Origin of the sequence: Salinicoccus hispanicus (assembly GCF_009831115.1) — a bacterium.
In the GTDB taxonomy this organism is placed as follows: Bacteria; Bacillota; Bacilli; order Staphylococcales; family Salinicoccaceae; genus Salinicoccus; species Salinicoccus hispanicus.
Window position 1 is genome coordinate 1 of the sequence record NZ_WUUK01000003.1, and the last position, 57233, is coordinate 57233.

Below are 57233 nucleotides of genomic sequence, written 5' to 3' on the forward strand. Positions count from 1 at the left end.
CCGTAGGAGTCTGGGCCGTGTCTCAGTCCCAGTGTGGCCGATCACCCTCTCAGGTCGGCTACGCATCGTCGCCTTGGTGGGCCCTTACCCCACCAACTAGCTAATGCGCCGCAGGCCCATCCATCAGTGGCAGTCAAAAGACCGCCTTTCAACTTTCCCTCCTGTGAGGAAAAGGATTATCCGGTATTAGTCACGGTTTCCCGTGGTTATCCCGGTCTGATGGGCAGGTTGCCTACGTGTTACTCACCCGTCCGCCACTCGCGTCACAGGAGCAAGCTCCTGATCCGCGCGTTCGACTTGCATGTATTAGGCACGCCGCCAGCGTTCATCCTGAGCCAGGATCAAACTCTCCATAATTGGAAGTTCTCTGACTCCGTTGCGTTTTTACTTGGCGCCCAAGTGGATGGCCGAAACCATCCGTTTATCGGAATTAAACGTTGACATATTGTCATTCAGTTTTCAATGTTCTGTCTGAAGCACTTTTACTATGTTACAGCATCCGGTAAAATTAATCAAGTGACAATTTTACACTTACGAATGCTTTGTTTTAATGGAGCGGGTGATCGGAATCGAACCGACGACATCAGCTTGGAAGGCTGAGGTTATACCATTTAACTACACCCGCGTAGTTTATATAATTAAAGGATGATGCGGCTGAGAGGACTTGAACCTCCACGGGATTTAACTCCCACTAGGCCCTCAACCTAGCGCGTCTGCCGATTCCGCCACAACCGCATGTAATTTATATCTGTTTTAAGCGACAAATACTATTGTACACTTTACTGTTTGCATTGTCAACGCTTTTTAAAAACTTTTTAAAAGTGACCCGTACGGGACTCGAACCCGTGTTACCGCCGTGAAAGGGCGGTGTCTTAACCGCTTGACCAACGGGCCATATGAATAATGCAACGTTATTTATCATAAAGCCATTTGCCATTAAAGTCAATACGTTTTTAACACTTTTTTTACACAAGCTTAATCTTTTCTGTGCGACATTACTATTGAACGTATCTCTTCCTATGTAATGACTTTTAAAGATTTCAATATATGTCATGCGACTTCTCTACCCTGCTTAATCTTTTCTGAAGTCGAAGACCCATCTTCATGATTATCTGAAGCATTTAGTATTGTTTTTTACTTACAATGTGTTACTATTTATTTATAATAATTCTAAACAAGGATTATGAATATTTTCCTGGAGGGATTTATAAATGGATTTTGAACAACCAAAAGATCAGCCCGGTGATGCACGTACAGGTGGCGGCACCGAACCAAGAGCACAAGGTAAAAACCAACCGAGTGATCGTCTGACTACACTATTCGGTGCACCTGTCGGAGATCGCGAAAACTCCATGACTGCCGGTCCACGTGGCCCTATGGTTATGCAAGACCCTTATTTCCTTGAACAGATGGGACACTTTGACCGTGAAGTCATTCCGGAGAGACGTATGCATGCAAAAGGATCCGGTGCTTTCGGTACATTTACAGTAACAAATGATATCACTCAATATACAAAAGCAAAGATTTTCAGCGAAGTTGGTAAACAGACGGAAATGTTTGCACGTTTCTCAACTGTTGCCGGTGAACGTGGTGCTGCAGATGCAGAGAGAGATATCCGCGGATTTGCTCTTAAGTTCTACACTGAAGAAGGCAACTGGGATCTAGTCGGTAACAATACGCCTGTATTCTTCTTCCGCGATCCTAAGCTTTTCGCAAGTCTTAACCACGTGGTCAAGCGTGACCCTAAAACCAACATGCACAACGGCGAGAGCAATTGGGACTTCTGGACACTGCTTCCTGAAGCATTGCACCAGGTGACAATACTTATGACAGAGCGTGGTATACCTAAAGGATATAGAAACATGCATGGCTTTGGTTCACATACTTATAGCATGGTCAATGCGAATAATGAACGTGTATGGGTCAAGTTCCACTTCAGAAGCCAGCAGGGTATCGAAAACCTGTCTGCAGAAGAAGCTGAACAGGTCATCGCCAAAGACCGCGAATCTTCACAAAGAGACCTATTCAATGCCATCGAGGAAGGAGACTTCCCTAAATGGAAGATGTTCATCCAGGTGATGACTGAAGAACAGGCGAAAAACCACTATCATAACCCGTTCGACCTTACAAAAGTATGGTACAAAGATGAATTCCCACTTATTCCAGTCGGCGAATTCGAACTGAACCGCAATCCTGAAAACTACTTTGCAGAAGTAGAGCAGGCTGCATTTGCACCAACAAACATTGTACCTGGTATTGGTTTCTCACCAGATAAGATGCTGCAGGGCCGTCTGTTCTCCTATGGAGATACACAGCGCTACCGTCTTGGTGCCAACCACCACCAGATTCCAGTCAATTCCCCTAAAGCGGCAGCGAATGTCTGCCCATTCAGCCGTGATGGCGCGATGAGGGTTGATGGTAATATGGGGGCACACACCAATTACTACCCGAACAGCTATGATCAGTATAATGATGATGCGAATGCAAAACAGCCGGCGCTCGAAATGGAAGGTCTTGTCTACGAACATAACTTCCGTGATGACGATGACAACTACTACGAACAGCCGGGTAAACTCTTCAACCTGCAGTCTGATGAAATGAAGCAGACCATCTTTGAAAATACTGCAAATGAAATGGATGGCGTTTCCGACAAAGTGAAACATCGCCATATAAGAAACTGCTACAAGGCAGATCAGGCCTATGGTCGTGGTGTTGCCAAAGCAATGGGCATCAACATTGACGATGTCGACCTCGAAGGCAATAAGTAACCAGCAAAAACTCCCAATCGGCCGATTGGGAGTTTTTTTATTTCATACTTAATGATATCCTGCCTTTGTCTGAATCTACACTGGTGACGGTAACATCCACTATGTCACCTACGCTGACAACTTCCATCGGGTGTTTGATGAACTTATTCGTCATCTTGGATATATGGACAAGGCCATCCTGTTTTACACCAATATCGACAAATGCACCGAAATCCGTCACATTGCGTACTGTACCGGACAGTTTCATTCCCTCCTTCAGATCCTCCATCTTCAGAACATCCGATTTGAGCATAGGAACTTCATAGTCATCCCGAATATCTCGGGTCGGCGCCTTCAGACTGTCGATGATATCCGTCAGTGTGGGTACACCGATTTCCAAGTCCTGTGCCGTCTGATCAAGATCCAGCTTTTCAACTGCATCAACCAATTCGACTGTACCTAGATCAGAGCGCTCCATTCCCAAAAACTCAAGCAGTTGATATGTTTCCTTATAGCGTTCCGGGTGGATCGGTGTCCGATCAAGTGGCTCTTCTCCTTCAAATACACGCAGGAAACCGATGCACTGCTCATAAGTCTTATCACCGAGACGCGGCACTTTTTTTATTTCTTCGCGGGATTTGAAAGCGGATTGCTCTTCGCGGTACTTTACGATATTTCTGCTTATGGCTGGAGACAGCCCTGCCACATGCTGAAGCAGAATATGGGATGCTGTATTTACGTTGACACCCACCTGGTTTACAGATGTTTCAACGACAAAACTGAGTGATTCATCCAGAAACTTCTGGTTGACGTCATGCTGATACTGGCCGATGCCGATCGCTTTTGAATCAATCTTGACCAGTTCACTCAAAGGATCCTGCACCCTTCTTGCAATGGAGACCGCACTGCGCTCCTCCACATTGAAGTCCGGAAATTCCTCCCGTGCAACATCTGAAGCGGAATATACACTGGCACCCGCTTCGTTGACGATGATGAACTGCACATCAAGATTTTCCTCATTTACAATTTCACTGATGAACAGTTCTGTTTCACGTGATGCCGTGCCGTTACCTATCGCCAGCAGTGTAACTCCGTAATCGGCAATGATGTCCAAGACCATTTTACGCGCCTGATCCTTCTTCGTCTGAGGTGGATGCGGGTAGATGACACCCTTATAGAGGAACTGACCGGACGCGTTGATTACAGCAAGCTTGCACCCTGTTCTGAATGCCGGATCCACTCCCAGAATGACATGATCCTTCAGAGGAGGCTGGAGCAGCAGACGTTTGAGGTTTTCCTCGAAAATATGCACAGCATGCTTTTCACTCGATTCAGTCAGGTTCTGGCGGACTTCCCTTTCAATGGATGGAATGATCAGCCGTTTCAAACTGTCTTCAATTGCCGCCCTCATATATGAAACAGTCGTCGACTTCTCCTTCAGAACCTGGTTGCCGATATAGCGTTTGAACCGGTCATTATCGTAATCGAATTTAACTGCCAGAACACCGGTGTTCTCACCGCGGTTGATGGCCAGCACCCTATGCGGCACAATCTTGTCTATCGGTTCCGCATAGGAATAGTACATTTCAAAAACACCATTCTGATCCTCGGCATTCTTCTTTTTGCGTGTAGTCAGATCGGCTGACTCTTTGAACACTTTCAATATATAGCTGCGGTACTTCGGATCGTCGGATATTTCTTCAGCGATGATATCCTGTGCACCTTTTATCGCTTCTTCAGGCGTCAGCACTTCGTCATTGATGAAGTTTCCAGCCTGTGATTCTATATCTTCTGCCTGCTGGCCAAGGATGACCCGGGCCAATCCATCGAGTCCTTTTCTTTTCGCCTCTGTCGCCCGGGTTTTCTTTTTCTGCTTGAAGGGTCTGTATAGATCTTCCACCCTATTCAGGACAGTCTGTTTCATTATATCCTGCTCAAGCTGTTCTGTTAGAAGACCCTGTTCATCGATACGTTTTAGAACTTCACTTTTACGCTTCTCCAAGCTCTGCAAGTAGGAGAACCTGTCGTGGATGGCTTTGATTTCCTGCTCATCCATGCCCCTCGTCATCTCTTTTCTATAGCGGGCAATAAAAGGGATCGTATTTCCCTCTTCAAGAAGGCTGAGCACTCCCCGGATATATTTTTCCTGTTTGCCAACAGTACTTTTAAGCTCTTTAATCAGTGCTTCATTCATCTAATCTCTCCTAGCTGCTTTAATATCCAATAAATTTGGCCTACCCAGTATAACATTAAAAACCTCATCCCTAGGGATGAGGCCTCGTGATCATCTATTTTTCGCTTACTGCCTGTCTCAGTTTGTTGATGGCTGTGCGCTGAAGTCTTGATACATGCATCTGACTCAGTCCGACACGCTCGCCTGTCTCCTTCTGGCTCAAGCCTTCCATGAAAGTGAACTGGATGATTTCACGTTCACGTTCGGAAAGTATGGGCAGCACCTTTTCAAGAATAAGACGTTTTTCGGAAAGGTCATAGTTATCATCCGACTGTCCCATTACATCGAGGAGGGTAACAGTAGAACCATCCTTATCAGCTTCGATCGAATGATCGACACTGAGTGCATTGTAGCTCTGCCCCATCTCCATCGCTTCCAGAACATCCTCTTCGGATACTTCAAGATATTCCGCAATTTCACTGATCTGGGGAGAGCGTTCCAAGCGGTTGGTCAGCTCGTCATTGGCATTCTTGATCTTCGGTCCGATCTCTTTGATTCTACGCGGTACATGGACACTCCATGTCTTGTCTCTCAAGTATCTCTTGATTTCGCCGACAACAGTCGGTACAAGAAACGCTTCAAATCTTCTATCATAGGAAGGATCAAATCGTTTGATTGCACCTAGCAGTCCAACCATTCCAACCTGGACAAGATCCTCGTGGTGACTCTGGCCTTTTGAATATCTGTAGGCGAGCGACTCGATCAGCTTCTGGTAATGTTCAACAAGTCTCGACTGGGCGTTCGGGTTTTCCTCTTCCTGATGGCTTCGAATCAGTGCATTGATATCTTCAGCTGCAAGTCCTCTATCGATTGACGATTGTTTCTCCATTCAAATGCACCTGACTTTCATTGATAAACTTAGTCATACTGATTGTGACGCCAGGATCCTTTTTGAGATAGACTTCATCCATTAATGTTTCAATCAAGAAGAGGCCCAGACCTCCTTCTCTCAAATAGTTCACATTATCGTCTTCGGAATATGGTCCCAGTTCTTCCTTGACCGCTTCGTAATTGAAGCTTTGACCATGATCGGCAACAATAATTTCTACTTTATCACTGTATATCGCGAAACCGATTAGTACTTCCCCTGTCTCATCTTCTCCATACGCATGCTTAACAGCATTTGTAACAGCTTCTGAAACAGCAATTTTGGAGTCTTCAATCTGATCGTAGCTTGCTCCAGCTCTCGACAGCACACCCGAAAGCGTCAGTCTGATCAATCCCACGTATTCTGCACTAGACGGAAATTTCATTTCTATATAATCGTACTGCTGTGGCATTCTATTCAACCTCCGAGGCTTCATTAATATGCATCAGGTCTCTTAGTCCAGTTATTTCAAACAGTCTGAGGATTCTTTTCGATACGCCTGTTACGTATAGCTCCCTATCATGCTGGTTAAGGTCCTTCAGGGTACCTACGAAAATCCCAAGGCCTGTAGAATCCATGTAGCTTACATCAGTCAAATCTATTCTTATGTCGTGGCTTCCCGTCTGTCTTATTGGTTCCAGTACTTTCTGCAGTTCTGGTGCAGTATAGACATCAAGTTCTCCTTCAAGTACTATTGAGTATTCCTGTTCTTTCTCCGTTGCATCGATATTAATGTTCATACAAACTACACTCCCATTCAGTTGAATACATAAGTCCGTGCTTATTTACCCGTTCTAAACAAAATGAAACATCATCAATCCAAATTTTTATTATTTTTTAATAGAAAAAGTGTCAGGTCATCCTTCTTGTTCGGATTCTGTATGCGCATCAGTGATTCGTAGATATACTGCACAATATCCTGTGGATGATGGTCCCGTGCCTGACGGATCATATCCTTGACGTTTTCGAAGTCTATGAAAGTATCATCATGTTTTCTGAGCTCTGTGACACCGTCCGTGAAGACGATGATCATATCCTTTGGTCCGATTTTCGTTTCCCTCTGTTCATACCTTGCATGCACCTTGACACCAAGTACGACACCTTTTGCATCAATCTCCTCGAATTCATCATCTTCATATCGGTAGATGAGTGCCGGCTCATGGCCTGCTGAAGAGTAATAGAGAAGATCGGTACTATGATCGTAGAGACCGTAGAACATGGTGACAAACATGTTCTGGTTGACGTTCTTCTCCACCACACGATTCAATTTCCTTAAACTGTCGCTCGGCAGCTGAGAATAGCCGTAGGAATCCATGCCGAACTTGATCATGCTCATGGCGATTGCTGCCGGTATACCCTTACCGATGACATCGGCGACAGCAAAGCTGAGCATCCCGTCCTTATGGTCGATGATATTGAAGTAGTCGCCGCTCACTTTCCTCGCGGGCACACTGATTGCTCCGATTTCCATCGTATCGAATGTCGGAATTGTGGTTTTCAGCATCGTTTCCTGAAGGCTCGATGCAACATCCATCTCCTTATCATGAATCTCCAGTTTATTCATCATGGACTTGTAGTCCCTATATGTAAAACCGAAAGAAATGATGATTTCCTGAAGTATATCCAATGATTTCTTGACCAGCTCACCGTCCTGAATGCCCATGTCATCGAGCAGTTCTATATGCAGCGATACAATCTCCTCCGGGGAAGCATCCATTTCGATGACTTCCTCACTGAAGGCCTGGCATTTCTCGATAGCCTCCCCCTGCTCTTCTCCATACAGATACAATTGGATGATATCCTTATAGTTGTTTACGATATTATCAATATATGTCATGCCATCACCTCACACTGAAAAAAGACTTTTGTTCACAAAAGTCCATCAGGATTTAGATTGGGATTTCTTGGATCTGGATGATGCAAGGTCCAGACTGATCATCAGGGCCTTATCCACTTCCTTCATCTTATCTTCATTTAAATATGTAAGCTTTTCCCTAAGTCTTTTCTTGTCTACTGTTCGAATCTGTTCCAGAAGAATTACCGAGTCCTTATCCAGATTATATGCATCCTTCGAAATTTCAACATGCGTAGGTATCTTCGCCTTGTTGATCCTGCCGGTAATTGCGGCAACAATCACTGTAGGACTATGATAGTTGCCGACATTATTCTGGATGATGACGACCGGCCGCTTGCCACCCTGTTCCGATCCCTGGACGGGCGATAGATCCGCAAGATAAACTTCTCCTCTTTTCATCTATTCACCATCTTTACTATAAACGAGGAAATCTTCATTACATTGCCAAGCTTCACACTCTGCTTCGTGGTTTTCTGATGCAATCGAAAGGTTAATCTCACTCATTTCAATATATCCGTGCTCAAGAGAATGTTCGATGCTGCTTACCAAAGTCATATTCGTCATTACCAGACCACTCCCCAATAACATCATTAAACTTATAACAATGATAACATGTACATACCATCTTTTCTAGATTATTTTAAAACTTCATTATTGACAAAGATAGGCGCATCTCCATGGTAGATGCGCGGCAGCCGTCTTGCAAGCATGCACAGGGACTCGTATGGAATCGTCCCGACAAAATCACTGTACGCTTCCATGGACTGCTCGGATGCCCTATCCGGAACGATGACATTGACGCTATCTCCGGGCTGTACAGAATCCGGCACCTTGATCATGATATAGTCCATGCACACCTTGCCGACAACAGGGCAGGAGGTTCCGTCTTCAAGAGAGACCCGGTATCCTGTACGCGCCCGCAGGAAACCGTCGGCGTAGCCAAGAGGCAGTGTTGCTATCTTATGAGCGGAATCGGCACTGTAGTCGAGTCCATAGCTGTTGCCTTCACCCTGCTCGAGTACATGGACATCCACCACCTGCGTCTTCAGACCGACAGAAGGCTTCAGGTGCACCTTCGCAATCTTACGGATGTAGTCGGATGGATAATAGCCGTACAGTGATATGCCGACCCGTACTGCATTGCAGTAGTCGTCGGTCAGACGGAGGGATCCGGCCGAGTTCTGGACATGGACATATTTCGGTTTTCTTACTGCAGAAGTGATATGCTTGAATTTTTCATACTCCTTGTCGTTCTGGTCCGAATCGATATCTGCAGAGCTGAAATGGCTGTAGATGCCTTCATACACGAGGTGTGCAGACCGTTCTATGACATCGATCATCTTCCCGATTTCATCAATATCAGAAGTACCGAGCCGATTCATGCCGCTATTCACTTTGATATGGATCCAGACTTCCTTGTCATCCATGTCTCGAACATACGACTGGGCTTCCACAAGCCAACCGAGACTCGGCGCAGTGATTGCCACACGATGCTGGATGGCCTTATTGATATCCTCGGGATTGATGGGGCCGAGTACAAGAATCTTCTTTTTGATACCGTGCATCCTGAGCTCGATTGCCTCATCCAATGTCGCCACTGCAAAGAATTCAGCGCCTCTTGCTGCAAGGTATTCCGCTACTATCGTACTTCCGAGGCCATATGCATTGGCCTTTATTACAGCGATGAATGTCTTGTCCTCATGCAGTGCCTGAATTGCCGTGAAATTATGATGCACCGCTTCCAGATCCACTTCTACTACAGAGTTTCTATAATATTTTTCCGACATGGTCATGCTCCTTAATCTTCGATTATGACTGTTGCCACGACATACGCTTTGGAATGTGAAATGGATACGTGGGCGTGAGGATCGTTCATGATATAGGGTTTCCCATTCTCATCATTGAGGCAGATGATATCCCTGAAGACAGCATTGCTGCCGATGCCTGTACCGAGTGCCTTGCTGTATGCTTCCTTGACTGCAAAACGGCCTGCCAGATACTCCATCCTTCTGCCATCCTCTGATAGACGACTGTACACATCCATTTCATCCGGTGCAAGAATCCGCGCAGAAAGCCTTGAATTTTCCCCTTCCACACTTCTTATACGCTCAATTTCTATTATATCTGTTCCAAGTCCTCTAATCATTGTGTCCGCCTCGTATTTTCATTGATCAGTTTTCTGATGTCATTGCGGATCATATCCGCCTCATCCGACTCGAGTTCCGGTATATGGATGCTCTCTGCCGACGTTTTCAACGTAACCCCTTTAAGTCCATACCGCTTCATCAGCGGGCCGACCGACGTATCGATGTTCTGCACGCGGAACAGTGGTACGGCGTGCTTTTCCTTGATGAGTATGCCCTTATGGATACGGATTTCATCCGTCGACACCTGGAAGCGGAAGTACTTGTACTTCAGTCCCGGCAGAAGCCATACGTGGACCACTGCAATATAGACAAAGATGATAAAGAGTATCAATGATATCCACCACGGAAATGCTTCCCAGACAAAAAGTGTAAGAACCAGTGCGGCTACTGCAAGCAGCAGGACGACGGCGGCACCGATGCCTTCGCGGATGCGCCAGACCTTAATCGCCTTCGGAGAAATCTTCTGCATGTGAGGTGCTCCTTTCCGCCCAATTCCATATAATATCTATATCCTGCTGGTCGATGAACTTGAGTGTCGCCCGCGAGCCGAGTATGCCGGCTGCTGTCACCAAGGTGATGATGCCGAGATCATCCCGACGTAGAAACGGGTTATAGACCCATTCCGCTTCGATAAGCTTCTCCTGCTTGATGACATAGTGCGAACGCTTGAAAAAGCCGACCGTCATCAGATTGATTTCATTCCCATGGATTGCATAACCGCTGTTTCGGGCACTGTAGATGCCTGAGGCGACGAATACCAGTATGAGCACAAGGCCGATGATCCATGCGTAGTCGAACCAGAAATACTGTACGACTGCAGTGACGATCAGAAGTATTGCGGTCATGACCTGGAAGTACCGTCTATAGCCCCGCCCCGGCACTTTGCCTGTTGGTGCTTCTACATGATAGTTGGGGAAGATGTGCTGGACAATCTCATACAGCCGATCCCTCTTGATGAACGGCAGGAGATCGACCGTACCATCAATATCCTCGCTATCAAGGGAATCGCTTGTTATTGTAACCGATAGTGAATAGTACCCGATCATCCTTCTGATGATCGAATCCTTGACGATGATGTTCTGCACCCTGTTGATATTGACGCTCTGATGCTTTTTCTCGAGAAGACCATACTCGACAATCAGATCATCATGTTTCATTTCAAGTGAATATTTGTAGTATTTCATCGCCATGATCAGTATGCCGATGGCATACCCGACAACAATGAACAGGCCGACAGCAAGTCCGATGGCCAGTGCAATACTGGCTACAGCGTCTTCAAAATAATCGAAATACCGTTCAATCAGGAAATTCGCCCCGATCAGGTTGATGAAACCGAAAACCAGAGCAAGAAACGTGCCCAATGCCCCACTGGTCATGCTCATCAGCAGAAGTGATTTTCCGTCCATATGATAGAGCACTTCCGAAGCGGTCTCCTGAGTGCCATGCTCGTCTTCTGTCACCCTAGGCCATTCGCTCGAAGCACCTGCTTCCACCTCATCACGGATATAAGACTTTTCATCATAGAGAATATCCTGCAGGGAAATTGCCTGGGACTTTTTAATCGTATCGATTTTGATGCCATCCCCAGGGGTGGTGATGTCGAGTTTCACTGCACCAAAAAGACGATGGAAGATCGGTTCACTGAAGTCGATCGACTGGATCCTTCTGACATCGAGTTCCTTTTCACGGTTGGTGATGACGCCATCCTTATAGATGAACTTGCCATCTTCAATCCAGAACCGCGTCCGATATTTATTCAGGAAATCCATACCACCGAACAGGACGATGGCAAGAATCAGAACACCTCCGGCAATGAGTATATACTTCATTGAGATATTACCTGAAAAGATCGCTTCCCTTGATTGGAAAAGGACAATAAGCAGAGGAATCCATAAATTTTTGATTCCGTTCACTACACTTCCAAGGTATGCAATAGGATGGAGTTTCTGAGGACTATACATCGGTATGCTCCTCCTTTACCATTTCAATGACTTCTTCTTTCAGCATTGAAGCCTCGGCTGTTTTCAAAGGAGGAAGCACAAGCCCTGCACTCGCTGTTTTAACTTCCAGGATGGCAAAGTCGTATTTCCTCGAAACGGGCCCAGTGGAGAGCCTTGCACCCTGGACCCTTCTGATCGGCACCATTCTTGTGGAAACTCTGAAAAACCCTTTTTTGACTACGATATAATCCTCTTTCAGCATGTACCGGGTCACCCGGCGATAGACGCTCGGCCGGACCAGGATACTGATGATGAAAATAATGGCGAGCCAGAGTGCGGCACCCCAGTAAACCCAATGCGACCAGTTGAAATGATAGGCAGCAGCACTCGCAAGAACTGCAGCGACTGCCCAGATAAGAAAGGTCCAGAAGGACCTGACTCTCATATAATGGACGACATCACCATGTACTTTATTCATATTTGCCTCCAATGATAGCGCTTATGTATTAATTATACTTTAAATTAAATGAGAGTATTCTTCAATCATACTATTGTATGTGCGAATATAGAAATAAAAACATCCCCTGTCAATAGGACAGGGGATGTAGAGATATTATTTGATATGATCTTTGAAAGTACGTCCGCCTTGGCGTTTCTGGTTGCCTTGCTGCGGGCGTCCGCCTTGGCCTTGGCGTTTATTGTTGCGTGCGCCGCTGCCACTTTGCTGGCCCTGGCTGCGTCCTTTGCGGAATGGCTTTTTGCCACCGCCGCCGCCCTGACCTTTGCCTCTGCGTTGTCCGCCTTTGCGTGTCAGAGGTTTTTCAAATGATAGCTGGATGCTGTCATCAGTTCTGCTGAATAGGAATTCGTTGAGCAGAGCAGCAACAACTTCCTTCGCTTCACCTTGTTCGAGCAGGCGCTCAGCGACTTCAAACGTATGCGTATTCGTGTTTTCAGACTTCCACTGTTCAATCTTGTCGAAAGTCTCTTTTTCACGGGATTTCTGTACTTCTTTCTTGTGAGGTGGTCTAAGAGCAGTAATTGTCTTCTTCTTGTCATTCTCAATCATTCTCAAGTAATCCATTTCTACCGGATTGACGAATGTGAGCGCCGAGCCCTCTTTACCAGCACGACCTGTACGGCCGATTCTGTGCGTATAGCTTTCAGCATCCTGTGGGATGTCGAAATTGTATACGTGTGTTACACCTGAGATATCCAGTCCTCTTGCTGCAACATCTGTAGCGACAAGAATATCGAGCGCGCTGTTTCTGAACTTTTTCAGAACTTCAAGACGTTTCGATTGTGTGATATCACCATGGAGGCCTTCAGCACGGTAACCCTTGGCAATCAGTGCACTTGTCAGCTCATCCACCCGGCGTTTCGTACGACCGAAGACGATTGCAAGTTCCGGCTGGTGAACATCAAGGAAGTCGGTGAACACTTCGAGCTTTTCAAGCTCTTTTACAATTGTATAGTTCTCTTCGATCTGAGGATCGCTTGCGCCACCCTGCTTCATCGTCTTGACGATGGTCGGATCTTTCATGAAGCGTTTAACAAGCTCCTGGATTGCTGGTGGCATTGTTGCTGAGAACAGCAATGTCTGCCTGTTGTCTGATGGCATTTCGGACATGATGAATTTGACATCATCGATGAAGCCCATGTTCATCATTTCATCCGCTTCGTCCAATACGAGTGTGCGGATGCTTTCAAGCTTCAGTGTTTTTCTTTTGATGTGGTCAATGATACGCCCAGGCGTACCAACGATGATCTCAGGCTTCTTCTTGAGATCTTTGATCTGACGGTCAATGCTCATGCCGCCGAATACTACGGATACACCAAGCTTCTTGTATTTGGCAAATGTCTTCAGCTGTTCACTGACCTGGACTGCCAATTCACGCGTTGGTGTTAGAATAAGCACTTGTGTGCCTGCCTGCTTCTCTGTGTTCTCTATGATAGGAATACCAAATGCACCCGTTTTACCAGTACCTGTCTGTGCCTGTCCAAGAATATCTTTTCTTTCAAGAGCAAGTGGAATGCTCTCTTCCTGGATCGGGGTTGGTGTTTCAAATCCTATATCTTCCAGTGATTTTAAGGTTTCATCACTGACACCTAATTGTTTAAAAAACTTCAAATTAGAGTCTCCTTTGACTATTCGTTCTCATTTTACGTTACGCATAACTTCTCTATATTAACATTTCCAGACTAATAATACAAGCCTACATTTTTTCGAGGAATAAAAAGCGTTCTGCCAGTATATTCAACTGCAGTTGATTGTGGTCTGAAAAAGCAAACAGATGCGGTGCATCCTCGATAAGTTCAACACTGGCATCGGGAATCCTCTTCGCAATTTCAACACTCGACTCGTAGGGTACGAGCAGATCCTGCATGCCGTGGATGATCAGTGTCTTCGCCTGGATACTTTCAATGCCTTCCTTTTTTGCTGCCATGATATTCCTGAATTCCTGGTAGGCTTTCAACGGAACATCTCTCAGACGCTTTTTGACTTTCTGATATTTTTTCATTTTCATGTGTTCACCGAAGTGTCGGGGTATAAGATGCAGTTTATCAATCTTCGATGGTCTGATGTGCTCGAATGCTGGAGCAATGAGCAGCAGCTTTTCCACCGGTTCATCCTGGGCCAGATGGCTGGCGAATACACCCCCCATTGAGAAACCGATGATATGGACCCGGTCCACACGACGCTTCAAGTTTACATATGCGCTCTGCGCTTCTTCATACCAGTCTTCGCCACCCACCGACTTCAGATCCAGGATGGTACCATGTCCCGGGTATACCGGGAATTCATACTCGAATTCATATCGGGATTTCAAATAGTCGAACAATGGCTGAAGTTCATATCTTCCCCCTGTATAGCCGTGGAGAAACAGTATTCCGATTGATCTAGATATGATCGATCACCCTTTCCAATGCCATGCCTCTGGACCCTTTCAGAAGAACTACACTGTCCTCGGTCATCACATGCTGCAGCGCGTCCGCCAGAGACTCGATATCATCATGGTGATGCTTGGTTTTCATATCTGCATGATCATGAATGATTTTAGATGCTTCTCCAAATGTAAAGAGATAGTCGTAGATATGATCCGAGTCGTTGATATGCTGTGCAATCGACTGGTGAAGCGGCTCAGAATACGATCCAAGTTCCAGTATATCTCCAAGAACAAGAATTCTTCTGCCTGTCTCCATACGTCCAACGGTATCAAGCGCGCTTTTCATGCTGGAAGGACTGGCATTATAGGCATCATTGATGATGGTCGCACCGGACTTATGGGATACCCGTTCCATCCGCATGTTTGTGACAACAAGGTTTTCAAAATGATTTTTCACTTCTACGATATCAAGTCCAAGTGCTTCGGCAGCAAGAAGCGCCAGTGATGCGTTCGCTGCGTTATGCGTGCCAAGCTGTGGTATCCCTACATCGACGTTCATGGGAAGCAGTTCAAAACGTGTACCATCCGGCGTCTGACGCACATGTGCAATCTGCAGATCATTCTCTTCGTGCTGGCCTGCTGTCCGTACATTGTAGCTCGCACTGCGATCTACAATGTCTTCAAGAAGCGGATAATCCCGAGAATAGATGAAAGTGCCATCCTTCAGAAGACCATCCACAATTTCGTATTTTGCATGGGCGATGTTCTCTCTCGATCCCAGCTTTTCGATATGGGATTCACCAACATTGGTGAGTATGGCAATATCCGGAGTGGTCATCCTGCTCAGGAATCGGATATCCCCTTTGGCATCCATACCCATTTCCAGTATCGAGATCTCAGTGTCCCTATCCAACTGCAGAATAGTAAGTGGGAGGCCGATTTCATTATTATAATTGCCTATCGTCTTTTTTACTTTGAAATGTGGAGATAAGAGGCATTCGACCATGTCCTTGGTTGTCGTCTTGCCATTGGATCCTGTAATTGCGATCACTTTCGGCGAGACTTCCTTCAGATATCCCTGCGCAATATCCTGCAGGGCACGAAGGCCGTCCTCGACATGAATAAGCGGCAGGTCCTGCCCACGCTCCTCCACTGGCTGTTCGGTCAGACTGAGTGCAGCGCCGATGTCAAAAGCCTGCTGGATGAACCGGTGACCATCTGCGTTCTCTCCTTTGAATGGTACAAAAAGGTTATTCTTTTCGAGGGTCCTTGTATCAATCGAAACGCCCCTGATCATTTCATCCTTCCTGGCTTGCGCCTCGGCATTCAATCTGCCACCGCACAGTTCGGCAATCTTTTCTATTGTTGTTTCAATCATAGGCCTTGTCCATCTCCATCAATATTTATTCGCAGATATTTCAAATCTGATTGCATTACTATTGGATAAACACACTGACTTTATTATAAAATAGTGTATACTAAATGTCATGATTTCAATATGGGTTAGGTGAATTTTTTGGAGAACAATCAAAGTTACAAAAGACAGAACACCAGCATTTTTTTCAGAATCGACTGGATTCTCATTCTGCTGGTCGTCCTTCTCGGTGCAATCAGCATCTTCATGATACGCTCCGCAATGACAAGCGGACAGTACACAACGGATTTCAGCATACGTCAATTGATCTTCTACGGTCTCGGTTTCGTCATGGTGGCTGTCCTCAATTTCATTCCCATCAAGTGGATAAAACAGTATGTATGGGTCATCTACTCTCTTGGCGTTCTTTCGCTGGTCATACTTTTCATTGCCCCAGTGTCTCCAATAACGCCGATCATCAACGGAGCAAAAAGCTGGTACCAGTTCGGATTCTTCAGCATCCAGCCTTCCGAAATTGTAAAGATCATCTATATAATCACCCTGGCCTACCTGATCAGCCAGCACAATAAATACAAGCTTACGAATGATCTCAGTGTAGATATCAAACTACTGTTCAAAATTTTTGCCGTGTCCATCCTGCCGATGCTGTTCATTCTTCTTCAGAATGACCTTGGCACCACGCTCGTCATGATCGCCATACTGCTTGGAACTATTGTCGTATCAGGTATCAGCTGGTGGCTGATCATTCCGACACTGGCCATCGCCCTGACTGTGGGCGGCGCTCTTGTACTCGGCATCATATACCGCCCGGACCTGCTGGAACGTTACCTCGGCATCCATCCTTACCAGTTCGAAAGGATCTACTCCTGGCTTCGCCCTGAAGAATACGTGGCAGATGGCGGTTTCCAGCTCAGCAACTCGCTGAAAGCCATCGGTTCCGGAGGGGTGGACGGCAAGGGATTTGCAGATGGCATCGTCTATATTCCAGAAAATCATACCGACTTCATCTTCACCATCATCGGGGAAGAATTCGGCTTCATCGGCACCACCATGATCATCGTACTGCTATTCATGCTGCTGCTGCATCTGTTCAGAATCGCAATGGTCGTGCCGGACAGCTTTTCATCCTATTTCATCATCGGTTATCTATCAATGCTGACTTTCCACATATTCCAGAATATAGGAATGACGATACAGCTTGTTCCCATCACCGGCATCCCGCTGCCATTCATCAGCTACGGCGGAAGTGGTCTATGGGCCAATATGATGGCTGTCGGCATCATAATGAGCATCTACTATCATCAATATAATCAGAAAGCATAAAATAACCGCAACTCCATCTTCCTTGGGTTGCGGCTTTTTTTAGATATTCTGTTCTTTCAGTCTGAGCTTCTCTTTATGGGCAATGCGATTCATCATTTCGAATCTTGACCTCGAAATCTTGACTTTGACGCCAAGTTCATTTAGCATCGTGACGACCTGTTTGACTTTGGAATTGTCGTTTCTATGCATAATGACACTCCTTAAATTACATCTTGATTTAATTCTACCCCGATATCGTATAATTATCCATATAATTTGGAAAATAAATATTACAGAATTTCAAATATTCATGGTATATAATAGAATATAAGCGAGGTGACATCCATGGAATGGTTCTTTTTCGATATTTTTTCCAACGCTACAATACTCGGCGTTCTAACTCTCATCATCATTACAATCAACTTTCTGTTCGCCATCGGTCTCATCTTCCTGGAAAGAAGAAGCGCCCAGAGCATCTGGGCATGGTTGTTCGTGCTGTTCTTCCTGCCCATTTTCGGCTTCATCATCTATATCCTTTTTGGAAGGACGATATACAACCAGAACATATTCAAAATAAACGAAGAAGACAAGGTCGGACTTGAACACCTTGTAAAAGACCAGCTCGATGAACTGCGGAATGAAGATCAGAAGTTTTCACACGAAGTAGCCGATGAACACAGAAAGATCATTCGCATGCTCCTCTATAACAACCAATCGTTCCTGACCATGAACAATTCGATCGAAACATTTACGGATGGCAACGAAAAATTCGAGCGATTGCTTTCGGATATCCGGAACGCAAAGGATCATATACATTTTCAATACTATATTCTAAAACTTGATGGCATCGGTCAGAGGCTGTATGAAGCACTGCTCGAAAAACAGCAGGAAGGTGTCTCTGTCAGAATACTCTATGATGATATGGGGTCCCGTGCACTGACATTCCGTAGTTTCAGGAAGCTGCGTGAAGCCGGCGGCGTGGTTGAAGCCTTCTTCCCGAGCAAACTGCCACTGATCAACCCGAGGATAAACAATAGAAATCACCGTAAGATTGTTGTCATCGACGGTGCAATCGGCTACGTCGGTGGATTTAATGTAGGAGACGAATATGTCGGATTGAGCAAGAAGTTCGGCCACTGGCGGGATACCCACCTGAGAGTGGAAGGCAATGCAGTCAAATCACTGCAGATCCGCTTCATGCTGGACTGGAATTCACATGCCAAAAGAAACAATATGGTGCGCGAAGATAGATACTTCCCTGAGTTGGGCCATCATGGCAACACCCCCATGCAGATTGCTTCAAGTGGTCCCGACGAAAGATGGCAGCAGATCAAGTACGGATATTTGAAAATGATATATAGTGCCCGGAAATGCATCTATATCCAGACACCCTACTTCATACCTGACCAGTCATTCCTGGAAGCACTGCGTATTGCGATGCTCAGCGGCATTGAAGTTCATCTGATGATTCCCAACAAGCCCGACCATCCCTTTGTCTATTGGGGGACCTACTCCAATGCAGGTGCACTGGTGCAGATGGGTGCCCATGTGCACATATACGAAAAAGGCTTCCTGCACCAGAAAGTCATGATGATCGATGACGAAGTCCTGAGTGTAGGAACGACCAACATCGACGTAAGAAGCTTCCTGCTGAATTTTGAAGTCAATGCATTCATATACGATGAAAAAGAAGCACAGCAGTATCGACGGATATTTGAAACGGATATCAAAGACTGCTCACTATTGACCGTTGAGAAGTATGCTGCACGCAGCAAATGGATCAGAATGAAGGAAAGCCTGGCGAACCTCATTTCCCCGATTCTATAATTCATTGAAATCAAAAAGAGCTGACATCAAATGATATCAGCTCTTTTTAGCATGGAAGTCGAAACTTGATCAGGTTCTATTCTTGCGTTTTTTCTTCGGCATTACTTTCGCATTTTTAATGCGCTTTTCCTTTTCAGCCTTCTCACGTTCATGAGCTTCGATGATCGGTGCCATCTCTTCAGCCACTTTCTTCTTGTAGAAAGTATTACCAGCCCATGTCTGGAAGATCAGGAAGATACCACCAACAGCCCAGTATAGTGGGAGAGCTGAAGGAGAAATCAGTGAAATCCAGATGATCATGATTGGCGAGATATACATGAATAGCTGCATCTGCTTGCGCTGCTCTGCAGCAACAAACTGCATGGATACATACGCCTGTACAGCATAGACGATACCTGCTATCGCAACCATGAAGAAGTCCATCTCTGTCAGATTCATCCATAGGAATTGCGGATAATCCGTGAGTCCTCCATCGGATGGGAACTTGAGCGCAAAATAGAGCGCCATGACGACAGGCATCTGGATGACGATCGGCAGACAGCCCATGTTAAGCGGATTGATGCCATGCTTCTTGTAGAGCCCCATCATTTCCTGCTGCGCTTCCATCTTTTCTTCCTGTGTCGTCGCCACTTTCACTTTCTTCTGGATCTCTTCCATTTCCGGTTTGACAATCTTCATCTTTTCGCGCATCATCATCTGATTTTTATATGTACGCATCATGAATGGGAAAATTGCCAGACGGACGATCAGTGTAATAGCGATGATTGCAAGGCCATAGTTATTGCCCATATTGTCCCCGAGCCAGTGGAGCAGTGAATCCATCGGCTGGACGAATGTATTATAGAAGAAGCCATTTCTATTTTCTTCCTGAGAATAGTCACACCCGGATAATACAAGGACCAGGCCGATCATTATCGGAAAGAGCCATTTTTTACTCATTTCTTCACCTCAATAAATTCTTTCGCATAAAAGAAATTGTAACATATTTGGTGGTGTAAAAAAATCATTTTATGGAACTGTACACCAAATATTATATTCATATGATGAAACACTCACAAAATAGTCACTATTTTGATTTAACTCAATAAAAAGAACCCGACTTTCCAGCCGGGTTCCAAAATCACAATCTATATTACAGTCTTGAGCCACATACAGGCCATGGCTGGGATCCTCTTTGATCGAAAAGGATCTGAGCTCTTTTAGTCTGTTCTGCTGCAGATGCTTGGGAAGGGACACCGCTTCCGCCTACAGATCTCCAAGTTTGAACGTCAAACTGGTAAAGACCATGGTAGAGACCATTGGAACTTACGACGCTTGCATTACCACTTGATTCACATTGAGCAAGTGCACCCCAGTTTTGACCACTTGCATTACTTGAAGTAGATGCTGATGTGGATTGATTCTGTGCTTGAGCCTGGTTACGCTGCTGGCGTTCTTGAGCTGCCTGCTCAGCTGCACGTTGTTCTGCCGCTGCCTGCTCAGCTGCCTGCTGTGCTGCCGCTGCTTGCTCTTGAGCTGCTTGCTCAGCTGCACGTTGTTCTGCCGCTGCTTGCTCAGCTGCTGCCTGCTGTTCAGCAACCTGCTGTTGGGAAGGCTGTGCTGGTGCTTGTTGTACTTCTTCAACTTCCTGCACTTCTTCAACCTGTGGTGCTTCTTCGACTTCTTCAACTTCTTCAACCTGTGGTGCTTCTACAACAGGTTGTTCTACTGCATTGTCACCTGAAACTGCAAGTGTTTTACCTGCAAAGATCAGATCTGAAGAAAGGTTGTTCCACGCTTTAAGGTTGGAAACTGAAACATTGAATTTCTGACCAATTTCAAAGAGTGTATCACCGGAAACAATTGTGTATACTCCGTCTTCTGCTACTACTTCAGTATTCTTTTCAGCTTTTTCGTCGTTGTTCACTTCAAGAACCTGACCAGGCAGGATAAGATCGGATGATAGGTTGTTTTCTGCTTTGATGGATTGTACTGTCGTATTATTTTCAAAAGCGATTTGTGAAAGTGTATCGCCAGTGTCTACTGTGTGGCTCGCTGCTTCTGCACTATATGCAAGTGTTCCTGATACTGCGATTGCTGCCCCGACTGATAGTACTTTTTTCATAATTAATTTTTCCTCCCGTTGATCCCCTACAATTGGATATCGTGTTTTCTTAATTAACTATTTAGTACTATATCAGATATAAATATTTCATAGGTTACAGAAATATAAAATGTAAGGCCTTCCTTTACAATTATGTTACAGTGACATTTCTATGTATTAGGTGATATTGCAATATAAGTGTAATTTTGTATTTTAATGTGATTATACAATATTATTTTCGATATCAAATATGGAAGAAAGCTGTCATGAAGGGATTCTCATTCCACTCCACTGATTTGTATAAAAGAGAGAATAATATTTTTTTTCAGATAGGCGTAATATCGCCGAAGAATAATGTAATAAAAAAATCTCTAGTTTCCTGAAATGGTAAAAAGCTCTGCAAATAGGCTGACCGCAGCGTTCGCCTATTGCAGAGCTAGGTGAGTAGTGTGAGTGTAGAATGGTATGAATTGAGTGGTGTGAGTATGTTCAGGCAAGGGCTTTCGCTTTAATCTCGCTGATGTTACTGTTTGGCGCAGTGTGTGCTCTGCTGTCAGTACCATCTTTTTCATTATGCTCTTTAAGTATTTTTTCCAATGGTTCCACATGCTTTTCTTTTTCTTCCATCATACTGCCGTTTTCGTTTTTCTTCTCCAAAGTGTGAACAGACCGCTCCCCGATATAGTCCCACTGATCATAGTGCCTGACAGCATCACTGATCAGTTTGGAGGGATTGCCCATATCTTTCTGGTCGTTCATCTTATCCGGCAGTCGTTTGACATTCTCTGCCCAGATTTCCATTCTGTATTCCTTCTCCCCTTCGGATGTCGTATATACGGTGGTGGCCACCTGACCGCTGACGCACAGAATTTCCCCTTCTTTTGATTCCGAAAGAACTTTAGGCAGTGCTTTGCCGAATGCTTTACAGTAGATGAAATGAACTTCTTTCGCTTTCCTTTCATCTTTCGGCACTCTGACAGTAGCAATAATGAATGAATTGACACTTCCATTTGCTGTCTTCTGTACAGTGACATTCCTTACGAGCTCCCCAACAAGCAGTACTTTGTTCATCATATCTTCACCCCCTTCCTACATCTAAAGATAAGGGATTGGATAATTTTCTGCAAAATACGTAAATTTGATTTTCTGATCCATTTCTCTGCAATTAGTATATATTCCACCGCTACCCACGTTATAATGGTGATGAAGCATGTTCATATATACGGTATTTGCTGATATATTTCTTAATTCAAGGGGGAAGCATATGAAGTCGTTTAAAGTGGTGGAACTGAAACTGGAGCATGAAAATAACTTCATCATACTGGATCTGATTGATGGCATCATCATCAATAATGAAAAACCAGATGATCCATGGTTGATAGAAATTTCAACGTCACTGGATTTCAAAGATATACTCAAGGAGCTGGTGGGTGCTGAACTCGATCTACTCGTGACGATTACGCGCCATTCAAATGAACCTGCAAGATTCAAGGGCATATTCAATGAAATGAATGAAATAGACAATGCGCTGTCATTGATCTTCAATGGCCGCATCATCGTGCAGAGCCCGAATTATGCAGAGGACCTTCTCTCTCATCTTCTTGATGAAGGCTATGAGCAGGAAAAGCTGCTGAATGAGTTCAAAGCGATGATGGAATCAAAAGCCGAAATAAAAACATCCGATGACTAGTCATCGGATGTTTTATTATCTTGGATGGCAAAAGTGATTTCGCATTTGCATGCCACTTCGCCATCTACTGTGGCAACAGCATCTCCTTTGCCGATTGGTCCTCTCAGCTTGGTGATTTCCACTGTGAGTTCCAGCGTATCTCCAGGTTTTACCTGTCTTTTGAATTTACATTTATCGATACCCGCAAAGAAAGCCAGCTTCCCTTTGAAGCGCTCTTCCTGAAGCAGAGCAACTGCACCTGTCTGGGCCAGTGCCTCAACAATCAGCACCCCGGGCATTACTGCGTACTCAGGAAAATGACCTTGAAAAAAAGGTTCGTTTCCTGATACCTGTTTGATGCCTGAACATTTAACTCCCGGTTCTATCTCCGTCACTTTATCGATAAGGAGAAAGGGGGGACGATGCGGTATGACCGCTTTGATCTGGTCGTAAGTCAGCATATTATCATTCCTTGGTCAAGTTGATGATGTGTTCCCATGTTTCAATACGGAACACTTCCATTGGATTATCCAGTATGCCGAATCCGATCATCAGTCCTGCAAAGAATATGATGATGGCAATGTAGATGAACAGCAGTATCCTGATAATCAATGGGAATCTGCGGTGAACTAGCTTTTTTGATTGTTCAGCCATAGAACTACCTCTTTATTTCGAAGATGTCACACTTTCCTGTGTGGAACTTTCACCTGTCCGTTCTATGTCGGCTCCAAGCTGTTGCAGCTTCTTATGGAAATTGACATACCCGCGGTCAAGGTGTCTTAATTCAGTAACTACAGTATACCCGTCTGCTGCCAAACCTGCAAGAATCAACGCAGCTGCCGCTCTAAGGTCGGTTGCTTTTACACGTCCTGCAGCAAGTTTTTCGCCACCTTTGATGAAGGCATGGTTATCTTCCACATCAATATCAGCATCCATATTTCTGAACTCATTGACATGCATGAACCTGTTTTCGAAAATGGTTTCGGTGATGACACTTGTACCGTTGACTGTAGACAGCAGGGCCATCATCTGACTCTGCATATCTGTCGGAAAACCGGGGTGTGGCATCGTCTTCACTCTGATAGGCTTCAATTGCGGGTCCGGAATGACACGAATGCTGGTGCCTTCTTCTTCGATCCGTACCCCCGTCTCCTCAAGCTTCGATATCAGTGCAGTGAGATGGTTCGTCATCACATTATCAAGCACAATTTCACTTCGTGTAATCGCGCCAGCAATCATGAAAGTACCTGCCTCGATCCGATCCGGTATGACAGTATGCTCTGCACCTTCCAGTACTTCAACACCTTCGATGATAATGTGTCCTGTACCAGCTCCTTGGACTTTCCCGCCCATGGCATTGATATAATTGGCCAGGTCTTCAATCTCAGGCTCTCTTGCAGCATTTTCTAGTTCTGTAACACCGTCAGCCAGACTTGCAGCCATGATCAGATTCTGTGTTGCACCGACACTCGGGAAATCCAGATATATCTTTGCACCTTTCAGACTACCATCGACTGTACCCTCAAAGCTGCCATCGACCGTACGGAAAGTGGCGCCCATCTTCTCCAGACCTTTGATATGCTGTTCGACTGGTCTTGATCCGATTGCACAACCTCCAGGCATTGCAACATTACAATAGCCATATCTGCCAAGCAGCGGGCCCATGACCAGCATGCTTGCGCGCATCTTGTTGACAAGATTGAAAGGCGCATTACAGTTCAGTTCATTCGTTGCATCGACTACGATCGTTTTACCCTCAGGCTTAACGGAAGCACCAAGGTGACTGAGAAGCGCACTCAGTGTTTTCACATCGGAAAGATCCGGCACGTTATGTAGCTTCGATACTCCCCTCTCTGCAAGCAAAGAAGCTGTCAGAATCGGCAAAACAGCGTTTTTGGAGCCCTCTATTTCAACAGAACCTGATAGTTTATTTCCACCTTTAACAATTATAGAATCCATATTTACCCACTCCATACTTTATACTTTCGTTACACTATTCACTATTTTAAAGATGTATAAACATGTTTGCAAAGCTAATATCAAAATAGCAGTGCTGCTTCCTGAACAAGCCTGAAGAAGTCCATGATGAAGTTGCTGAGCGCACTTCCCAGAAGTATAGCAGCCAGAATGATAAACATTCTGATCCGGCCTGTTTCACCTTTTCTGAACCACGCATCTATATTTAGGGCACCAAGCACCCAGAAAGCGAAAATGACACATAGCATATGCAGGAAGATATGCATGAAAGCAAGTTGGGAATACAACATATTACTATTCACCTTTTAAAAAACCCGGGCAGTAAGCCCGGGTTAGTTTATTATTTATGTTTTGCTACATCCAATCGGTTGACTGCACGTTGTAATGCAAGATCAGCACGATATCTATCAACTTTTTCGTCACGCGCCTGCTGAAGCAGCGCTTCAGCACGTTCTCTCGCCGCTACAGCACGATCGGTATCGATATCTTCAGCAAACTCGCCGGCCTGTACCAATACCGTTACCTGTTCAGAACGTATTTCGACAAAACCATCTGTTACTGCAAAATATTCGAACTTTCCATCGATCTTTGTACGCAGACTGCCGATTTTAAGCGCAGCAACCGTCGGGACGTGGCCGGCCATGACGCCGAGCTCACCCTGTTTGGTCTGGAGTATTATGATTTCACAATCCGTTTCAGAGAAAACAGAACCGTTTGGTGTGACTACATCCAGTGCAATTGTACTCATTTGCTAACCCTCCCGATTTTAGACTTCTACGCCCATCTCACGTGCTTTATCAAGCACAGCAGAAATGCCACCTACAAGACGGAATGCATCTTCAGGGATATGGTCGTATTTGCCATCAAGTATTTCCTTGAAATCGTTGACAGTCTGATCGACAGGTACATAGGAACCCTTCTGACCAGTAAACTGTTCAGCAACGTGGAAATTCTGAGATAGGAAGAACTGGATGCGACGCGCACGTGAAACTGTCCTTTTATCATCTTCAGATAGTTCATCCATACCAAGAATCGCAATGATATCCTGAAGCTCACGGTACTTCTGAAGTGTCGATTGAACACCACGCGCAACTTCGTAATGCTCTTCGCCAACTACTGCTGGTGACAGTGCACGAGAAGTGGAAGCGAGCGGATCCACCGCAGGGTAGATACCCATCTCAGAGAGTTTACGCTCAAGGTTTGTTGTAGCATCCAGATGGGCGAATGTCTGTGCCGGCGCCGGGTCGGTATAGTCATCGGCTGGTACGAATACCGCCTGGATGGATGTTACTGAACCTACGTTTGTTGACGTGATACGCTCCTGGAGCTGACCCATTTCTGTTGCCAATGTCGGCTGGTAACCTACTGCTGATGGCATACGTCCAAGCAGGGCTGATACTTCAGAACCAGCTTGGGTGAAACGGAAGATGTTGTCTATGAATAGCAGAACATCCTGTCCTTCTTCATCACGGAAGTACTCCGCCATTGTCAGACCAGACAATGCAACACGCATACGTGCACCTGGTGGCTCGTTCATCTGACCGAATACCATGGCAGTCTTCGCAATAACACCGGAATCACTCATCTCGTGATACAGGTCATTTCCTTCACGCGTACGCTCTCCAACACCAGCAAATACCGAAATACCGCCGTGTTCCTGAGCGATGTTGTTGATCAGTTCCTGAATCAGAACCGTCTTGCCCACTCCGGCACCGCCGAAGAGACCGATCTTACCACCTTTGATGTAAGGTGCCAGTAGATCTACTACTTTGATACCCGTTTCAAGAATTTCAACGTTGGTGGAAAGATCTTCGAATTTAGGAGCCTGACGGTGAATCGGGTCTCTTCTTTCAGAAGCAGGAATTGCTTCTCCAAGATCGATATGATCTCCAAGTACGTTGAATACCCGGCCAAGTGTAATCTGGCCAACAGGGACAGAAATCGGGCTTTCTGTATTTGTAACTTCAGTACCACGCTGCAGTCCATCTGTAGAACTCATCGCAATTGTTCTTACGACGTTGTCCCCGAGGTGAAGCGCGACTTCCAAAGCCAAAGTATCTTCTTCATTATCTTTATCAGTGTTGACATAAAGTGCATTATTCAATTCAGGCAGCTGGCCTTCTTCGAAACGCACGTCAACTACAGGTCCCATAATTTGAACTACTTGACCTAAAGCCATTCGTTTTCCTCCTAGTCAATCTTTATTCGAGTGCAGATGCACCGCCGACGATCTCCGTAATCTCCTGGGTAATCGCCGCTTGTCTTGCACGGTTGTATTGTAACGTCAGGTCATCCACTAGCTCCTTGGCGTTATCAGTCGCCGCTTTCATCGCTGTCATACGTGCCGCATGTTCACTTGCTTTGGCTTCAAGCAGCGCGCCGTAGACCAGACTTTCTGCATATTGCGGAAGAATCGTCTCGAGGATGGATTCCTTGTCCGGCTCAAACTCATATGTGGAAAGGGTTGAAGCCTTATCTTGGCTGATTGTCTCCTCTTCAGTAAGTGGAAGGAGCTTTCTGGTCGCCACTTTCTGTTCAAGGACAGATACATACTCGTTATACACGATGTATAGCTCATCTATATCTTCATTCGAGAACTGTGCAACCGATTGCTGAGCGATTTCCTTAACACTGCTGAAGTCCGGCTGATCAGCCAGTCCAACGCGATGATTGGTGATACTGTATTCACGGTTGTCCATGAATTCGTGCCCCATCCTTCCGATGATGAACAGATCATAGGAATCAGGATTGTCATTATGACGTTCCCTGATTACATTGGTAATTTCTTTGAGGATGTTGGCATTATACGGACCGGCCAGTCCACTATCCGATGTAATGATCACGTATCCAGTACGCTTTACAGGACGTTCCCTCAGCATAGGATGGGAACTTGTATTATCTCCAGTTGCAATGGCCTGGACAGCCTCCTGGATCTTGTTCATGTAAGGCTGGAATCTTTTTGTGTTCTCCTCTGCCCGCTTGAGCTTGGAGTTCGAGACCATATGCATGGCGCTAGTGATCTGGCTCATTTTTTTGGTTGATCCGATACGACCTTTGATTTCTCTTAATGCAGCCATGAATTCACCACCTTATTCTATATTCATCACCCTTACTTGGATGCGTTGAATAGTTTCTTGAAGCTGTTTATTGCACTTGCATAAGCTTCATCGTCCGGAAGCTGTTTTGTTTCACGAATACCTTTAAGCAGCTCAGGCTGGTTTGAATCAAGCCAGTTGAGGAATTCAGCTTCAAAGCGTGTAATATCTTCAACTGCAACTTCATCAAGGTGGCCATTTACAAGTGCATAGAGAATCGCAACCTGACGCTCTACTGAAAGCGGATTGTTTTCGCCTTGTTTGAGTACTTCAACAGTACGTTTACCACGCTCAAGTTTGGCAGCTGTCGCTTCATCAAGGTCAGAACCGAACTGAGCGAATGCTTCCAGTTCACGGTATGCTGCAAGGTCCAGTCTCAAAGTACCGGCAACCTTCTTCATCGCTTTGATCTGTGCAGAACCACCAACACGGGAAACGGATAGTCCGGCGTTGATCGCAGGCCTTACGCCTGAGAAGAACAGGTCGGACTGCAGGAATATCTGTCCGTCGGTGATGGAGATGACGTTCGTTGGTACGAACGCACTGATATCACCAGCCTGTGTTTCGATGAAAGGCAGTGCAGTAATGGACCCTCCACCGAGTTCATCATTAAGTTTCGCTGCACGTTCCAGAAGACGGCTGTGAAGGTAGAATACATCACCTGGGTAGGCTTCACGGCCTGGTGGACGTTTCAGTAGGAGTGAAAGTTCGCGATATGCGGCAGCCTGTTTAGTCAGATCATCATAGACGATGAGGACGTGCTTGCCATTGAACATGAATTCTTCTGCCATTGTTACACCAGCGTATGGTGCAATGTATAGAAGTGGTGCCGGCATGGAAGCACCTGCAGTAACAACGATTGTGTAGTCGAGTGCACCATTTTTACGCAGTGTTTCAACAGTTGCACGAACTGTGGATTCCTTTTGACCGATTGCCACATATACACAGATCATATCCTGATCCTTCTGGTTGAGGATCGTATCGATTGCAACAGTCGTCTTACCTGTCTGGCGGTCACCAATGATCAGCTCACGCTGTCCACGACCGATTGGAACAAGCGCATCGATCGCCTTGATTCCGGTCTGTAGCGGTTCGTCTACCGACTTACGCGCCATAACGCCTGTTGCCGGACTTTCAATTGGTCTTGTTTTTGTTGCACCCATCGGTCCTTTGCCGTCGATCGGCTGTCCCAGGGGATTGACGACACGGCCAATCAGTTCCTCGCCTACAGGTACTTCCATGATGCGTCCTGTACGCTTGACTTCGTCGCCTTCTTTAATGTCATCGAATGGACCGAGAATTACGATACCAACGTTGTTTTCTTCGAGGTTCTGGGCAAGTCCCAGAACGCCGCTTGGAAATTCGAGCAGTTCTCCAGCCATAGCATCATTCAAACCATGAGCAAGTGCGATACCGTCACCAACCTGTATGACTGTTCCCACATCGGATACTTTCATATCAGCTTCATAGTTCTCGATCTGGCTTTTCAGGAGAGCGCTTATTTCATCAGCTTTAATTGCCATCAAATGTCACTCCTCAATTAGCTATTAGTTCTTTCTCTGAACCGGTTTTTCAAATCGGACAGCTGGGCAGTTACCGAGCCATCATATACTTTGGTTCCGACGAATACACGGATACCGCCGATAAGCGATTCATTCACCCTGTTCTCTATAAGCAGCTTTGAAAGACCAGTCTTTTTAATAAAGACTTTCCCGATACTTTCTATTTCTTCATCAGAGAGTGGATATACCGATTCGATCACTACATTTTCCTGGTTATAATGTGCATTGTAATTTTGTATGAAATGAGCGTGAACTGCTTCGATTTCATTGAACCTGTTGCGGTCTGAGAGAATGAGCAGCATGTTCTTGAGCGGTTGTGCAGCATTGCCGAAAGCTTTTGCTACTGCCTGCCTGCGACTCTCCCGCGAAATTCTGGGGTTATTCATGAAGGTGATGAAACCAGGAGTGTTGCCGACTGATTTGACCACTTCATCGAAATCCGCCCTGACTTCCTCGAGCTGCCCATTTTCACTGACGATACTGAACAGGGCCTGGGAATATTTCTGAGCTGGGTTAGCCATTATTTACCCCCTGCTTCCTGTAGGTATCTCGCAACCAGATCTTTCTGGTCCTGCTTGTTGATCTCTTTTGAAATCATCTTTTCAGCAATCAGAACGGAAATATCAGCCACCTGATCATTGATATCGCGGATTGCTTTTTGCTTTTCTCTTTCGATATCAGCTTTGGCATCTTCCATCATCTGATTTGCACGTGTGTTTGCATCATGGATGATTGCTTCTTGCTCTTTTTTCGCCTGTTCTTTTGCATTATCCATCATCTCAGAAATTTCAGCCTGTGTATTTCTAAGCACAGTCTCATTTTCTTCCTTGAGATTCACAGCTTCCATCTTGCGTTGCTCTGCATCATCAATCTCTGAATGGATCAGCTGTTCTCGCTCATCCATCACTTTCTTAAGTGGCTTCCATACGAAATATGAAAGGGCCAGAAGAAGAACGATGAAGGCAGCCAGCTGTATAAGGCTGTTACCAATTGCTGCCGGCACGGTGTCCGTAGCTCCTAAAATTAGAAATTCCACCTATGTACACTCCTTTCGCGAGAGTTTCATTCTATTTTCATAGTCGACATAATAAGAGGGCGAAATCTTGATAGAAGACTTCGCCAGATGTAACGTTTCTTAGAACATGAACATAAGCATGAATGAAATAACGATCGCGATGATCGGAACGGCCTCAACAACACCGATACCAATGAACATGATTGTCATGAGTGGACCACGAGCTTCAGGCTGACGGGATACACCCTCAACTGTTTTGGAAACGATAAGACCGATACCGATACTTGCGCCGAGTGCTGCAAGACCAGCAGCGATACCTACTGCGAGTAGATTCATCATAAGATATAGTTCCTCCTAAAAATATTTTAAATGGTTGATTAAATTTTTATATTAATGATCGTCGCTCACCTTATGGGAGAGATAGACCATTGATAACATAACGAATATGAATGCCTGGATGACACCAATGTAGATTGAGAACCCTTGCCAGATCATTAATGGGATAAATCCACCAACGAAACCAAGTGCGCCGGATGCCATTACCATGATCAGCAGTGAGAGTAGAATCTCACCTGCGTAGATATTACCGTAAAGACGCAGACCAAGCGTCAGGTTGTATGTGAATTCTTCGATGAACTTGAACGGTGCCATGAACCACACCGGCTGTGCGTACGATTTCAGATATGCTTTTGTACCACGCATCTTGATTCCATAATAGTGGGTAAGCACAATCATCAAGCTGGCCAGGGTCAGTGTAACTGACGGGTCGGCAGTTGGTGATTTCCACCAGAGAGTATGTTCTTCGTCTGGTGCTATAAAAGCAAAAGGCAGCCCGAGCATATTTGCAACAAATATGTATAGAATCAATGTTAGGGCCAGGAAGTGGAATCTTCCGCCTTGTTTCCAGGCCATGTTGCCTGAGATGATACCTTTAACGAAGTTCATCAGTACTTCCATGAGTACCTGACTTTTCCCTGTCGGTCTCACTGATAGATTTCTTGTCATAAAGAAAGCAACCAGAAATACAACAAGCGATGAAATAATAATCATCATAACCGTGGACAGATTGAATGTGACTGGAAGACCAAAAACATCATATGTCCAAATCGGATTTCCGTGCTCCATTTTCTCACCTCTTTCACTTCGTCAATTCTTTAATCGCACGAAACAGAATCATTACATAGCTGAGCAGAAGCCCAAGTGCTATACCAAATATACTGAATATATCCGGGAATCTCACCCAGAAAAGACATGTAACAACCACAATCATAAGGCGCGCAATCGTACCGGTTCGGATTCTTCCATCCTCTGTCTTGTAGGCCTTCTCAAGGTTGTAGTACCAGTTCAGGAGCAGCATAATGGACGCAAGGGTACCCAAAGCGAGTCCGGCTGCAAAAGATGAAGATGTAAACAGATAGATGAGTAGGCTGATGATCAGAGGGAAAAGCAAAAATCTAAGGAAATGATGGGAAAATCGTCTGAAAAATGGCACTTTGAACACTGTCTCCTAGTGTATTCTGCGGCTTTTCGATGTAAACCGTTACATTACTCTTGTAATGATATATCTTTGTATTTTTTATGTCAATATTATGGACAGATTAATTTCATAGTACATTTTTTATGACATATTATCGACATATTTCCTAGATGTCGAAACTCTCTGGCTTATCTTTCCTGATTCCGTAGTAGTATTTTATGTTTTCGCATATTCTGAGTGATGCTTTGCCATCACCATAAGGGTTGCTGGCTTCCGCCATTTTCTGATAGACACTGTCATCCGTCAGCAGTTCTTTCGTCAAATTGTAGATATTTTCTTTCTGGATACCGGCAAGCTTGAGTGTGCCTGCTTCCACGCCTTCCGGTCGTTCTGTTGTATCCCTGAGTACCAGTACCGGTTTTCTGAGAGAAGGTGCTTCTTCCTGTACACCACCGGAATCGGTCATGATGATATGACTTTTTGCCGCAAAGTTATGGAAATCGAACACATCGAGCGGCTCGATGATTTCGATGCGATCATGATCTGAAAGATACTTCTTGGCAATCTCCCTGACCTTCGGGTTTTTATGGATTGGATAGACTACAGTAACATCCTCGAACTCTTCTACAATTTCACGTACCGCACTGAAGATATTCTCCATCGGCATACCGATATTTTCCCTTCTATGGGCTGTCAGCAGAATCACTTTGTTATCTTTATGTCTGTCGATGATTTCACTTTCATATGCATCGTTCACTGTTGTATTCAAAGCATCGATTGCCGTATTGCCAGTAACAGAAATGCCATCCGCCTTTTTGTTCTCCTGCAATAGGTTTTCTTTGGACGTTTCAGTCGGTGCAAAATGAAGATCAGCAAGTACACCTGTCATCTGGCGGTTCATTTCTTCCGGGAACGGAGAATATTTGTTGTTCGTTCTCAGACCCGCTTCGACGTGACCGATATCCACTTCGTTATAGAATGCTGCCAGACTGCCGCCAAATGTTGTCGTTGTATCTCCATGGACAAGGATCATGTCCGGTTCTGCTTCTTTGATGACAGATTCGAGGCCAGCGATTACTCTGCCTGTCACTTCAGACAACGTCTGCCCCTTCTGCATGATATCCAGATCATAGTCCGGTGTGATACCGAAAATTTCAAGTACCTGGTCGAGCATCTCTCGGTGCTGTGCAGTGACCACGACTACTGGCTCAAGCTCCGGATCATTTTTCAGTGCTAGAACAAGCGGCGCCATTTTAATCGCTTCAGGTCGTGTACCGAATATCGTCATGATTTTCTTCATACATTCTTCTCCTTGTCAATTCTATTTTGTACCAAACAGTCTGTCTCCGGCATCACCGAGACCTGGTACAATATAGCTTTTTTCATTCAGTTTCTCATCCAGTGCAGCAATATATATATCCACATCGGGGTGGGCTTCTTTCAAGACTTCCACACCTTCAGGCGCAGCAATCAGGCAGATGAACCTTACCTTTGTCGCCCCACGCTTCTTGACTGCAGTGATCGCTTCAACAGCCGATGCGCCAGTGGCGAGCATCGGGTCGATGACGAATATATCCCTTTCCTCTATATCTCCCGGGAATTTGGCATAGTATTCGATTGCTTCGAGTGTTTCAGGATCACGATATAGGCCGATATGCCCCACTCTTGCTGAAGGAATCAGCTTGAGTATGCCTTCCTGCATACCGAGCCCTGCTCTTAGAATCGGAACGATGCCGAGCTTTTTACCACTCAGTCTTTTTGCTGTTGTACGCGTTACCGGTGTATCCACTTCGACATCTTCCAGTGAAAGATCACGCGTGACTTCGTAGGCCATGAGCATGCCGACTTCATCGACAAGCTCTCTGAATTCCTTAGTGGATGTCTTCTCATCTCTGATGTAACTCATCTTATGCTGGATCAGCGGGTGATCCATTACGTGTACTTTAGACATATTTATCCTCCAGTTCTCTCAATCAAGCCGAAATAAGGCGAACCCTATTCCGGCATGGTCAGTTTATTTATATAGTGGGAATTTGGACGTCAGTGCCGTCACTCTATCTTTCAGAGTTTCATACTTCGTGCCCTCTTTGATATCAGACAGTGTTTCAACAATCAGATCTGCAACTTCCTGCATCTCTTCCTCTTTGAATCCACGTGTTGTCATCGCTGGTGTACCGAGACGGATACCACTTGTCACAAATGGTGATTCTTCATCGAATGGAATAGTGTTCTTGTTACAAGTAATACCGATTTCATCCAACGCTTCCTCAGCCTGCTTGCCTGTCAGTCCAAAACTTTTCACATCGACAAGAACGATATGGTTTTCCGTACCACCACTGACGATGCGGAGTCCACCTTCTGCAAGACGGTCAGCAAGCACCTGTGCATTTCTTACGACCTGTTCCTGGTACACTTTGAAGTCCGGGTTCAGCGCTTCGCCGAAAGCAACTGCTTTTGCTGCAATGACGTGCATGAGTGGTCCGCCCTGGATACCCGGGAAGATGTTCTTATCCACTTTCTTGGCATGTTCCTCTTTGGTCAGAATCAAGCCGCCCCTCGGGCCTCTCAGTGTCTTGTGTGTTGTCGAAGTCACGAAATCTGCATAAGGTACTGGATCCGGGTGGAGTCCAGCAGCGACGAGACCGGCAATGTGTGCCATGTCGACCATCAGGTAGGCGCCCACTTCATCTGCTATTTCACGGAACTTGCTGAAATCGATCGCCTTGGAGTACGCACTGCCTCCGGCAACGATCATTTTCGGCTTATGTTCTTTGGCAATATTAAGGAGATCGTCATAATCGATCACTTCGTCTTCTTTGCTTACACCATATTCAACAAAATTGAAAAGCTTGCCACTGAAATTGACTTTGCTGCCGTGTGTCAGATGCCCCCCATGATTGAGGTTCATACCGAGAACCGTATCGCCCGGTTCAAGTACGGAGAAATAGACAGCCATATTGGCCTGTGACCCGGAATGGGGCTGGACGTTCGCATGATCTGCGCCAAAAAGCTGCTTCACTCTTTCACGTGCCAGATCTTCGGCGACGTCCACATTCTCACACCCTCCATAATAGCGCTTATGCGGATAGCCTTCAGCGTATTTGTTGGTAAGTATCGAACCTTGAGCCTCAAGTACTGCTTCTGATACAAAGTTCTCTGATGCAATCAGTTCGATGTTGTTGTTCTGGCGATCCAGTTCTGCTTCAATAGTTTCAAAAATTTTCGGGTCCTGTGATTCAATGAATGACATGTCTTCTCTCCTTGAATGCAAGTTTAGTAATGCGCGCGAGGGCCACCTATAAGTTTAGGTCTGGAATATGCGATTGTGACATTGGCCTGATTGATCGTTCTCTGCTCCACTCTGAAGGGGACAGCAACATGCTGAATGTGCATGCCGATCAGCGTCTGACCGATATCGATGCCCCGATCAGCTGCAGCATGCTCCACCACTACCGGATCAGTCAGGTGATTGAATGCATATTCACTCAGACTGCCGCCGGCTGACCGATGGGGCACGACGCTGACCGGAGGCAGACCGCCTGCATAAGCTGTCTTACGTTCCATGGTAACCGCACGATTGATGTGTTCGCAACCTTGGAACATGAGATGCATCTGATGACGTTCTGTGGCCTGATGGAATGCATCATATATCAGTTCTGCCACTTCCATCGAGCTCTGCCGGCCGATATGATGTCCCATCACTTCGGATGTGGAGCAGCCGATGAGCAGTTTTTCTCCATTCTTAAAGAAATCTGCCGTCTCCAGCTGCTCAACCAGTGTGTCGAGGTCATTCTTCAATCTTGCAAACTCTTTGTTCATGTCTGCCCCCCTCATACTCGGTACTGAGCCAGACATCCACAATGTCCTGGGCCAGACCGGGGCCGATTACGCGCTCACCCATTGCCAGCATGTTCGAGTTGTTATGGGCTCTTGTTGCTCTTGCTGAGAAAGTGTCATGGACAAGTGCGCAACGGATACCCTTGACCTTATTTGCACTTATGCTCATCCCGATGCCGGTACCACAGACCAGAATGCCGCGATCGAACTCTCCGGAAGCGACCTTGTCTGCTACAGGACGTGCATAATCAGGGTAATCGACGGAGTCAGCGGTATCGGGACCGAAATCGGTGATTTCCACACCTTTTCCCTTGAGCGCCGCAACGACTGAAGCTTTAAGATTGAATCCACCATGATCAGAAGCAATAATCACTTTCATAACCTTCACCTCATCTTTATTATATATCAAAAGCTTACAGAGAAAAGCAGTCATAAGCAAATCAGAACTTGAATTTATCAATAAAACTTTTCAATTGTTTGAAAGTACGTTCATAGTCCTCCATGCTACCGCCATATGGGTCGAGAACATCCTCTTGATAACCTTCTGCAAATTCACTGATCATACGGACATCTGCAGATGGAAATTCCCCCATGACGGCTCTCCTGTGGGCATCGGTCATGACGAGCAGCAGTGCTCCCCCTGCATCTTCTTCTGTCAATGGAGCCGGGGTGGAGGGCATCACAAGATTTTCGCGTGCCACGATAGCCTGTGAAATGCTGCTGACTTCTCCCGGCTGAACCATCAGTCCCCTGGATTCGAATACCACATCGCCAGTATTGAACTGCGTTTTTGCATAGCTTTCCGCTAGGGGACTCCTGCATGTGTTCCCTGTACAGACGAATATGACCCTCATTCTGATTCTTCCTTTATGATTTCATTGCCGGTCGCCTTATAGATCCGGTTCATCAGCGCTTCCGTCTCTTCTTTTTTAGGGAAACCATGAATATAGATCTTATCCACATCCGACTTGTCCATCTTCCTCAGTGCAGCATAGAGGTTGCGTCCAGCCTCACGATAGTCATTCTCCCCGGAGCACAGACTGATGAAATAGATGCCATCCGGGATCATGTCACGTATAGATTCGGGGGCGATCACTCCCACTTTCTGGTCTTCCTCGAGTTTAAGGTGCGTATTGTTCTTGAAGCCGCCTTCCACCACAGCAAGCGGCTGATGCGGCGCATAGTGCTTATACTTCATTCCCGGGGCAATCGGCCGATCAGCATCACCATGATGCTTGCTGACCGCCTCCTTCAGCACGCTTTCGAGCTCACCTTTAGTGATGCTCCCGGGCCTTGCGATGCGGTATGGAAACTGCGTACAGTCGAGTACTGTACTTTCCAGTCCGTATGTGGCAGGGTCACTTGCCACCACGCCATATACCTTGCTGTTCAGGTCATCGATGACATGGCTGAAATCGGTGGGCGAAGGCTTGCCACTAAGGTTGGCGCTCGGCGCAGCAAGTGGAAAACCAACCTTCTCGAGTATTGCGTGGCCCACTGGATGACTCGGCATTCTGACAGCCACCGAGTCCAGTTCAGCCACGGTGTTACCCGCCAGCACACTGCCTTTCAAAGGCAGTATGAATGAAATTGGCCCCGGCCAGAAATGCTTCATCAATGTTTCCACTTTAGGATCCAGTGGTTCCGTAAAATCAGCCAGCTGTTCCATGCTATGAATATGTACAATCAGGGGATTATCCCCGGGACGGTTCTTGGCCGAAAATATCTTCTGTATCGCTTCAGGGTTTCTTGCGTCACCCGCAAGACCATATACCGTTTCCGTCGGAATGCCGATGACTTCACCGTATTCGAGAGCCGTTCTTATTTCATCAAGTTTTGAATCGGTCACCTCATCTTTGAGCTGATCCGTTCTGATATCCCAAATTTTCGTCTTCATAATGGACCTCCCATCTGAAATGGAGTATTCTATCATTCCCATTCATATCTTTCTTCACTGTCGGTTCAACTCCCGGCCAGCGCTGCATGATATATGCACGAAGCATATCAGCCTGCTTCCAGCCAATTTCAAAATAGACCGTACCCCCGTCGTTCAGCACCTCATCCAGCTGGTCCACCATCCGTTTATAGAGCGCCAGTCCATCGTCTTCGGCAAACAGGGCCAGTGCCGGTTCGTGTGCAATGACTGATTCACCCATATCAGCAAAATCATCCGTTCCAATATAAGGTGGATTGGAAACGATGCAGTCCACTTTGATATTTCTTGCGATCAGCGGTTCGAAAAGATTACCCGCGAGAATATCAGCATTTGTCCCCAGCTTTTCCGCATTCGCTCCTGCCACTTCCAGCGCCGGTTCGGAGACATCGGTCAGTATTACCGAATTGTTCTGCCAGGCAGCAGACAACGTCAATCCTATGGCACCTGTACCACAACCGATATCAACCACTTTCTTCCCCGTATCCGGCTCCATGGCCAGAACAAGCTCTACAAGCTCCTCGGTTTCATTGCGTGGAATCAGCGTGTCCCGAGTAACAGTGAATTTCTCGCCGTAAAACCATGCATGACCTGCTACGTACTGATAGGGTTCGCCTTCCGATATGCGTCTGATTGCCGATTCATACCGGACTCTATCTTCATCAGCCACTTCCCTGTCGCCCTCCAGCAGGAACCGTGTCATATCCATTCCAAAAAGATCTTCCAACAGCAGGGTTGCCGGCCTTATTTCTTCTCCTGACATGGCTAAAGAGGCTTTCGCCTCTTTAACCATCTCTCTATAGCTATAGGGATGCATTGTTCAGCTCTTCCAGCTTACTCGTCTGCTCCTCAATTGTCAGCGCTTCGATGACATCATCGAGTTTACCTTCAATAATCTGATCCAGTTTTTGGATAGTCAGACCGATACGGTGGTCGGTCACACGGTTCTGAGGATAATTGTATGTTCTGATCCTTTCGGAACGGTCACCGGTACCGACTGCACTTTTACGCTTCTCGGCATATTCCGCTGTCGCTTCCTGAAGCATCATATCATAAACCCGCGCCTTCAGAACCTTCATGGCGCGCTCACGGTTCTTGATCTGTGACTTTTCGTCCTGGGAAGTCACGACAACGCCTGTCGGCAAGTGGGTCATACGAACGGCGGAATCGGTGGTATTGACGTGCTGTCCGCCTGCACCGCTCGAACGGTAGGTATCTATCTTGATATCTTCGTTGCGGATATCAACCTCTACATCTTCTACTTCAGGCAGTACCGCGACCGTCGCAGTTGAAGTATGGATCCGGCCACCGGACTCTGTTTCAGGAACACGCTGGACACGATGGGCACCATTTTCAAATTTCAATTTTGAGAACGCGCCTTCACCCTGTATCAGGAAGCTGATTTCCTTATAGCCGCCATGGTCATTGGCATTAGCTTCAACGACTTCTATTTTCCAGCCATTCTCTTCTGCATAGCGCGAGTACATTCTGAACAGGTTGCCGGCGAAGATCTGCGCTTCGTCGCCACCTGCTGCCCCTCTGATCTCGACGATGACGTTCTTGTCGTCATTCGGATCTTTTGGAATCAGCAGAAATTTCAACTGGTCCTCAAGCGCTGGAATCGCCTTCTCGGACTCGGAAATCTCTTCCTTGATCATTTCAAGCATTTCCTTATCATCTGTTTCCTTCAACATTACCCGGGATTCTTCAATCGTCTTCTTATGCTCCTTGTATTCCCTGAACACTTCCACTGTCTTATGCAGATCGCTCTGTTCCTTGGAATATGACCGCAGCTTGTCAGAATCGCTGACAACATCCGGATCACTCAGCAGTTCATTCAGCTGTTCATAGCGATTTTCAATTATTTCAAGTTGATCAAACATATAATTTCACCTTTTCATCTCTATAATCTCGTCAATTATACCATATCCGGACATAAAAAAAACTGTACTGGAGTAAGACTCCAGTACAGTTGATCTCTATTATTCGTTTGCGCTTTTGAAACCGAATTTTTTGTTGAATTTTTCAATACGGCCGTCTGCAGAAGCGAATTTCTGACGTCCAGTGTAGAATGGGTGGCATTCAGAGCAAACTTCTACTTTGATGTCTTCATTGTTTACTGAACCTGTTTGGAATTCGTTGCCGCAAGAGCACACTACGTTTACCTTGTTATATTCCGGGTGAATTGCTTGTTTCATTATTTACATCTCCTTAGCCCTGAACCATCTGGCACAGAGTTTATTAGTGGGATTACCACTTCGATACTTATATATTATACATGATCCCCCTTAAAAAATCAAGGGGTGATGCTCAATCAGATTACCGGACGACCTGTCGACTGTGAGGATAGCATCCGTTGTCTCAGGACATCGAAAAACTCTTCATTCGTCTTCGTCTGCTTCAATATTTTAAGGAACCGTTCTGTAAAGTCCGGGGCTTCCGTGAAAAGATTCCTCAGCTGCCATAGGACATCCAGTTCCCGCTTATCAAGCAGCAGCTCCTCTTTTCTTGTACTTGAACGTCTGATGTCGATTGCCGGATAGATTCTACGCTCGCTCAGGTTGCGATCCAGATGCAGCTCCATGTTCCCTGTTCCTTTGAACTCCTCATAGATGACATCATCCATGCGGCTCCCGGTATCCACCAGTGCAGTCGACAGGATTGTCAGACTCCCGCCCGCTTCTATGTTTCTTGCAGCACCGAAGAAATGCTTCGGCCGATGCAGGCTTGCCGGATCCAGGCCACCGGATAATGTTCGGCCGCTTGGTGGGATGACCAGGTTGTACGCACGTGCCAGTCGCGTGATGGAATCCATCAGTATGATGACGTCCTCACCCATCTCAACGAGACGCTTCGATCGCTCGAGAAGCAGTTCTGCAACTTTGACGTGATGTTCAGGCGGTTCATCGAAAGTCGAGTGGACGACTTCTGCATCCTCGACGGAACGTTCAAGATCCGTCACTTCTTCCGGCCGTTCACCAATAAGCAGAATGAACAGTTTCGTATCAGGATGGTTTTTGGTCATCGCATTTGCGATTTCCTTCAGGAGGGAAGTCTTACCGGCTTTCGGCGGCGCAACAATCATACCCCGTTGACCGAAGCCGATTGGTGTCACAAGATCCATGATACGTGTGGACAGATCCGTCGGCCTGTTTTCGAGCTTGATGCGTTCTTCAGGATACAGGGGCGTCAGCGCCTGGAAGTGCGGACGCTTTTTGACCTGTTCAGCATTCTGATCATTGATGAAATCCACCTGTAGCAGACCATAGTATTTTTCATTCTCTTTGGGACGGCGTACTTTTCCGGTAACCTTATCTCCTTTTTTCAGTTCGAACCTTCTGATCTGGGAAGCGGAAATGTAGATGTCCTTTTCCCCTTTGGAAAAGTTGACTGTACGCAGAAATCCGTACCCATCCACTTGGATGTCGTCCAGGACACCTTCCATGTAGTAGTTGCCGTCCTTTTCCATCTGCGCCTCCATTATGGCAAGGACAAGTTCTTTTTTATTCAGGCGGCTATAGTTGGAAAGACCGAGCTCTTTTGCCCGTACAGTCAGTTCCTTGGTGTTGTTCTTCTTATAGAGTGCATCAAAGGATTCATATTTCAGTTCCTTGGAATCTCTTTCAGCCATACGTTCACTTCGCTTTCATGTATTGAAGTCTTGATACAAGGGAGGTACAGGGGAAGACAGTGGGATGAGACTTTAACCATTCCATATTCTACACCATTGCTTTACAAAAATAAAGTTGATCCAGAAGAGGAAAATACTGCAAGCAAAAAGTAAACTCGGACTGCCTAAGCAGTCCGAGTTCTACAGGAATCAGTCTTCCTCAATCTCCTCACGCCATATGTCAGCGCCGAGATGCGCCAGTTTCTTGACGATATCTGTATAGCCACGGTCGATATGATTGACGTTATGGATGGTCGTTACACCATCTGCCGTCAGACCGGATATCAATAGACAGGCACCTGCCCTGAGATCACTCGCATAGACATGTGTGCCTTTGAGCTGTGAAGGAAAGATGAGCGCCGATCCACTATTCTGCTCAATCTTGGCGTCCATCCGCACAAGCTCATCCACATGCCTGAAACGAGCGGGATAGATTGTTTCGGTGATTTTGCTGACACCGTCCGCCTTGAAAAGGAGGGGTGTCAATGGTTGCTGAAGATCCGTTGCAAAGCCTGGATAGACTTGTGTCTTCACAGAGATTGGACGATAGATTTCAGGTTTTGTAATGGTCGCCCAGTCATCGCCCACCTCTATTTCCACACCCAGCTCCTCAAGTTTCGCAGTAAGTGATTCCATATGGGTCGGGATGATATTGCGTACTGTGAAATTTTCGCCGACTGCAGCGCCGGTGATCATATAGGTGCCCGCTTCAATGCGGTCCGGAATGATGTTATGCCTTGTGCCATGAAGGTTCTTCACGCCATTGACTTTGATCGTATCCGTACCGGCACCACGGATGTCAGCACCCATGTTGTTGAGCAATGAAGCGACATCCACCACTTCAGGTTCCTTGGCTACATTTTCAAGAATGGTCTTGCCTTCTGCACAGCTTGCCGCGATCATCAGATTGATCGTCGCACCTACCGATACGACATCAAAGAAGATTTTGGCACCTTTCAGTTCATCTGCGATCAGATACATTGCACCGTGTTCGTTCGTCACCTTTGCACCCAATGCTTCAAAGCCTTTGATATGCTGATCGATCGGCCGTGGGCCGAGCGGACATCCGCCAGGCAGACCGATGACACATTTCTTGAAGCGTGCCAGCATTGCTCCCATCATATAGTAGGAAGCACGCAATGATTGCACTTTAGTATTCGGCAACGGCATGTTCTCAGCGCCTTCGGCATTGATCTTCAATGTCGTGCCGTCCAGTTCGGTTCCTATATTAAGGTCATTCAGAAGACTCATCAATGTTTTGACGTCTGAAATTTCCGGGAGCCCTTCCAGTATGACTTCGCCTTCAGAGGCCATCAGTGACGCAGGAATGAGGGCGACTGCACTATTTTTGGCACCGCTGATTTCAACTTCGCCGGTCAGTGCCCTGCCGCCTCTGACTTTGATTACTTCTTTACTCATAATTCTTCTCCTTATATGGCAGACCGCCTACTGGTCCTTTATACTGTTCCAGTCTTCCAGGAACTTTTCGATCCCCTTCTCAGTCAGAGGATGCTGTGTGAGCTTCTTCAGAACCTTGTATGGTATCGTCGCGATGTGTGCGCCTGCAGTTGCTGCACCATGCACATGCGCTTCATTTCTGATGGAAGCAGCAATAATTTCCGTATCAATATTGTGAACAGTGAAAATGTGATAGATATCATCAATCAGGTCCATGCCGATAAGTCCGATATCATCGAGTCTTCCGATGAATGGGGATACGTAGGTAGCACCTGAACGCGCTGCTGTAAGCGCCTGTACTGTATTGAATATGAGTGTCACGTTGGTCTTGATGCCTTCTGAAGACAGTACTCTGACAGCTTTCATACCTTCTTCTGTCATTGGAATCTTGACGATGATGTGCTCATGGAGCTTTGCAAGTTCGCGACCTTCCTCAATCATGCCTTCTGCATCCAGGGCGATGACCTCACCACTTACAGGACCCCCGACCAGTTCACATATTTCAACGAGACGATCGTGGAAGGAAATGCCTTTCTCTTTCGCAACAAGGGAAGGATTGGTCGTTACACCAGCCAGTACACCCCACTCATTAATTTCTTTGATTTCATCCATATTCGCTGTATCAATAAAGTATTTCATGGAAACAATGCACCTCCGTTTTAGATTATTATTTCATTATAGGATACTCTTTGCCGACTCGGCAATAAATATTGCACTTTATCAAACTTTATACATTTTCTCCGCATTAATCAAATAAAAGCCATCCCGAATGGGACGGCTCTACTCATCCTAGGCTTTATTGGATGTGCCAAATTCCTTGATTTTACCTTGTACTGTTTCCTTGACTGCTTCTCTTGCAGGTCCGAGATACTTGCGTGGATCATAGAATTCAGAGTCGCTGGCAAGCACTTCTCTTACGCGCTTTGCTGATGCAATCTGGCTTTCAGTATTTACATTGATTTTGGCTGTACCAAGAGAAATCGCTCTCTGGATATCTTTTGTAGGGATGCCTGTGCCGCCATGCAGTACAAGTGGAATGTCGGACTGGTTGCCGATTTCTTCCATTTCCTTGAAACCGAGGTTCGGTTCACCTTTGTAAGGTCCGTGTACAGAACCAAGTGCTGGGGCCAGGCAGTCGATGCCTGTCCGCTCAACCAGTTCACGGCACTCTTCAGGATCTGCATAGATGACGCCATCAGCGACAACATCATCTTCCTGACCGCCGACTACACCAAGTTCCGCTTCAACAGAAACGCCTCTTTCGTGGGCATACTCCACAACTTTTTTTGTTGTTGCGATGTTATCTTCGAAAGGTCCATGGGAAGCATCGATCATGACGGATGTAAATCCGGCCCCGATTGCTTCGATGCATTTCTCGTAGCTTGAACCATGGTCGAGGTGGATTGCCACAGGGACGGTGATGTTCATGTCGGACATCAGACCTTCGATCATTTTGACCACTGTCTTCATGCCGCTCATATATCTTGCAGCGCCTTCCGAAACACCAAGGATGACGGGTGCATTCTCTTCTTGTGATGCCATCAGGATACCTTGGGCGAATTCAAGGTTGTTCACATTGTACTGCCCGACTGCATATCCTTCTTTTCTTGCTTTGTTGAGCATTTCTGTCATTGATACTAAAGGCATTGTTGATTTCCTCCTAAAAGTTCTTTCCTTTACGTGATTATAGCAAAAACATTTAATTCCGAGCAATGTTTTGATACCATTGCAATACCATCAAGCCGAACGGAGAGATTACATGGACAAGATCCTGCAGACACAACTTACAAATATATACAACCATATCAATGCTCAGGAAGAGGAAATCGAAATGGCTGCACGCCTCCTCGCTCAGGCGGTGGGCAGCGAGGGAGAGATCCATGTGAAGACCTTCCATGATTTCAAAGGCATAGAGGCTTTTCTGCTGGACAGCTCCCTGGCCCTGCCCGAGGCAAAACTTTTTGAGTCGCCAGAAGCCCTCGATGCGCCGGATCGTGCGCTTGTCATCGCCGACCAGTTCAATGATGAAGTCCGATCCTTCATCCAATCACTCCAGAATGAAGGAATAGAATTTGTACTGATCTCCAACTACAATAAGCATCAGGCTGAAATAATTGACCAGCTTCACCATTATATCGATTTATCCTCACCGCGTCCGCTTATACCGACACCTAATTTCGACAAAATTGTTAACCCCTATATGTCTGCATTCCTCTATCTCTATGACCATCTGTATGTACTCGTAGACGAGATGACAAATGATGCGTACTAGGGGCATTCCTAATTCATCGAACCATGCCGGTCCGGCATGGTTCGATTTTTATTTTATGCAGGCATTGATCAGACCCTGGAACAATGGATGAGGACGTGTCGGTCTGCTTTGGAATTCCGGGTGGAACTGTACAGCGACAAAGTATGGATGATCACTAAGTTCGATCATTTCCACAAGACGGCCATCAGGTGATGTACCCGAGAATACCATGCCTTTTTCCTCAAGCTGCTTCTTGTACTGGTTGTTGAATTCATAGCGGTGGCGGTGGCGTTCCTCGATGTGTGCCTGGCCGTACAGCTCACGTGCAATCGAACCCTGCTGGATTTCACAAGGGAAGCTGCCGAGTCTCAGTGTACCGCCGAGATCCACAACATCTTTCTGGTCCGGCATCAGGTCGATGACAGGGTGTGGTGTATTCTCATCCAGCTCGCTGGAGTGGGCGCCTTCAAGTCCGGCCACATTACGTGCAAATTCCACAGTCGCAAGCTGCATGCCAAGGCAGATGCCGAGCAGCGGCACTCTGTTCTCACGGGCATACTGAAGTGCGTAGATCTTGCCTTCGACACCGCGTTCACCGAATCCCCCGGGAACGAGGATGCCATCAACTTCTGAAAGTTCCGCTTCGTAGTTTTCACGGGTCAGATGCTCGGAATTGATCCATTTGATATCGATATCCGACTGGCGCTCGTAGCCTGCGTGTCTCAACGACTCTGCAACAGACAAGTAGGCATCCTGCAGTGCAACGTACTTCCCGACAAGACCGATCGTCACCTTTCTTTCAATGCTGTTCAGGTTCTGCAGCAGATGCTTCCAGTCCTTGAGTTCAGCCTCCTTGCCGGCAGACAGTTCAAGACGGTCCAGCACAAGGTTGTCCATGCCCTGTTCCTGAAGACGGATGACAATATTATAGATTGTTTCCTCGTCCCTTGCTTCTATGACGCTTTTCTTATTGATATCACAGAACAGTGCAATCTTATCCTTCAGATCCTCGCCCATCGGGTGCTCGGAGCGCACTACGATCATGTCCGGCTGTATGCCGAGCCCTCTCAGCTCTTTTACACTGTGCTGTGTCGGTTTTGTTTTCATTTCACCTGCAGCTTTGATATATGGCAGAAGTGTGCAATGGATATACATGACATTCTCACGGCCCAGATCACTTCTCAGCTGTCTGATGGATTCGAGGAAAGGCAGCGATTCTATATCGCCGGTCGTACCGCCGATTTCAGTGATGACGATGTCCGCATTGGATTCTTCTCCTGCCTGCATCAGGCGGGATTTGATTTCATTGGTGATGTGCGGTATCACCTGGACAGTGCCTCCCAGATAATCTCCGCGGCGCTCTTTCTTGATCACCTCGGAATAGACTTTACCAGCCGTGACGTTCGAATATTTATGAAGATTGATATCAATGAAGCGTTCATAGTGTCCGAGGTCGAGGTCGGTTTCTGCGCCATCTTCCGTTACGAAAACCTCGCCGTGCTGATATGGGCTCATCGTCCCCGGGTCCACATTCAAGTATGGATCGAATTTCTGAATCGTAATCGAGAAGCCGCGGTCTTTCAGCAGCCTTCCCAGTGACGCGGCTGTAATGCCCTTTCCTAGAGAGGAAACAACCCCGCCAGTCACAAAAATATATTTAGTCATTGCACTTCCTCCTGTGAAAATAAAAATAGCTCCCTTCCACCCTTGGTGAAAAGGAGCCGTTCTTTACATTCCCTGTTTCAGGGAGCCCAATAAAAATAATATCACTTTTCTAATGAATGTCAACTGGAAGTTCAGGCCTTAAAGATCCTTTTCATCCTCGTAGCTGTCTTCAAGATCGTCCGTATCATCATATTCGACGTCATCGGCAATCGTTTCGTCCACGGACTCCTCGATATCGTCTTCACTTTCCACTGCCTCGCCATTGATTGGAGAGTCCAGGTTCTCTACATCCGATTCGACAAGGTCCTTGTCCTGGTCGAAAGCTTCATCAAAACCTTCGTCATCCGTCACTACCGGTTCTTCGTCATCTACGGCAAGCTCAAACTTATGGATCGTCGGCGCAATCTTATCAGAGATGTCATCGACCGAGTACCAGTCGCGAAGTCCCCATACACCATCACCTGTACTTAGAAATCTGCCATCCGTGTTCAGGTCCGTATAGAATTGGAGGATACGATTGTCTATTTCAACATCGGAATATCCTGCAATGTCTTTGAATTTATCGATGATGTCATACAGGTTTGCTTCTTTGCCTTTATCCTGCAGATATATATATGACATATCGATAAAAGAATTTTCGTCCATCATCTCTTTGGTGTATTTGTCGAGTCTCATCTCGTTCATCCTTTCCAGTCTGGAATATCAAGAGATATAATACAGGTAAATGCTGTATGAATCAAGAACTAATTCAATAGTTTATATACTTCATATATTTTCTCTCAGCTTCATCGACCATGACGAAGCCGACTCTTTCAAAAAGCCGTGCCCTATCAGCATCATCCGTAGATACAACAAGCTGTTTCACTTCAGGACGCATGCGCCTCAGAAACGTTCCAAACTGTCTGAGTGCACTGGAGGCCACGCCACGATTGCGTTCCGTCTCCACGATGAAAAGATGGACGATATGGAGCGTGTCCCCTTCCAGTTTCCCTTCAATGTATCCAGCAGACTTAGCCTTGTTAAGAATGATGTCCACCTTCATATCCGGGAGTCGGGTCGAGTCGTCCTGCTCCAGCTTGATATTGTGGACGTACTTCTGATCCAGATCAAGGTAGTACAGACGTTCCTCGCCGATCGGTCCGTTCTCCTTTGTAGCCGAATGGACGAATCCCGCGCGCTCATACAAGTTCCAGGCACCCTGGTTCTCTGCATCGACAACCAGATAAAGATGATCGAAGGCAGCAAAATGCTCCTGTACGAACAGCGGCAGTGACATTGCCACCTTGGTTCCGTACCCTCTTCCCTGCAGCTCCTCATTGATTGACAGGGAGCGGATGTACACCACTTCATGAGGTGTTGCATACCCTTCGTGCTGATAATGCTTATGCAGTACGAAAAAACCGACGATGTCATCTGATTCGTTCAGCACGACGCATGGTGTGCGATCAGGGTCCCGAATGGAATCATCCAGTACATCCGACGGCAGACTGGAATAGATCTGCTGCTGTTCGCTCAGCTTGAAAGCTGAAAGACTCTCTCTGTCTTCTTCTTTAAAAGGACGAATATGTATACTACTCATCATCGTTCCTCCTCACGAAACATTTTTTGATGTAATATCTTCTTTACCCTTTCAAGTATAGAATAGTCATCAGGATATACAACATTTTTCAGTTGTTTAGTTGAAATTTATAGGGGTATTTGAGGTTAGACTATATTTCTAGGGGGAAAAAACTTGGTTAACGACAATTTGAACAAAACATCCAAGAACAAAGGGGACTCCAACCAGAAATCCAAACTCGGACTCGTATTCTGGGTCTCTACCATCATCATACTGGTGGCTGCGGTTTTTGCAGCCGTCATACCAGAAAGTTTTGAAACAGGCTCAGAGGCGTTATATGGGTGGGTTGCCAACTACTTCAGCTGGTTCTTCATGATTGCAGTCTTCGGTTTTGCGGTATTCCTGCTTTTCCTTGCCCTCTCACCATACGGCAGGATCAAGCTGGGAGGCGACCAGTCGAAGCCTGAATTCTCATTCCGCTCCTGGATCGGCATGCTGTTCTCTGCTGGACTGGGCGTTGGACTCGTATTCTTCGGTGTGGCGGAACCGATGAGCCACTATATGGTTTCGCCATTCCTTGGCGGGGAGACGGAATCCGTTGAAGCGGCGCGCATGGCGATGGGATATTCATTTTTCCACTGGGGCATCTCGCAATGGTCCATATTCGGCATAGCGGGTCTGGCCATCGGCTATAACCAGTTCAGGAAACAGAAGGATGGGCTGGTTTCAACTTCGCTCGAGCCTCTGCTTGGTGCCGACTATAATAAGAAAGCACGCAAGACCATTGATATACTGGCTGTCATTGCAACCGTAACCGGAATGGCGACGTCAGTCGGCCTCGGTATCATGCAGATGGACGGTGGGCTTAATATCGCGTATGGTATTCCATCCGGCCCGTTGACCCAGATCATACTTACGGCAATGATGACCGGCCTTTTCATACTGTCCACGACAACCGGACTGAAGCGCGGCATCAAATGGCTCAGTAACCTGAACATGCTGCTGGCTGCCGTCATCACGATTTTCGTCATGGCAGTAGGACCGTTCACTTTCATCATGGAAAGCATCATCGTCGGTCTCGGCGACTACTTGTCGAACTACGTGGGATACTCGCTCAGAATGCAGCCCTATTCCGGAGAAGTATGGGTGCAGGAATGGACCGTCTTCTACTGGGCATGGGTAATTGCATGGAGCCCGTTCATCGGTTCATTCGTCGCCCGTGTTTCGAGAGGGCGGACGATCCGGGAATATGTCCTTGGCATCCTGATCATCCCACCAATGCTGTCCTTCATATGGATCGGTGCACTTGGAGGAACAGCCATCTACTCCGATCTGTTCAACGGCACCAATATTGGTGCACTTGTGCTCGAGGATGATACGGCGGCACTTTTCGCCCTTTATGATCAGTTGCCTATGACACAGATACTCTCTGCGCTATCAATTCTGCTGATCTTTACCTTCCTGGTCACTTCTGCCGATTCTGCAACATTCATTGTAGCAGGGATGACATCCGGCAATACGGAAGCACCGGCTACAAGATTGAAAATCATCTGGGGCGTCCTGATCGGTACGCTGACAGTAACTTTGATCATTGCCGGCGGACTGACGAGCCTGCAGGCGGCCTCGCTGCTTGCTGGACTGCCTTTCGGCGTTGTGCTCATAGCGATGATCTTCTCGGTATCGAAGTCCTTGAGGCGGGAACCGAATGAAGCGATGAAACGACGCGTGCGCAAGGAACGCTGAGGGACTTGAAATTAAGGATTACGAACAGGGAATGTCATTGGTATAATAAAACCAATGACATTCTTTTTATGCGGAGGCAACTTATGAAAATTGGAATTGACGCAGGCGGTACTTTGATAAAGGTAGCATACGTAAATGATGGCTATAGAAAATTCGAAAAATGGCCCTCTACAGAAGTGGACGCACTGATCGAAGTACTCGATTCGCAATATGCACACGATGAGCTTTTCCTCACCGGAGGCAAAGCTGAATATATGGCGGAAAAACTGAACCAGAACCATGGGGTTTCGATAGAATTCGACGCCACCTACAGAGGGCTCAAAACATTGATGCACGAGCAGAGTGTTGATCTCGATCGGTTTGTCTACCTGAATGTAGGCACAGGCACGAGCTTCCATCATGCATCCCCGGAAGGTCAGGAGCGGGTCGGCGGATCGGGTGTCGGCGGCGGTACACTGCTCGGTCTCTCCAAGCTGCTGGTCGACATCGATGACTACACTGAAATCATCCAGCTCGCAGAAACAGGAAACAGGGACGCAATCGACCTCAAGGTACACCACATATATGGCGGTCGGCCTACGCCCATCCCAGGTGACTTGACCGCAAGCAACTTCGGCAATGTGATGTCCGGGGAAGTGGCGGCATTGGAACCGGCCGACAAACTGCAGGCCGTCATCGGTCTCGTGGCTGAAACGGTGACAGCCGTCGGGATCAGCCTGGCTGAAGGATATGACACGACGGACATCGTGTTCATCGGTTCCACGCTTCTCGACAATAAGGTGATGCAGGAGATCATCAACCGCTACGCCGGATTGAAAGGCGCCAGAGCCCATATCATTGCTGATGGGGAATACTCGGGTGCACTCGGCGCCATTCTATAGCTGTCTGTGATAGACCAGCGTGGAGCCCGCCCTCGACTCTATTTCCAAAGGCAGGCCATAGCATGCAGAAAGCATTTCAGGAGTAACAGCTCCAGGCGGCATGGGCCCTGTGATCCGGCCGCCTTTCACCAGAGTGATGGTATCTGCATAGGTCAGTGCGAGGGCTGCATCATGCATGCTTGCAATGACTGTTCTGTGACCCCCTTCACCTTTCACCCATTTCATCATCTCATGCTGGTATTTAAGATCGAGCCCCTGTTCCATTTCATCAATCATGATGACGGGTTTGTTCTCAAGGGAGACCTGTGCACACTGGACTCTCTTGAACTCACCGCCTGACAATGCCTCAATCGACCGCCCAGTCAGCTGTGCGATATTGAAATGCTCGACAGCTGTCGAGTAGGCGTCTGTCGACACATTGCCTGTGGTCATGACGAGATAGTCGGCAACTGTTATTTTGAACCTCGGATTCTCCTGAGGCAGATAGCTGATGATGTTGTGCACCCTGCCCAGTGGCTGATTGTTCCAATATATTTCCCTCAACTCAATATCCAGCTGATCATAGCCGATCACCCCACTCATGAATGAACTTTTGCCCCCTCCATTCGGACCAAGGATGATATTCAGACCTTCGGAAAAAAGTGCATTTTCAACGTCTATTCGAAAGTTTTCATATGCGATTTTAAGCTGTTCAACTTTTAACATGACAAGTACCTCTACTAGTATTTTCTATATGAGTCACTTATAATTATATACACAAATGTAAAATAAGAAGGAGGTTTTTAATGGATGTCTACATAACTCAGCCTATTCTTCTCGTAGCCATCGTCCTCGTTCTCGGGGTGGTAATCACCAGATTCTCCTCAAAGCTTGGTTTCCCTTCACTGGTGCTGTTCATCATCATCGGCATACTGCTCAATCAGGTCATCTACTATGATGACGTGGAGACGACCCAGCTGATCGGTATGATCGCACTCATCATCATACTGTTTGAAGGCGGGCTGCAGACAAACATCACTGCCATAAAGAAGGTCGCCGTTCCGGCCGTCCTGCTTGCTACTATCGGCGTCCTGCTTACCAGCCTGATTCTTGGCGTGTTCGCCTACTTCATACTCGACCTCAATCTGATGACTTCCATGCTGCTTGGTGCCATTGTCGGCTCGACCGATGCAGCCGCTGTTTTTGCCGTATTCGGCAGTAAAAACATCAAAGAGAAACTGTCATCAACCATCGAGGCCGAGTCCGGAACCAACGATCCGATGGCGGTGTTCCTGACCGTCACCATCATTTCCATCATTGAAATGCCGGGAGAAACTAATGTTTTTCTACTCATTCTTTCCTTCTTCTGGCAGATGGGCATTGCCGTACTCGTAGGCATCATCATCGGACGACTTGCCGTCTATGTCATCAACCGCATCGACCTGGAAGCGTCCGGCTTGTACCCCGTACTCTCGCTCGGCTTTGCGATGCTGTCATTCGGTGTTGCAGAAGTAATCGGCGCAAGCGGTCTGCTTGCCGTGTATATCATGGCACTTCTCATGGGGAACCGTCCCCTCACCTACAAGCATTCCATACTGCGTTTCAACGAGGGACTCGCATGGATGATGCAGATCATCATGTTCATCATGCTTGGACTGCTCGCCTTCCCTGATGAACTATTCAACTACACCATCCAGGGTATTTTGATGGCTCTCATCCTTATATTCATTGCCCGCCCAATCGGCGTATTCCTTACGCTCATTGCGAGCAAATATGATTTCAAGGAGAAAGTGTTCATCTCATGGGCCGGACTCCGCGGATCCGTTCCCATCGTACTTGCGACCTACCCGCTTGTCAGTGGCATTGAAAACGGATATCTGATATTCAATGTCGTATTCTTCATCGTCATCTTCTCCGCGCTCCTTCAAGGCAGCACCATCACCCCTGTCGCACGCTGGCTCGGGTTTGATGAAGGGGAAACAGACACCCCCGCGTATTCCGTAGAGCTGCTAGCGCTCGGTCAGACACAGAATGACATCTATGGAATCGAATTACCGGTGCAGTCGGCCCACGAAAATGCAAAAATAAAAGATCTCGATCTGCCGCCGGATATTCTGGTCATCGCCATCATCAGAGATGAGGAGCTGATCACGCCAAATGGTGAAACAGTCATGCATTCAGAGGACTTCATCTATGTCATGATGCCGAGGAAACTGCGCGAACGCACCGAAGCCTATTTCAGCAAGGTAAAGGAAAAGGAAAATAAAGGCGGCAAGTCGAAGCGCACTGAGCCGCATGCTGATGAAGAGAAGACCTAGGAGGTGTCGCAACAATGAAATTTTTCATTACTCTGCTGATGAGTTCATTTTTCATTACGGCCTGTCTGAACTCTGATGACGGTCCGGCAGAAGTTGAATCATCTGAAGCAGAAGACGAGGCGTCGACCGAAGAGACGGTTGCAGAAGAGGAAACAGCAGAACCGGAACCACCTGAAGTCCAACCAATTGATATTACAAGTTCGGCCTTCATTTCAAATTTCTTTTCAGGCAGCTATGAATACAGAACCATATCCGTCCACTCCAGCTACGACTATATGGCCGGGATACTTGGTGAACCCGCGGGATCCGGCAGCGTCGTCGATGGTACCTATTACCATTACGACCATATCGGTTTCAACTTTCCACAGTCAGCCGGTGAATCAGAAGATACCAGCGAGCTCAAAGTGGATGGTATCATCATTTTCCCTGAAGACTTCACCAAGCAGGATGCTGTAGAGCAGTACGGCTGGCCGAGCAGTGATGAAGTTTCTGACTTCAGAATGTTCTATGACAGCGATACGTCGAATGGCCAGTATGTGATGATGAACTACAATCAGGAAGACCGAATTACGGAGATCATCCTCCAGTATAAGGATCTATCCGATACCGACTTCTACGACGAATAAAGAAAGCAGGCCAAATGGCCTGCTTTCTTTATTCATGCTACTTCATTTCACCATTCAGTTCGAGCTTCGTATCAACTGCTGCATTCAATGAATTGATGGCAGAGCAGTATTTCTCAGCTGACAGCTTGACTGCGCGCTGTGCAACTTTTTCGCTGACGTCACCTTTGATTTTTACGATGATTTCTACATGTGTAAATCTTTTAGGTTCCGTTTCAGCACGTTCACCATCGATTTCTATTTCTATCGACTCCACCTTATCCATGCTATGGCGCATGATGACATTGAGATCGATGCCCATGCATCCGGCCACACCGTGAAGCAGCATTTCCATCGGTCTCGGTCCACCATCGTTGCCGCCGACTTTGCTGCCTGCATCCATCGTCACCTGGTATCCGGACGCATCTCCTTTGGAATCGTAGGCCATTCCGCCTGTCCATTGCGCATTGATTTTCATCATTTCATCCTCCCATTCACTTTTCGTCCATTATAATCTATTCCAGTACTCTGTGAATAGTGAGGCACTTATAGGAATGAGGAAATTGCATCTATCAGGCTGTATATGCCGAGGAACGAGACGACCGCTGTGATGACCCATCCGATGATGTTCAGCCATAATGGATTGACATGTTCCTTCATCGTACTTTTCTTATTGATCAGAACCATGATGAGTATCGCAATGATCGGCAGGATCAGTCCGTTCAAGGCTTGCGCGAACAGCAGGACTTCCAGTGGTTCGAACCCGATCGCTGAAGTGATGATACCAAGAATGATGATGGCGGAGAAGACGAGTTTATATTTATTATTATCAAAGCCGCCTTTCCAGCGCATGAAGCTGCTGACGGTTACCGCTGCACCCATCGGCGATGCAATTGCTGAAGAAAGACCAGCCGAGAAGAGACCGATACTGATGAAGAGTGGTGCCAGGTCTCCCATGAGAGGTTCGAGTGGTGCGGCAAGCTGTACAATACTTGTCACTTCAGTTCCTTGGATCAGTGCACCTGCAGTGATCAGAATCGCTGCTGTAATAAGCCCTCCGACGGTGATCGTAATGATGGTATCCATCCGGGATTCCTTCAAGCCATCCGCGCTATCCCACTTTTCACTGACTGTGGATGCATGGATGAAGAAGTTGTAGGGCACAACTGTCGTCCCGATCAGCGCAATGACTGTAAGTATGGAACCGTTGGGTATTCCGGGAATGAACGCCCCTCTTAGAATCGCCCCCAGATCAGAAGCGGACACAAACATCGTAGTGATGAAAGTGACACTCATGATGATGATCAGCACAATCATGACTTTCTCAATGATCTTATAGCTTCCGCTGAGTCCGAGCAGCAGAATGATGACGCCGATGACCGGTGCAACATAATTTTCCGGAATGTTGAAGAGATAGGATACACCGAGTGAAGTTCCAAGCAGATCCCCACTTATGTAAGCCGCACACCCTACACATACTGCAATCATGACCAGCCATACCGCTGCAAATTTCAATATCACATTATCAAAAAGATCTCTTATATTCTCTCCAAGTCCCTCTCCGGTAATTATGCCGATTCTTGCAACCATCTCCTGCAGCACTATCGTTGCAATAATGGCAAACAGTATCGTCCATAACAGTGCAAAGCCGAATCCGGCGCCTGCCCTTGTCGCTGTAGTGACAGTTCCGGGACCGATGAACGATGCCGTGATGATGGCACCAGGTCCGATGACTTTCAATTTTTCAACTACACTGTTTCTACTCAATATTTACACTCCTGTCCAAAAGAAAGGGAGTCATCTCCCTTTCATCCATTTCTATTTTGCATGCCCGCCGTGCACATGACCTGCAAGCACGTAGAGCACTGCTGTCGATACAAAGTGTGCTGAATTCTGATTCGGGTCCTGTTGCGGATAGACTTCAACAAAATCCATGCCGCATAGGCCACGTTTGCCGAATTCATAGATCATCGTGACCAGTTCATGTGAAGTGATGCCGTTGCCATCCACCGGGCCGCCCGGGTTGAATGCAAAGTCCAGCACATCGCTGCAGATGGTCAAGTAGACTACATCTACATCTTTCGCAGCCATATCATATATTTCATTGGCGAAGACTCTCAGGTCCGATGCTTCTTTGATATCATTGATGGTCAAGGTGACAGCGCCGGCTTCTTTCGCATACTTCCCTGTTTCAGGCTTGTTGCGGGGCCCTTTGATTCCAGTGTGGATCAAGCTTTCATTCCTTACACCTTCCGTTTCATACAGGCGCATGAATGGCGTGCTTCTGGCAAACGGATCCCCTTCGTAGTGCGGCATATTGTCATAGTGGGAATCCAGGTGGATGATACCGACCTTCTTCCCTGTATTCGTCAGCCCTTTGACCACAGGATAAGTAATGCCGTGGTCGCCTCCGAATCCCACCAGGAATTTACCGCTTTTCCATAGGTTTTCTGCGAAAGACTCAATCCTGTCCATCGTTCCCGGCACGTCATGCGGGATGACGCTGACATCACCGACATCACCGAGAGTCAGATGATCTTCGACATTGATATGATCGAGTTCAGGAAGATATGTACTGTACCTGGCTGAAGATAGCCTGATCTGTTTCGGACCCAGTTCACACCCTGTGTAATCGCCCCATGTACATGCCCCTTCCCAGGGCACCCCATAGATCAGTACATCCGTATCATAGTCTTTGGCACCCGTAAGATTTTTCGCTCCCAGCATCGGGGGCGTATTGCCATAAATATTTGAAACCATTTCCCTACCTCCAAGTAAGCTCATATTTCTTCCCATTATATCAATATATATGCACGAATGCATTCAGTTATTATAATATTTCAGTTATTTGGAAAATTCATCTTCCCATTGACCATATAATAGAACTCTTATATAATTTGTGCTGCTACATAAATGAATACTTATATGGTTGAGGTGTACTATGGAAAAAATAAAAATGAATATCGGCCAGGCGGCCGATCTATTCAAAATCATGGGTGACCGTACAAGGTTGTCAATGATCGCCATGATGAACAGGCGTGAGTGCTGCGTCTGTGATTTTACAGAATGCTTCCAGATGAGCCAGCCGGCTGTCAGCCAGCACTTGAAGAAACTGCGTACGCTCGGTCTCATCAATGAAAGGAAAGAAGGCTACTGGACGTATCTTTCACTGAATGAAGACAGTCCTTTCTACGAAATGATTCCTGAACTTATTGCTGTCATACCGGATATCGATGCACACATTTCATCCTTGATTACGTCATGCAGCAGAGAGGATT

General features: G+C 46.6%; 63 protein-coding genes, 3 tRNA genes and 1 rRNA gene (1 of these 67 running past the window's edge). 10 read left to right on the plus strand and 57 right to left on the minus strand.

Going from position 1 to position 57233, the window contains the following annotated elements; genetic code table 11:
* From GQ671_RS07475 to GQ671_RS07490, 4 genes are all read right to left on the minus strand, one after another.
* A 16S ribosomal RNA gene (locus tag GQ671_RS07475) occupies window positions 1-357 on the minus strand; the annotation flags it as partial.
* Window positions 358-551: 194 nt separating this feature from the next.
* Window positions 552-625: transfer RNA gene (locus GQ671_RS07480), tRNA-Gly, on the minus strand.
* 24 nt (window positions 626-649) lie between these two features.
* Window positions 650-735, minus strand: a tRNA-Leu gene (locus GQ671_RS07485).
* An 87-nt stretch (window positions 736-822) separates the two neighbouring features.
* Window positions 823-894 (minus strand) — tRNA-Glu (locus GQ671_RS07490).
* A 317-nt stretch (window positions 895-1211) separates the two neighbouring features.
* Between GQ671_RS07490 and GQ671_RS07495 the strand changes: the two genes are divergently transcribed.
* Complete coding sequence (locus GQ671_RS07495) at window positions 1212-2768, plus strand: catalase (RefSeq protein ID WP_160655080.1); 1557 nt, start codon at window positions 1212-1214, stop codon at window positions 2766-2768.
* 37 nt (window positions 2769-2805) lie between these two features.
* Here GQ671_RS07495 and GQ671_RS07500 read toward each other — a convergent pair whose 3' ends face one another.
* The 15 genes from GQ671_RS07500 to GQ671_RS07565 all read right to left on the minus strand — a co-directional run bounded on the left by GQ671_RS07500 (window position 2806) and on the right by GQ671_RS07565 (window position 16056).
* On the minus strand, window positions 2806-4941 hold the full coding sequence (locus GQ671_RS07500) for a Tex family protein (protein WP_160655083.1): 2136 nt from the start codon (window positions 4939-4941) through the stop codon (window positions 2806-2808).
* Between the two features lie 94 nt (window positions 4942-5035).
* Window positions 5036-5809: an RNA polymerase sigma factor SigB gene (gene sigB / locus GQ671_RS07505; RefSeq protein ID WP_160655086.1), complete on the minus strand. Its 774-nt coding sequence runs from the start codon at window positions 5807-5809 to the stop codon at window positions 5036-5038.
* Complete coding sequence (rsbW, locus tag GQ671_RS07510) at window positions 5784-6260, minus strand: anti-sigma B factor RsbW (protein WP_160655089.1); 477 nt, start codon at window positions 6258-6260, stop codon at window positions 5784-5786. Before rsbW ends, sigB begins: the two co-directional genes overlap by 26 nt.
* Before the next feature lies 1 nt (window position 6261).
* On the minus strand, window positions 6262-6588 hold the full coding sequence (locus GQ671_RS07515; protein ID WP_145289058.1) for an anti-sigma factor antagonist: 327 nt from the start codon (window positions 6586-6588) through the stop codon (window positions 6262-6264).
* A gap of 74 nt (window positions 6589-6662) precedes the next feature.
* Window positions 6663-7676, minus strand: a complete 1014-nt coding sequence (locus tag GQ671_RS07520) for a PP2C family protein-serine/threonine phosphatase (RefSeq protein ID WP_407690716.1) — start codon at window positions 7674-7676, stop codon at window positions 6663-6665.
* Between the two features lie 54 nt (window positions 7677-7730).
* Entirely contained in the window at window positions 7731-8102 is a 372-nt protein-coding gene (locus tag GQ671_RS07525) for a type II toxin-antitoxin system PemK/MazF family toxin (RefSeq protein ID WP_145289064.1), read from the minus strand.
* Window positions 8103-8267: a hypothetical protein gene (locus tag GQ671_RS12890; RefSeq protein ID WP_211364901.1), complete on the minus strand. Its 165-nt coding sequence runs from the start codon at window positions 8265-8267 to the stop codon at window positions 8103-8105. It lies immediately after the preceding gene.
* Between the two features lie 71 nt (window positions 8268-8338).
* The gene (gene alr, locus GQ671_RS07530) at window positions 8339-9490 is read right to left on the minus strand and encodes an alanine racemase (protein WP_160655095.1); all 1152 of its coding nucleotides are present in this window, start codon (window positions 9488-9490) and stop codon (window positions 8339-8341) included.
* An 11-nt stretch (window positions 9491-9501) separates the two neighbouring features.
* Window positions 9502-9849, minus strand: coding sequence for a holo-ACP synthase (gene acpS / locus GQ671_RS07535; protein WP_160655098.1), 348 nt, complete (start codon window positions 9847-9849; stop codon window positions 9502-9504).
* A complete protein-coding gene (locus tag GQ671_RS07540; protein ID WP_160655100.1) occupies window positions 9846-10319 on the minus strand; it encodes a PH domain-containing protein in 474 nt (157 codons plus the stop codon). Before GQ671_RS07540 ends, acpS begins: the two co-directional genes overlap by 4 nt.
* Window positions 10291-11679 carry a PH domain-containing protein gene (locus GQ671_RS07545; protein ID WP_246153202.1) on the minus strand — a complete coding sequence of 463 codons (1389 nt, stop codon included), beginning with the start codon at window positions 11677-11679 and terminating at the stop codon, window positions 10291-10293. The genes GQ671_RS07540 and GQ671_RS07545 overlap by 29 nt, the downstream gene beginning before the upstream one ends.
* A 124-nt stretch (window positions 11680-11803) precedes the next feature.
* Complete coding sequence (locus GQ671_RS07550) at window positions 11804-12268, minus strand: PH domain-containing protein (RefSeq protein ID WP_160655106.1); 465 nt, start codon at window positions 12266-12268, stop codon at window positions 11804-11806.
* A 135-nt stretch (window positions 12269-12403) separates the two neighbouring features.
* A complete protein-coding gene (locus GQ671_RS07555) occupies window positions 12404-13921 on the minus strand; it encodes a DEAD/DEAH box helicase (RefSeq protein ID WP_160655109.1) in 1518 nt (505 codons plus the stop codon).
* A gap of 85 nt (window positions 13922-14006) precedes the next feature.
* Window positions 14007-14702: an alpha/beta hydrolase gene (locus GQ671_RS07560; RefSeq protein ID WP_322789472.1), complete on the minus strand. Its 696-nt coding sequence runs from the start codon at window positions 14700-14702 to the stop codon at window positions 14007-14009.
* Window positions 14692-16056, minus strand: a complete 1365-nt coding sequence (locus GQ671_RS07565; RefSeq protein WP_160655112.1) for a UDP-N-acetylmuramoyl-tripeptide--D-alanyl-D-alanine ligase — start codon at window positions 16054-16056, stop codon at window positions 14692-14694. The genes GQ671_RS07560 and GQ671_RS07565 overlap by 11 nt, the downstream gene beginning before the upstream one ends.
* 138 nt (window positions 16057-16194) lie before the next feature.
* Between GQ671_RS07565 and GQ671_RS07570 the strand changes: the two genes are divergently transcribed.
* A complete protein-coding gene (locus GQ671_RS07570; RefSeq protein WP_160655115.1) occupies window positions 16195-17376 on the plus strand; it encodes an FtsW/RodA/SpoVE family cell cycle protein in 1182 nt (393 codons plus the stop codon).
* Between the two features lie 39 nt (window positions 17377-17415).
* Here the strand turns inward: GQ671_RS07570 and GQ671_RS12895 are convergent, their stop codons facing one another.
* Entirely contained in the window at window positions 17416-17565 is a 150-nt protein-coding gene (locus GQ671_RS12895; RefSeq protein WP_170288668.1) for an Lmo0850 family protein, read from the minus strand.
* A 135-nt stretch (window positions 17566-17700) separates the two neighbouring features.
* On the opposite strand from GQ671_RS12895, the gene cls reads away from it, so the two are divergent.
* Entirely contained in the window at window positions 17701-19182 is a 1482-nt protein-coding gene (cls, locus tag GQ671_RS07575; RefSeq protein WP_160655118.1) for a cardiolipin synthase, read from the plus strand.
* A gap of 69 nt (window positions 19183-19251) precedes the next feature.
* Here the strand turns inward: cls and yidC are convergent, their stop codons facing one another.
* The 3 genes from yidC to GQ671_RS07590 form a co-directional block, all read right to left on the minus strand.
* On the minus strand, window positions 19252-20121 hold the full coding sequence (gene yidC / locus GQ671_RS07580) for a membrane protein insertase YidC (RefSeq protein ID WP_160655122.1): 870 nt from the start codon (window positions 20119-20121) through the stop codon (window positions 19252-19254).
* Between the two features lie 193 nt (window positions 20122-20314).
* A complete protein-coding gene (locus tag GQ671_RS07585) occupies window positions 20315-21286 on the minus strand; it encodes a transglycosylase family protein (RefSeq protein ID WP_160655125.1) in 972 nt (323 codons plus the stop codon).
* Between the two features lie 468 nt (window positions 21287-21754).
* Window positions 21755-22339 carry a single-stranded DNA-binding protein gene (locus tag GQ671_RS07590; protein ID WP_160655128.1) on the minus strand — a complete coding sequence of 195 codons (585 nt, stop codon included), beginning with the start codon at window positions 22337-22339 and terminating at the stop codon, window positions 21755-21757.
* Between the two features lie 190 nt (window positions 22340-22529).
* Between GQ671_RS07590 and GQ671_RS07595 the strand changes: the two genes are divergently transcribed.
* Window positions 22530-22955 (plus strand): YwpF family protein, encoded by a 426-nt coding sequence (locus tag GQ671_RS07595; protein WP_160655131.1) that lies wholly within the window; start codon window positions 22530-22532, stop codon window positions 22953-22955.
* On the opposite strand, the gene fabZ is transcribed toward GQ671_RS07595, so the two are convergent.
* The 27 genes from fabZ to GQ671_RS07730 form a co-directional block, all read right to left on the minus strand.
* On the minus strand, window positions 22952-23395 hold the full coding sequence (gene fabZ, locus GQ671_RS07600) for a 3-hydroxyacyl-ACP dehydratase FabZ (RefSeq protein ID WP_145289110.1): 444 nt from the start codon (window positions 23393-23395) through the stop codon (window positions 22952-22954). The genes GQ671_RS07595 and fabZ overlap by 4 nt on opposite strands.
* A gap of 4 nt (window positions 23396-23399) precedes the next feature.
* A complete protein-coding gene (locus tag GQ671_RS07605) occupies window positions 23400-23588 on the minus strand; it encodes a DNA-directed RNA polymerase subunit beta (protein ID WP_160655134.1) in 189 nt (62 codons plus the stop codon).
* Between the two features lie 12 nt (window positions 23589-23600).
* Window positions 23601-24893, minus strand: a complete 1293-nt coding sequence (murA, locus tag GQ671_RS07610) for a UDP-N-acetylglucosamine 1-carboxyvinyltransferase (protein ID WP_160655137.1) — start codon at window positions 24891-24893, stop codon at window positions 23601-23603.
* 80 nt (window positions 24894-24973) lie between these two features.
* A complete protein-coding gene (locus GQ671_RS07615; protein ID WP_160655140.1) occupies window positions 24974-25201 on the minus strand; it encodes a DUF1146 family protein in 228 nt (75 codons plus the stop codon).
* Between the two features lie 50 nt (window positions 25202-25251).
* A complete protein-coding gene (locus GQ671_RS07620) occupies window positions 25252-25659 on the minus strand; it encodes a F0F1 ATP synthase subunit epsilon (protein ID WP_160655143.1) in 408 nt (135 codons plus the stop codon).
* 18 nt (window positions 25660-25677) lie between these two features.
* A complete protein-coding gene (gene atpD / locus GQ671_RS07625; RefSeq protein ID WP_160655146.1) occupies window positions 25678-27090 on the minus strand; it encodes a F0F1 ATP synthase subunit beta in 1413 nt (470 codons plus the stop codon).
* Window positions 27091-27112: 22 nt separating this feature from the next.
* A complete protein-coding gene (atpG, locus tag GQ671_RS07630) occupies window positions 27113-27988 on the minus strand; it encodes an ATP synthase F1 subunit gamma (RefSeq protein ID WP_160655149.1) in 876 nt (291 codons plus the stop codon).
* A 32-nt stretch (window positions 27989-28020) separates the two neighbouring features.
* A complete protein-coding gene (gene atpA, locus GQ671_RS07635) occupies window positions 28021-29529 on the minus strand; it encodes a F0F1 ATP synthase subunit alpha (RefSeq protein ID WP_160655152.1) in 1509 nt (502 codons plus the stop codon).
* 17 nt (window positions 29530-29546) lie between these two features.
* The gene (atpH, locus tag GQ671_RS07640; protein WP_160655155.1) at window positions 29547-30089 is read right to left on the minus strand and encodes an ATP synthase F1 subunit delta; all 543 of its coding nucleotides are present in this window, start codon (window positions 30087-30089) and stop codon (window positions 29547-29549) included.
* Window positions 30089-30604, minus strand: a complete 516-nt coding sequence (locus GQ671_RS07645; protein ID WP_160655158.1) for a F0F1 ATP synthase subunit B — start codon at window positions 30602-30604, stop codon at window positions 30089-30091. Before GQ671_RS07645 ends, atpH begins: the two co-directional genes overlap by 1 nt.
* Window positions 30605-30703: 99 nt before the next feature.
* Window positions 30704-30919, minus strand: a complete 216-nt coding sequence (gene atpE / locus GQ671_RS07650; RefSeq protein WP_031545243.1) for a F0F1 ATP synthase subunit C — start codon at window positions 30917-30919, stop codon at window positions 30704-30706.
* Window positions 30920-30973: 54 nt separating this feature from the next.
* On the minus strand, window positions 30974-31708 hold the full coding sequence (gene atpB / locus GQ671_RS07655) for a F0F1 ATP synthase subunit A (protein WP_160655161.1): 735 nt from the start codon (window positions 31706-31708) through the stop codon (window positions 30974-30976).
* Window positions 31709-31721: 13 nt separating this feature from the next.
* A complete protein-coding gene (locus tag GQ671_RS07660; protein WP_322789465.1) occupies window positions 31722-32084 on the minus strand; it encodes an ATP synthase subunit I in 363 nt (120 codons plus the stop codon).
* A 142-nt stretch (window positions 32085-32226) separates the two neighbouring features.
* Entirely contained in the window at window positions 32227-33360 is a 1134-nt protein-coding gene (gene wecB, locus GQ671_RS07665; protein ID WP_160655164.1) for a non-hydrolyzing UDP-N-acetylglucosamine 2-epimerase, read from the minus strand.
* Between the two features lie 21 nt (window positions 33361-33381).
* Window positions 33382-34011 carry a uracil phosphoribosyltransferase gene (gene upp, locus GQ671_RS07670; RefSeq protein WP_160655168.1) on the minus strand — a complete coding sequence of 210 codons (630 nt, stop codon included), beginning with the start codon at window positions 34009-34011 and terminating at the stop codon, window positions 33382-33384.
* A gap of 63 nt (window positions 34012-34074) precedes the next feature.
* A complete protein-coding gene (locus GQ671_RS07675) occupies window positions 34075-35310 on the minus strand; it encodes a serine hydroxymethyltransferase (RefSeq protein ID WP_160655171.1) in 1236 nt (411 codons plus the stop codon).
* A 23-nt stretch (window positions 35311-35333) separates the two neighbouring features.
* Window positions 35334-35879, minus strand: coding sequence for a TIGR01440 family protein (locus tag GQ671_RS07680; RefSeq protein WP_160655174.1), 546 nt, complete (start codon window positions 35877-35879; stop codon window positions 35334-35336).
* A complete protein-coding gene (gene rpiB / locus GQ671_RS07685) occupies window positions 35848-36276 on the minus strand; it encodes a ribose 5-phosphate isomerase B (RefSeq protein ID WP_160655177.1) in 429 nt (142 codons plus the stop codon). Before rpiB ends, GQ671_RS07680 begins: the two co-directional genes overlap by 32 nt.
* Before the next feature lie 61 nt (window positions 36277-36337).
* Complete coding sequence (locus GQ671_RS07690) at window positions 36338-36751, minus strand: arsenate reductase/protein-tyrosine-phosphatase family protein (protein ID WP_160655180.1); 414 nt, start codon at window positions 36749-36751, stop codon at window positions 36338-36340.
* Complete coding sequence (locus GQ671_RS07695) at window positions 36748-37794, minus strand: L-threonylcarbamoyladenylate synthase (RefSeq protein ID WP_160655183.1); 1047 nt, start codon at window positions 37792-37794, stop codon at window positions 36748-36750. The genes GQ671_RS07690 and GQ671_RS07695 overlap by 4 nt, the downstream gene beginning before the upstream one ends.
* Window positions 37748-38647 carry a peptide chain release factor N(5)-glutamine methyltransferase gene (gene prmC / locus GQ671_RS07700; protein ID WP_160655186.1) on the minus strand — a complete coding sequence of 300 codons (900 nt, stop codon included), beginning with the start codon at window positions 38645-38647 and terminating at the stop codon, window positions 37748-37750. The genes GQ671_RS07695 and prmC overlap by 47 nt, the downstream gene beginning before the upstream one ends.
* Window positions 38634-39713 carry a peptide chain release factor 1 gene (gene prfA / locus GQ671_RS07705; RefSeq protein WP_160655189.1) on the minus strand — a complete coding sequence of 360 codons (1080 nt, stop codon included), beginning with the start codon at window positions 39711-39713 and terminating at the stop codon, window positions 38634-38636. The genes prmC and prfA overlap by 14 nt, the downstream gene beginning before the upstream one ends.
* A gap of 99 nt (window positions 39714-39812) precedes the next feature.
* Window positions 39813-40028, minus strand: a complete 216-nt coding sequence (gene rpmE / locus GQ671_RS07710) for a 50S ribosomal protein L31 (protein ID WP_160655192.1) — start codon at window positions 40026-40028, stop codon at window positions 39813-39815.
* A gap of 116 nt (window positions 40029-40144) precedes the next feature.
* Window positions 40145-41461: a transcription termination factor Rho gene (gene rho / locus GQ671_RS07715; RefSeq protein ID WP_160655195.1), complete on the minus strand. Its 1317-nt coding sequence runs from the start codon at window positions 41459-41461 to the stop codon at window positions 40145-40147.
* Window positions 41462-41650: 189 nt separating this feature from the next.
* Entirely contained in the window at window positions 41651-42919 is a 1269-nt protein-coding gene (locus tag GQ671_RS07720; RefSeq protein ID WP_160655198.1) for a UDP-N-acetylglucosamine 1-carboxyvinyltransferase, read from the minus strand.
* 27 nt (window positions 42920-42946) lie between these two features.
* Window positions 42947-43597, minus strand: coding sequence for a fructose-6-phosphate aldolase (gene fsa / locus GQ671_RS07725; protein ID WP_160655201.1), 651 nt, complete (start codon window positions 43595-43597; stop codon window positions 42947-42949).
* A gap of 150 nt (window positions 43598-43747) precedes the next feature.
* Entirely contained in the window at window positions 43748-44605 is an 858-nt protein-coding gene (locus GQ671_RS07730) for a class II fructose-bisphosphate aldolase (protein ID WP_160655204.1), read from the minus strand.
* 112 nt (window positions 44606-44717) lie between these two features.
* On the opposite strand from GQ671_RS07730, the gene GQ671_RS07735 reads away from it, so the two are divergent.
* A complete protein-coding gene (locus tag GQ671_RS07735) occupies window positions 44718-45230 on the plus strand; it encodes a DUF2529 family protein (protein ID WP_160655207.1) in 513 nt (170 codons plus the stop codon).
* Between the two features lie 48 nt (window positions 45231-45278).
* Here the strand turns inward: GQ671_RS07735 and GQ671_RS07740 are convergent, their stop codons facing one another.
* The 3 genes from GQ671_RS07740 to GQ671_RS07750 all read right to left on the minus strand — a co-directional run bounded on the left by GQ671_RS07740 (window position 45279) and on the right by GQ671_RS07750 (window position 48453).
* A complete protein-coding gene (locus GQ671_RS07740) occupies window positions 45279-46874 on the minus strand; it encodes a CTP synthase (RefSeq protein WP_160655210.1) in 1596 nt (531 codons plus the stop codon).
* Window positions 46875-47012: 138 nt separating this feature from the next.
* Entirely contained in the window at window positions 47013-47549 is a 537-nt protein-coding gene (gene rpoE, locus GQ671_RS07745) for a DNA-directed RNA polymerase subunit delta (protein WP_160655213.1), read from the minus strand.
* A 73-nt stretch (window positions 47550-47622) separates the two neighbouring features.
* Entirely contained in the window at window positions 47623-48453 is an 831-nt protein-coding gene (locus tag GQ671_RS07750; protein WP_160655216.1) for a GNAT family N-acetyltransferase, read from the minus strand.
* Between the two features lie 153 nt (window positions 48454-48606).
* Between GQ671_RS07750 and GQ671_RS07755 the strand changes: the two genes are divergently transcribed.
* On the plus strand, window positions 48607-50175 hold the full coding sequence (locus GQ671_RS07755) for a BCCT family transporter (RefSeq protein ID WP_160655219.1): 1569 nt from the start codon (window positions 48607-48609) through the stop codon (window positions 50173-50175).
* Between the two features lie 83 nt (window positions 50176-50258).
* The gene (coaW, locus tag GQ671_RS07760) at window positions 50259-51056 is read left to right on the plus strand and encodes a type II pantothenate kinase (protein ID WP_160655222.1); all 798 of its coding nucleotides are present in this window, start codon (window positions 50259-50261) and stop codon (window positions 51054-51056) included.
* Here coaW and GQ671_RS07765 read toward each other — a convergent pair.
* Window positions 51051-51761 (minus strand): ATP-binding cassette domain-containing protein, encoded by a 711-nt coding sequence (locus GQ671_RS07765; protein WP_160655225.1) that lies wholly within the window; start codon window positions 51759-51761, stop codon window positions 51051-51053. The two genes, coaW and GQ671_RS07765, sit on opposite strands and share 6 nt — an antisense overlap.
* An 80-nt stretch (window positions 51762-51841) precedes the next feature.
* On the opposite strand from GQ671_RS07765, the gene GQ671_RS07770 reads away from it, so the two are divergent.
* Window positions 51842-53353: a potassium/proton antiporter gene (locus GQ671_RS07770; RefSeq protein ID WP_160655227.1), complete on the plus strand. Its 1512-nt coding sequence runs from the start codon at window positions 51842-51844 to the stop codon at window positions 53351-53353.
* A gap of 14 nt (window positions 53354-53367) precedes the next feature.
* Window positions 53368-53979: a hypothetical protein gene (locus tag GQ671_RS07775; protein ID WP_211364902.1), complete on the plus strand. Its 612-nt coding sequence runs from the start codon at window positions 53368-53370 to the stop codon at window positions 53977-53979.
* A gap of 37 nt (window positions 53980-54016) precedes the next feature.
* Here GQ671_RS07775 and GQ671_RS07780 read toward each other — a convergent pair whose 3' ends face one another.
* The 3 genes from GQ671_RS07780 to GQ671_RS07790 all read right to left on the minus strand — a co-directional run bounded on the left by GQ671_RS07780 (window position 54017) and on the right by GQ671_RS07790 (window position 56715).
* Window positions 54017-54436: an OsmC family protein gene (locus GQ671_RS07780; protein WP_246153204.1), complete on the minus strand. Its 420-nt coding sequence runs from the start codon at window positions 54434-54436 to the stop codon at window positions 54017-54019.
* A 65-nt stretch (window positions 54437-54501) separates the two neighbouring features.
* The gene (locus GQ671_RS07785; RefSeq protein ID WP_160655230.1) at window positions 54502-55722 is read right to left on the minus strand and encodes an Nramp family divalent metal transporter; all 1221 of its coding nucleotides are present in this window, start codon (window positions 55720-55722) and stop codon (window positions 54502-54504) included.
* Window positions 55723-55773: 51 nt separating this feature from the next.
* Window positions 55774-56715 carry an agmatinase family protein gene (locus GQ671_RS07790; RefSeq protein WP_160655233.1) on the minus strand — a complete coding sequence of 314 codons (942 nt, stop codon included), beginning with the start codon at window positions 56713-56715 and terminating at the stop codon, window positions 55774-55776.
* A 181-nt stretch (window positions 56716-56896) separates the two neighbouring features.
* On the opposite strand from GQ671_RS07790, the gene GQ671_RS07795 reads away from it, so the two are divergent.
* A protein-coding gene (locus GQ671_RS07795; protein WP_160655236.1) for an ArsR/SmtB family transcription factor crosses the window boundary here: on the plus strand, window positions 56897-57233 show its 5' portion. The gene runs 8 nt beyond the window's last position; the window shows 337 of its 345 coding nt (coding positions 1-337); the start codon lies at window positions 56897-56899; its stop codon lies beyond the right edge, outside the window.

Bases quoted from the DNA above. Each gene is read 5' to 3' on its own strand.
- GQ671_RS07750 (WP_160655216.1), bottom strand. From the start codon at position 48,453: ATGAGTAGTATACATATTCGTCCTTTTAAAGAAGAAGACAGAGAGAGT.
- acpS (WP_160655098.1), bottom strand. From the start codon at position 9,849: ATGATTAGAGGACTTGGAACAGATATAATAGAAATTGAGCGTATAAGA.
- atpA (WP_160655152.1), bottom strand. From the start codon at position 29,529: ATGGCAATTAAAGCTGATGAAATAAGCGCTCTCCTGAAAAGCCAGATC.
- GQ671_RS07770 (WP_160655227.1), top strand. From the start codon at position 51,842: ATGGATGTCTACATAACTCAGCCTATTCTTCTCGTAGCCATCGTCCTC.
- GQ671_RS07695 (WP_160655183.1), bottom strand. From the start codon at position 37,794: ATGAAGACGAAAATTTGGGATATCAGAACGGATCAGCTCAAAGATGAG.
- alr (WP_160655095.1), bottom strand. From the start codon at position 9,490: ATGTCGGAAAAATATTATAGAAACTCTGTAGTAGAAGTGGATCTGGAA.
- GQ671_RS12895 (WP_170288668.1), bottom strand. From the start codon at position 17,565: ATGCATAGAAACGACAATTCCAAAGTCAAACAGGTCGTCACGATGCTA.
- GQ671_RS07565 (WP_160655112.1), bottom strand. From the start codon at position 16,056: ATGATTGAAACAACAATAGAAAAGATTGCCGAACTGTGCGGTGGCAGA.
- wecB (WP_160655164.1), bottom strand. From the start codon at position 33,360: ATGAAGAAAATCATGACGATATTCGGTACACGACCTGAAGCGATTAAA.
- GQ671_RS07690 (WP_160655180.1), bottom strand. From the start codon at position 36,751: ATGAGGGTCATATTCGTCTGTACAGGGAACACATGCAGGAGTCCCCTA.
- atpH (WP_160655155.1), bottom strand. From the start codon at position 30,089: ATGGCTAACCCAGCTCAGAAATATTCCCAGGCCCTGTTCAGTATCGTC.
- GQ671_RS07590 (WP_160655128.1), bottom strand. From the start codon at position 22,339: ATGATGAACAAAGTACTGCTTGTTGGGGAGCTCGTAAGGAATGTCACT.
- GQ671_RS07545 (WP_246153202.1), bottom strand. From the start codon at position 11,679: ATGAAGTATATACTCATTGCCGGAGGTGTTCTGATTCTTGCCATCGTC.
- GQ671_RS07495 (WP_160655080.1), top strand. From the start codon at position 1,212: ATGGATTTTGAACAACCAAAAGATCAGCCCGGTGATGCACGTACAGGT.
- GQ671_RS12890 (WP_211364901.1), bottom strand. From the start codon at position 8,267: ATGACGAATATGACTTTGGTAAGCAGCATCGAACATTCTCTTGAGCAC.
- murA (WP_160655137.1), bottom strand. From the start codon at position 24,893: ATGGATTCTATAATTGTTAAAGGTGGAAATAAACTATCAGGTTCTGTT.
- GQ671_RS07735 (WP_160655207.1), top strand. From the start codon at position 44,718: ATGGACAAGATCCTGCAGACACAACTTACAAATATATACAACCATATC.
- upp (WP_160655168.1), bottom strand. From the start codon at position 34,011: ATGTCTAAAGTACACGTAATGGATCACCCGCTGATCCAGCATAAGATG.
- prmC (WP_160655186.1), bottom strand. From the start codon at position 38,647: ATGCATCCCTATAGCTATAGAGAGATGGTTAAAGAGGCGAAAGCCTCT.
- rpmE (WP_160655192.1), bottom strand. From the start codon at position 40,028: ATGAAACAAGCAATTCACCCGGAATATAACAAGGTAAACGTAGTGTGC.
- fsa (WP_160655201.1), bottom strand. From the start codon at position 43,597: ATGAAATACTTTATTGATACAGCGAATATGGATGAAATCAAAGAAATT.
- rpiB (WP_160655177.1), bottom strand. From the start codon at position 36,276: ATGAAAGTGATTATTGCTTCTGATCATGGTGGATTCAATCTTAAAGCT.
- rho (WP_160655195.1), bottom strand. From the start codon at position 41,461: ATGGCTGAAAGAGATTCCAAGGAACTGAAATATGAATCCTTTGATGCA.
- rsbW (WP_160655089.1), bottom strand. From the start codon at position 6,260: ATGCCACAGCAGTACGATTATATAGAAATGAAATTTCCGTCTAGTGCA.
- GQ671_RS07675 (WP_160655171.1), bottom strand. From the start codon at position 35,310: ATGTCATTCATTGAATCACAGGACCCGAAAATTTTTGAAACTATTGAA.
- GQ671_RS07620 (WP_160655143.1), bottom strand. From the start codon at position 25,659: ATGAGTACAATTGCACTGGATGTAGTCACACCAAACGGTTCTGTTTTC.
- GQ671_RS07765 (WP_160655225.1), bottom strand. From the start codon at position 51,761: ATGTTAAAAGTTGAACAGCTTAAAATCGCATATGAAAACTTTCGAATA.
- coaW (WP_160655222.1), top strand. From the start codon at position 50,259: ATGAAAATTGGAATTGACGCAGGCGGTACTTTGATAAAGGTAGCATAC.
- GQ671_RS07595 (WP_160655131.1), top strand. From the start codon at position 22,530: ATGAAGTCGTTTAAAGTGGTGGAACTGAAACTGGAGCATGAAAATAAC.
- GQ671_RS07605 (WP_160655134.1), bottom strand. From the start codon at position 23,588: ATGGCTGAACAATCAAAAAAGCTAGTTCACCGCAGATTCCCATTGATT.
- GQ671_RS07585 (WP_160655125.1), bottom strand. From the start codon at position 21,286: ATGAAAAAAGTACTATCAGTCGGGGCAGCAATCGCAGTATCAGGAACA.
- GQ671_RS07680 (WP_160655174.1), bottom strand. From the start codon at position 35,879: ATGAACAAAGAGTTTGCAAGATTGAAGAATGACCTCGACACACTGGTT.
- cls (WP_160655118.1), top strand. From the start codon at position 17,701: ATGGAATGGTTCTTTTTCGATATTTTTTCCAACGCTACAATACTCGGC.
- GQ671_RS07525 (WP_145289064.1), bottom strand. From the start codon at position 8,102: ATGAAAAGAGGAGAAGTTTATCTTGCGGATCTATCGCCCGTCCAGGGA.
- GQ671_RS07615 (WP_160655140.1), bottom strand. From the start codon at position 25,201: ATGTTGTATTCCCAACTTGCTTTCATGCATATCTTCCTGCATATGCTA.
- atpB (WP_160655161.1), bottom strand. From the start codon at position 31,708: ATGGAGCACGGAAATCCGATTTGGACATATGATGTTTTTGGTCTTCCA.
- GQ671_RS07730 (WP_160655204.1), bottom strand. From the start codon at position 44,605: ATGCCTTTAGTATCAATGACAGAAATGCTCAACAAAGCAAGAAAAGAA.
- GQ671_RS07740 (WP_160655210.1), bottom strand. From the start codon at position 46,874: ATGACTAAATATATTTTTGTGACTGGCGGGGTTGTTTCCTCTCTAGGA.
- atpD (WP_160655146.1), bottom strand. From the start codon at position 27,090: ATGGCTTTAGGTCAAGTAGTTCAAATTATGGGACCTGTAGTTGACGTG.
- GQ671_RS07515 (WP_145289058.1), bottom strand. From the start codon at position 6,588: ATGAACATTAATATCGATGCAACGGAGAAAGAACAGGAATACTCAATA.
- GQ671_RS07775 (WP_211364902.1), top strand. From the start codon at position 53,368: ATGAAATTTTTCATTACTCTGCTGATGAGTTCATTTTTCATTACGGCC.
- GQ671_RS07720 (WP_160655198.1), bottom strand. From the start codon at position 42,919: ATGAGTAAAGAAGTAATCAAAGTCAGAGGCGGCAGGGCACTGACCGGC.
- GQ671_RS07550 (WP_160655106.1), bottom strand. From the start codon at position 12,268: ATGAATAAAGTACATGGTGATGTCGTCCATTATATGAGAGTCAGGTCC.
- GQ671_RS07540 (WP_160655100.1), bottom strand. From the start codon at position 10,319: ATGCAGAAGATTTCTCCGAAGGCGATTAAGGTCTGGCGCATCCGCGAA.
- yidC (WP_160655122.1), bottom strand. From the start codon at position 20,121: ATGAGTAAAAAATGGCTCTTTCCGATAATGATCGGCCTGGTCCTTGTA.
- prfA (WP_160655189.1), bottom strand. From the start codon at position 39,713: ATGTTTGATCAACTTGAAATAATTGAAAATCGCTATGAACAGCTGAAT.
- fabZ (WP_145289110.1), bottom strand. From the start codon at position 23,395: ATGCTGACTTACGACCAGATCAAAGCGGTCATACCGCATCGTCCCCCC.
- GQ671_RS07790 (WP_160655233.1), bottom strand. From the start codon at position 56,715: ATGGTTTCAAATATTTATGGCAATACGCCCCCGATGCTGGGAGCGAAA.
- rpoE (WP_160655213.1), bottom strand. From the start codon at position 47,549: ATGAGACTCGACAAATACACCAAAGAGATGATGGACGAAAATTCTTTT.
- atpG (WP_160655149.1), bottom strand. From the start codon at position 27,988: ATGGCTGCATTAAGAGAAATCAAAGGTCGTATCGGATCAACCAAAAAA.
- atpE (WP_031545243.1), bottom strand. From the start codon at position 30,919: ATGAATCTACTCGCAGTAGGTATCGCTGCTGGTCTTGCAGCACTCGGC.
- sigB (WP_160655086.1), bottom strand. From the start codon at position 5,809: ATGGAGAAACAATCGTCAATCGATAGAGGACTTGCAGCTGAAGATATC.
- GQ671_RS07500 (WP_160655083.1), bottom strand. From the start codon at position 4,941: ATGAATGAAGCACTGATTAAAGAGCTTAAAAGTACTGTTGGCAAACAG.
- GQ671_RS07780 (WP_246153204.1), bottom strand. From the start codon at position 54,436: ATGATGAAAATCAATGCGCAATGGACAGGCGGAATGGCCTACGATTCC.